Annotated in this window: 53 protein-coding genes, 1 rRNA gene and 1 pseudogene (1 of these 55 cut by a window edge); 4 read left to right on the top strand and 51 right to left on the bottom strand. The window is 55.9% G+C overall.

Translation table 11 applies throughout. The annotated features are described in order from the left end of the window. Together DL346_RS26840 and DL346_RS26835 are read right to left on the bottom strand one after the other, a co-directional pair. Window positions 1-124: ribosomal RNA gene (locus tag DL346_RS26840) — 16S ribosomal RNA — on the bottom strand; the annotation flags it as partial. Window positions 125-478: 354 nt separating this feature from the next. Continuing rightward, the gene (locus DL346_RS26835; RefSeq protein WP_112885446.1) at window positions 479-1,354 is read right to left on the bottom strand and encodes a nucleotidyltransferase-like protein; all 876 of its coding nucleotides are present in this window, start codon (window positions 1,352-1,354) and stop codon (window positions 479-481) included. 143 nt (window positions 1,355-1,497) lie between these two features. Here DL346_RS26835 and DL346_RS26830 point away from each other — a divergent pair, with 143 nt between their 5' ends. Then, window positions 1,498-1,884 carry a YgzB family protein gene (locus tag DL346_RS26830; protein ID WP_112885445.1) on the top strand — a complete coding sequence of 129 codons (387 nt, stop codon included), beginning with the start codon at window positions 1,498-1,500 and terminating at the stop codon, window positions 1,882-1,884. A 58-nt stretch (window positions 1,885-1,942) separates the two neighbouring features. Here the strand turns inward: DL346_RS26830 and DL346_RS26825 are convergent, their stop codons facing one another. The 9 genes from DL346_RS26825 to DL346_RS26785 all read right to left on the bottom strand — a co-directional run bounded on the left by DL346_RS26825 (window position 1,943) and on the right by DL346_RS26785 (window position 12,257). After that, window positions 1,943-3,670, bottom strand: coding sequence for a glycosyl hydrolase family 18 protein (locus tag DL346_RS26825; RefSeq protein WP_112885444.1), 1,728 nt, complete (start codon window positions 3,668-3,670; stop codon window positions 1,943-1,945). 137 nt (window positions 3,671-3,807) lie between these two features. Further along, window positions 3,808-4,242 carry a Fur family transcriptional regulator gene (locus DL346_RS26820; RefSeq protein ID WP_112885443.1) on the bottom strand — a complete coding sequence of 145 codons (435 nt, stop codon included), beginning with the start codon at window positions 4,240-4,242 and terminating at the stop codon, window positions 3,808-3,810. A gap of 84 nt (window positions 4,243-4,326) precedes the next feature. Next, window positions 4,327-6,168 carry a DUF4097 family beta strand repeat-containing protein gene (locus DL346_RS26815; protein WP_112885442.1) on the bottom strand — a complete coding sequence of 614 codons (1,842 nt, stop codon included), beginning with the start codon at window positions 6,166-6,168 and terminating at the stop codon, window positions 4,327-4,329. Between the two features lie 116 nt (window positions 6,169-6,284). After that, the gene (gene gatB, locus DL346_RS26810) at window positions 6,285-7,727 is read right to left on the bottom strand and encodes an Asp-tRNA(Asn)/Glu-tRNA(Gln) amidotransferase subunit GatB (RefSeq protein WP_112885441.1); all 1,443 of its coding nucleotides are present in this window, start codon (window positions 7,725-7,727) and stop codon (window positions 6,285-6,287) included. Between the two features lie 31 nt (window positions 7,728-7,758). Then, window positions 7,759-9,216, bottom strand: coding sequence for an Asp-tRNA(Asn)/Glu-tRNA(Gln) amidotransferase subunit GatA (gene gatA / locus DL346_RS26805; protein WP_112885440.1), 1,458 nt, complete (start codon window positions 9,214-9,216; stop codon window positions 7,759-7,761). 36 nt (window positions 9,217-9,252) lie between these two features. Continuing rightward, window positions 9,253-9,540, bottom strand: coding sequence for an Asp-tRNA(Asn)/Glu-tRNA(Gln) amidotransferase subunit GatC (gatC, locus tag DL346_RS26800; RefSeq protein ID WP_112885439.1), 288 nt, complete (start codon window positions 9,538-9,540; stop codon window positions 9,253-9,255). 88 nt (window positions 9,541-9,628) lie between these two features. Beyond that, window positions 9,629-10,615, bottom strand: coding sequence for an ABC transporter ATP-binding protein (locus tag DL346_RS26795; protein WP_240633440.1), 987 nt, complete (start codon window positions 10,613-10,615; stop codon window positions 9,629-9,631). 28 nt (window positions 10,616-10,643) lie between these two features. Beyond that, window positions 10,644-11,459 (bottom strand): ABC transporter permease, encoded by an 816-nt coding sequence (locus DL346_RS26790; protein ID WP_112885438.1) that lies wholly within the window; start codon window positions 11,457-11,459, stop codon window positions 10,644-10,646. A gap of 6 nt (window positions 11,460-11,465) precedes the next feature. Next, complete coding sequence (locus DL346_RS26785) at window positions 11,466-12,257, bottom strand: ABC transporter permease (RefSeq protein WP_112885437.1); 792 nt, start codon at window positions 12,255-12,257, stop codon at window positions 11,466-11,468. Window positions 12,258-12,473: 216 nt separating this feature from the next. On the opposite strand from DL346_RS26785, the gene DL346_RS26780 reads away from it, so the two are divergent. After that, window positions 12,474-13,325, top strand: coding sequence for a hypothetical protein (locus DL346_RS26780; RefSeq protein WP_112885436.1), 852 nt, complete (start codon window positions 12,474-12,476; stop codon window positions 13,323-13,325). An 82-nt stretch (window positions 13,326-13,407) separates the two neighbouring features. Here DL346_RS26780 and DL346_RS26775 read toward each other — a convergent pair whose 3' ends face one another. The 15 genes from DL346_RS26775 to DL346_RS26700 all read right to left on the bottom strand — a co-directional run bounded on the left by DL346_RS26775 (window position 13,408) and on the right by DL346_RS26700 (window position 25,549). Then, entirely contained in the window at window positions 13,408-13,785 is a 378-nt protein-coding gene (locus DL346_RS26775; protein ID WP_112885435.1) for an ATPase, read from the bottom strand. Window positions 13,786-13,914: 129 nt separating this feature from the next. Beyond that, window positions 13,915-14,697, bottom strand: coding sequence for an ABC transporter permease (locus DL346_RS26770; protein ID WP_112885434.1), 783 nt, complete (start codon window positions 14,695-14,697; stop codon window positions 13,915-13,917). Then, window positions 14,694-15,644 carry an ABC transporter ATP-binding protein gene (locus tag DL346_RS26765; protein ID WP_240633439.1) on the bottom strand — a complete coding sequence of 317 codons (951 nt, stop codon included), beginning with the start codon at window positions 15,642-15,644 and terminating at the stop codon, window positions 14,694-14,696. Before DL346_RS26765 ends, DL346_RS26770 begins: the two co-directional genes overlap by 4 nt. 3 nt (window positions 15,645-15,647) lie before the next feature. After that, entirely contained in the window at window positions 15,648-15,848 is a 201-nt protein-coding gene (locus tag DL346_RS26760) for a PLD nuclease N-terminal domain-containing protein (protein WP_112885433.1), read from the bottom strand. Window positions 15,849-15,853: 5 nt separating this feature from the next. Continuing rightward, entirely contained in the window at window positions 15,854-16,063 is a 210-nt protein-coding gene (locus tag DL346_RS26755) for a hypothetical protein (protein WP_112885432.1), read from the bottom strand. Then, complete coding sequence (locus tag DL346_RS26750) at window positions 16,045-16,449, bottom strand: YxlC family protein (protein WP_112885431.1); 405 nt, start codon at window positions 16,447-16,449, stop codon at window positions 16,045-16,047. The genes DL346_RS26755 and DL346_RS26750 overlap by 19 nt, the downstream gene beginning before the upstream one ends. After that, window positions 16,403-16,987 (bottom strand): RNA polymerase sigma factor SigY, encoded by a 585-nt coding sequence (gene sigY, locus DL346_RS26745; RefSeq protein ID WP_240633438.1) that lies wholly within the window; start codon window positions 16,985-16,987, stop codon window positions 16,403-16,405. The genes DL346_RS26750 and sigY overlap by 47 nt, the downstream gene beginning before the upstream one ends. A 141-nt stretch (window positions 16,988-17,128) precedes the next feature. Next, the gene (locus DL346_RS26735) at window positions 17,129-17,938 is read right to left on the bottom strand and encodes an SDR family oxidoreductase (protein WP_420849607.1); all 810 of its coding nucleotides are present in this window, start codon (window positions 17,936-17,938) and stop codon (window positions 17,129-17,131) included. Further along, window positions 17,901-18,791: an AraC family transcriptional regulator gene (locus DL346_RS26730; protein ID WP_240633437.1), complete on the bottom strand. Its 891-nt coding sequence runs from the start codon at window positions 18,789-18,791 to the stop codon at window positions 17,901-17,903. The genes DL346_RS26735 and DL346_RS26730 overlap by 38 nt, the downstream gene beginning before the upstream one ends. Window positions 18,792-18,894: 103 nt before the next feature. After that, window positions 18,895-19,980, bottom strand: coding sequence for a Gfo/Idh/MocA family protein (locus tag DL346_RS26725; RefSeq protein ID WP_112885429.1), 1,086 nt, complete (start codon window positions 19,978-19,980; stop codon window positions 18,895-18,897). After that, entirely contained in the window at window positions 19,967-20,770 is an 804-nt protein-coding gene (locus DL346_RS26720) for a sugar phosphate isomerase/epimerase family protein (RefSeq protein ID WP_112885428.1), read from the bottom strand. Before DL346_RS26720 ends, DL346_RS26725 begins: the two co-directional genes overlap by 14 nt. A gap of 27 nt (window positions 20,771-20,797) precedes the next feature. Then, a complete protein-coding gene (locus DL346_RS26715; protein ID WP_112885427.1) occupies window positions 20,798-21,964 on the bottom strand; it encodes a Gfo/Idh/MocA family protein in 1,167 nt (388 codons plus the stop codon). Further along, window positions 21,961-22,839 (bottom strand): sugar phosphate isomerase/epimerase family protein, encoded by an 879-nt coding sequence (locus DL346_RS26710; protein ID WP_112885426.1) that lies wholly within the window; start codon window positions 22,837-22,839, stop codon window positions 21,961-21,963. Before DL346_RS26710 ends, DL346_RS26715 begins: the two co-directional genes overlap by 4 nt. A gap of 10 nt (window positions 22,840-22,849) precedes the next feature. Then, entirely contained in the window at window positions 22,850-23,896 is a 1,047-nt protein-coding gene (uxuA, locus tag DL346_RS26705) for a mannonate dehydratase (RefSeq protein ID WP_112885425.1), read from the bottom strand. A gap of 432 nt (window positions 23,897-24,328) precedes the next feature. Continuing rightward, the gene (locus DL346_RS26700) at window positions 24,329-25,549 is read right to left on the bottom strand and encodes a M24 family metallopeptidase (protein ID WP_112885477.1); all 1,221 of its coding nucleotides are present in this window, start codon (window positions 25,547-25,549) and stop codon (window positions 24,329-24,331) included. Window positions 25,550-25,776: 227 nt separating this feature from the next. On the opposite strand from DL346_RS26700, the gene DL346_RS26695 reads away from it, so the two are divergent. Further along, window positions 25,777-26,844, top strand: a complete 1,068-nt coding sequence (locus tag DL346_RS26695; protein ID WP_112885424.1) for a fatty acid desaturase — start codon at window positions 25,777-25,779, stop codon at window positions 26,842-26,844. A gap of 485 nt (window positions 26,845-27,329) precedes the next feature. On the opposite strand, the gene DL346_RS26690 is transcribed toward DL346_RS26695, so the two are convergent. The 10 genes from DL346_RS26690 to DL346_RS26655 all read right to left on the bottom strand — a co-directional run bounded on the left by DL346_RS26690 (window position 27,330) and on the right by DL346_RS26655 (window position 34,591). Then, the gene (locus DL346_RS26690) at window positions 27,330-27,815 is read right to left on the bottom strand and encodes a hypothetical protein (protein ID WP_112885423.1); all 486 of its coding nucleotides are present in this window, start codon (window positions 27,813-27,815) and stop codon (window positions 27,330-27,332) included. 31 nt (window positions 27,816-27,846) lie between these two features. Then, window positions 27,847-28,272, bottom strand: a complete 426-nt coding sequence (locus DL346_RS26685; RefSeq protein ID WP_112885422.1) for a hypothetical protein — start codon at window positions 28,270-28,272, stop codon at window positions 27,847-27,849. Next, entirely contained in the window at window positions 28,269-28,415 is a 147-nt protein-coding gene (locus DL346_RS29215) for a hypothetical protein (protein WP_165822698.1), read from the bottom strand. Before DL346_RS29215 ends, DL346_RS26685 begins: the two co-directional genes overlap by 4 nt. A 16-nt stretch (window positions 28,416-28,431) precedes the next feature. Further along, window positions 28,432-28,584: a hypothetical protein gene (locus DL346_RS29210; protein ID WP_165822697.1), complete on the bottom strand. Its 153-nt coding sequence runs from the start codon at window positions 28,582-28,584 to the stop codon at window positions 28,432-28,434. A gap of 29 nt (window positions 28,585-28,613) precedes the next feature. Beyond that, window positions 28,614-29,504, bottom strand: a complete 891-nt coding sequence (locus DL346_RS26680) for a hypothetical protein (RefSeq protein ID WP_112885421.1) — start codon at window positions 29,502-29,504, stop codon at window positions 28,614-28,616. 19 nt (window positions 29,505-29,523) lie between these two features. After that, a complete protein-coding gene (locus DL346_RS26675) occupies window positions 29,524-30,462 on the bottom strand; it encodes a type II secretion system F family protein (protein WP_165822696.1) in 939 nt (312 codons plus the stop codon). Then, window positions 30,453-31,922 (bottom strand): ATPase, T2SS/T4P/T4SS family, encoded by a 1,470-nt coding sequence (locus DL346_RS26670; RefSeq protein ID WP_112885420.1) that lies wholly within the window; start codon window positions 31,920-31,922, stop codon window positions 30,453-30,455. Before DL346_RS26670 ends, DL346_RS26675 begins: the two co-directional genes overlap by 10 nt. Beyond that, window positions 31,922-32,797 carry a CpaE/TadZ family protein gene (locus tag DL346_RS26665; RefSeq protein WP_112885419.1) on the bottom strand — a complete coding sequence of 292 codons (876 nt, stop codon included), beginning with the start codon at window positions 32,795-32,797 and terminating at the stop codon, window positions 31,922-31,924. The genes DL346_RS26670 and DL346_RS26665 overlap by 1 nt, the downstream gene beginning before the upstream one ends. After that, window positions 32,794-33,516 (bottom strand): SAF domain-containing protein, encoded by a 723-nt coding sequence (locus DL346_RS26660; protein WP_112885418.1) that lies wholly within the window; start codon window positions 33,514-33,516, stop codon window positions 32,794-32,796. Before DL346_RS26660 ends, DL346_RS26665 begins: the two co-directional genes overlap by 4 nt. Window positions 33,517-33,721: 205 nt before the next feature. Next, on the bottom strand, window positions 33,722-34,591 hold the full coding sequence (locus DL346_RS26655) for an AraC family transcriptional regulator (protein ID WP_133257578.1): 870 nt from the start codon (window positions 34,589-34,591) through the stop codon (window positions 33,722-33,724). A gap of 144 nt (window positions 34,592-34,735) precedes the next feature. Between DL346_RS26655 and yicI the strand changes: the two genes are divergently transcribed. Further along, entirely contained in the window at window positions 34,736-37,060 is a 2,325-nt protein-coding gene (gene yicI, locus DL346_RS26650) for an alpha-xylosidase (protein WP_112885416.1), read from the top strand. Between the two features lie 399 nt (window positions 37,061-37,459). On the opposite strand, the gene DL346_RS26640 is transcribed toward yicI, so the two are convergent. The 15 genes and pseudogenes from DL346_RS26640 to DL346_RS26575 all read right to left on the bottom strand — a co-directional run. Next, complete coding sequence (locus DL346_RS26640; RefSeq protein WP_112885415.1) at window positions 37,460-38,131, bottom strand: bactofilin; 672 nt, start codon at window positions 38,129-38,131, stop codon at window positions 37,460-37,462. Window positions 38,132-38,144: 13 nt separating this feature from the next. Next, on the bottom strand, window positions 38,145-38,837 hold the full coding sequence (locus DL346_RS26635) for a hypothetical protein (RefSeq protein WP_112885414.1): 693 nt from the start codon (window positions 38,835-38,837) through the stop codon (window positions 38,145-38,147). Window positions 38,838-39,013: 176 nt separating this feature from the next. Further along, entirely contained in the window at window positions 39,014-39,364 is a 351-nt protein-coding gene (locus tag DL346_RS26630; protein ID WP_090581240.1) for a type II toxin-antitoxin system PemK/MazF family toxin, read from the bottom strand. A 3-nt stretch (window positions 39,365-39,367) separates the two neighbouring features. Further along, entirely contained in the window at window positions 39,368-39,649 is a 282-nt protein-coding gene (locus tag DL346_RS26625) for a CopG family ribbon-helix-helix protein (RefSeq protein ID WP_112885413.1), read from the bottom strand. A gap of 243 nt (window positions 39,650-39,892) precedes the next feature. Next, window positions 39,893-41,071 (bottom strand): alanine racemase, encoded by a 1,179-nt coding sequence (alr, locus tag DL346_RS26620; RefSeq protein ID WP_112885475.1) that lies wholly within the window; start codon window positions 41,069-41,071, stop codon window positions 39,893-39,895. A 172-nt stretch (window positions 41,072-41,243) separates the two neighbouring features. Continuing rightward, window positions 41,244-42,512 (bottom strand): DUF4367 domain-containing protein, encoded by a 1,269-nt coding sequence (locus DL346_RS26615; RefSeq protein WP_112885412.1) that lies wholly within the window; start codon window positions 42,510-42,512, stop codon window positions 41,244-41,246. 200 nt (window positions 42,513-42,712) lie between these two features. Then, on the bottom strand, window positions 42,713-43,210 hold the full coding sequence (locus tag DL346_RS26610) for a DUF6143 family protein (protein WP_112885411.1): 498 nt from the start codon (window positions 43,208-43,210) through the stop codon (window positions 42,713-42,715). Next, entirely contained in the window at window positions 43,207-43,746 is a 540-nt protein-coding gene (locus DL346_RS26605; RefSeq protein WP_112885410.1) for a DUF6143 family protein, read from the bottom strand. The genes DL346_RS26610 and DL346_RS26605 overlap by 4 nt, the downstream gene beginning before the upstream one ends. Before the next feature lie 143 nt (window positions 43,747-43,889). Then, on the bottom strand, window positions 43,890-44,285 hold the full coding sequence (locus tag DL346_RS29660) for an antibiotic biosynthesis monooxygenase (RefSeq protein WP_240633452.1): 396 nt from the start codon (window positions 44,283-44,285) through the stop codon (window positions 43,890-43,892). Between the two features lie 30 nt (window positions 44,286-44,315). Next, window positions 44,316-44,702: pseudogene (locus DL346_RS29655) on the bottom strand (ankyrin repeat domain-containing protein); the annotation flags it as partial. A 30-nt stretch (window positions 44,703-44,732) separates the two neighbouring features. After that, a complete protein-coding gene (locus DL346_RS26595; protein WP_112885409.1) occupies window positions 44,733-45,542 on the bottom strand; it encodes an ABC transporter ATP-binding protein in 810 nt (269 codons plus the stop codon). Beyond that, the gene (locus DL346_RS26590; RefSeq protein WP_112885408.1) at window positions 45,539-46,567 is read right to left on the bottom strand and encodes a FecCD family ABC transporter permease; all 1,029 of its coding nucleotides are present in this window, start codon (window positions 46,565-46,567) and stop codon (window positions 45,539-45,541) included. The genes DL346_RS26595 and DL346_RS26590 overlap by 4 nt, the downstream gene beginning before the upstream one ends. A 4-nt stretch (window positions 46,568-46,571) precedes the next feature. Further along, on the bottom strand, window positions 46,572-47,843 hold the full coding sequence (locus tag DL346_RS26585) for an ABC transporter substrate-binding protein (RefSeq protein ID WP_112885407.1): 1,272 nt from the start codon (window positions 47,841-47,843) through the stop codon (window positions 46,572-46,574). A gap of 164 nt (window positions 47,844-48,007) precedes the next feature. Then, window positions 48,008-51,277, bottom strand: a complete 3,270-nt coding sequence (icmF, locus tag DL346_RS26580) for a fused isobutyryl-CoA mutase/GTPase IcmF (protein ID WP_112885406.1) — start codon at window positions 51,275-51,277, stop codon at window positions 48,008-48,010. A 94-nt stretch (window positions 51,278-51,371) separates the two neighbouring features. Continuing rightward, a protein-coding gene (locus tag DL346_RS26575; RefSeq protein WP_112885405.1) for a DUF5107 domain-containing protein crosses the window boundary here: on the bottom strand, window positions 51,372-52,806 show its 3' portion. 317 nt of this gene lie beyond the right edge of the window; only the last 1,435 of its 1,752 coding nucleotides appear in the window; its start codon lies beyond the right edge, outside the window — the gene reads right to left on this strand; it ends in the stop codon at window positions 51,372-51,374.

The following is a 52,806-nucleotide window of genomic DNA, read 5'->3' as shown; positions in this document are numbered from 1 at the left end:
AGGTTGCCTACGTGTTACTCACCCGTCCGCCGCTAACCTTCCCCGAAGGGAAGATCCGCTCGACTTGCATGTATTAGGCACGCCGCCAGCGTTCGTCCTGAGCCAGGATCAAACTCTCCATAAAAGTAGCCGAGAAAACTCGTCCATTTTCAGGGATGGCTTGTTAGCTCATCGCTGACTTGCTTCATTTTAAAACCTTTTGACAGGTCGCTCATTGTTCAGTTTTCAAGGAACAAATGCTTCATTACTTCAGTTGTTTCGCTCGCCGTTGTCTCAGCGGCGACTTGATTAATATATCACATCCGGTCGTTCGATTGCAAGCATTTTTTTAAAACTTTTTTTCTTACTTGCTTGCCCGCTTTCGCTGTTTCATTCTTTTCCCGGAGGCGGTAATAAAGAATTTATCACATGCCCTAAGGATACGTCAAGCATTAATTTATAAAAAAAATCACGGCCCTGACGAGGCCGTGATTTTCCGCTAAGAAACGTAATGATAACGCAGCTCGATCGCTTCTGCATCGCCTAAAAGCGTCATGTAGGCAACCTCACGAATATAACCGCGCTTAACCAGTTTTTGAAGCAGCAGCGACAAATCCATGTGCAGGTCCATGAGACAAGGATGGTTTTGCAGCTCCATCACGCTCCAAGGCTCCTCGCGGCTTTCCAAGATCGAGAAGAGCAGACCGCAAGAGGATTTCATCTTGTTCATCACGGAGAACTCGCAAGCAAGCAGTACCAGCTGTACACGTTTCTCCAGCGATTCCGGCGAAGAGGTCAGCTCCTCGTACAGCTTATAGATGCCCGGGTTGAACCTTCTCATCTGCCTCCATACGGTTAATTCCGGATGTACGCCTTCTTCTATAAACGCGATATGCGCCCAATGATGGAGAGCTGTCAGCACGTTGGAGTAAGCATCCAGCAGGTTGTTGTCCTGCAAGTCCTGCTTGGCCTGCTGGTAGCTGCGGATAAAATGAGAGAACTCCACCAGCTGCTTCTGCCCGCGCATGGGTGATGGGAAGGCGAGCAAGCTTTCCCTTAAGTTAAGCAAATAATTGTCTCGGTCCAACAGGATTTCCCCCCGAACGAGCCATTGTATGATGCTCCGGTTTTCGCAGCCTGTCGTCCACTGCTCCAGCATGGCCGGCGTTACCGATCTAATCTGAATCCGATCGCCGCCGATCTGGACATGCTCCGTCCCCCGGACCGGTTCGATTTCTTTAGAGATGACCAGCACCAGAAGATCAAGACCGTCGATCATCGGATTATATGGAACCGGATTCTCGATAGCCGCCAGGCTGATCACTGCCTCATTATGTTCAAATATGGTTTTGAAATGTGTTTTTATATGTTCCACGTTGATCCCCCATATAGCTTCGTTCTCTTCTTTAAGCTATAATGATTTCGCAGTTGTTTAATTTCTTAGTTCGACAATGTACGCATGTTTTCCTGCCTAAGGTCTTAGAAAACCGTACGGAACTGTCAGAAAGGACTTGTGATATGTTCGGAAAATCAAGCAAAATCAATGAATTTAGGCTATGGGGCCTTTTGTTCACGCTATTTGGCATGGGTCTTATGATACTGGGCACTGCGGGCATTGTTTTCTGGGGACAAGCCGGGAAAGTGTTCGCGGCCATCTTCATGGTCATCGGCATGATCGCAATGCTGGCCAGCGTAGGTATCTATTTCTGGGCCGGCATGCTGTCGACCAGCGCCATTATCCTGAACTGCCCCGAATGCGGCAGACATACGAAAATGCTCGGCAAAACGGACCGCTGTATGTACTGCAAGACGAAATTGACGCTGGACCCTGCTCAAGCGACCGACCTGGATGACGAGGATAAAGAAGAGATTGAAGAGGTAAAAAGGACGCAGCCTCAATCCTAATCGATAAAAAAAAAACGCCTTTCGGCCGGTTGACTACCGGGCGAAAGGCGTTTTTTTATTATGGAAGCTTAGATAATGATTGATGAATGATACCCCAAATATCGTCGGTTTGGAACTGGCGCTGCCACGTCGCCACGCCTGCTAAACCGTATTTCTTCACAAGCGCAATGCGAGCCTTAATGGAATGGTCGTTTTCGAGCCAAATGCGCTGCAAGGCTCCGTCAGCCTCATATTCAACGTACTGCTGGCCCGACTCCGCCTCTAAAACAGGCTTCAGCTTGCGTTCTTTAATAATAGCCTCCACCGCTTCCATGCCCAGCGCTTTCGAGGTGACTTTTACCTTCCCGTCAGCGTCCTTCTTCTCCGTCCACAGCCGCGCATAAAGCGGCATGCCCAGTACGACCTTATTGGCCGGAACGCCATCCTCCTCCAGAATGCGGGCAACCGACTGCTCCGTCCATGGGAGGGAAGCTACGGAACCAGATTCCGGACTGGAGGCCCAGTGCTCATCGTATGCCATAATCATCATGTAATCGACGGCTTTGCCGAGCGCTGAGCGGTCCAAGAACAGCGACCACAACTCGCTGTTCGATTTAGGCGTTACGTCGATGGACACCACTACGTTCTGCTCATGCATAATCGGCGTCAGCTCCCGTACGAATTGGACGAGATTGGCTTTGTCCGCCGTATTGACGTTTTCGAAATCAAGGTTAATTCCTTGAAGCTTATAGATCTCGGCAAATGCAGCCAACTGGCGGATGATTTGCAGGCGGGTATTGGCACTTGCCAGCGCAGCCGTTGTCCTTTCCGGGTCAAACCCGTTGCTAAACAGCGCCCACACCTGCATTCCTCTGTTATGCGCCCATTGAACGTAGTGCATATCCGCTTTGCTGCTAATGTTGCCTTTGCCATCCATAAGCGTAAACCAGGTTGGCGAAACGACGTTTACGCCCGGCATTTCGCTAATCTGATTTGTATCTATTGCGTTGTCGTATACCGCGTCCCACGTTAGGTTGATCTTACTGCCGATCACTTTCCAAGCCGTGAAGGGTGCCGGCTCCTTGTACGGTTGAATTTGCTCCGTCTCGGTCAGTTGAATGTCGCGCTTCTGCGCATAGCCCATAACTCCATCGGTGCTCTGAACCGTAAACCAGCCTTCCTTCTCACCCCAGATTCGAACGGGATCACTGCCTGCAAGGCGCTTGACGATCGGTTCCTTGATGCTAGGTCCGCGCCGGACAACGGTATCTCCGTCTTCCGCGATCCCCCGCTGCACGGCATCCCCTGCGCGCATGATCGTGACGATGTCATTCTCGGCATTATACTCGGCATGGAGGCCGTACAACTCCTCAAGCGGGGTAATCGGCAAATAGGCTATGTTGTCCTTCACCTTTGCCGCGATGCGCAGAGGATACGGTTTTTTATTAATAGTCGCCGTCAAAGCGTTCGTCTTCATTCGCAGCACCTTGTTCGCATTGGTCAGCACGATGTTGCCTGTTTTCTCCTCCACATACACTTCTTCCTTAAGCCCTAACTGATCATGGATGAAGCTAATGGGCAAGCTAATGACGTCCTGCTCGATTACTGCGCTGTGTTCAGCTACTTTGCCGTGAAATAGAATCGGGTGCTCTGCACCGTAACTTGGTTTTACCTCTGTATGATTAGGGGCCAATCGTTGCCACCCCAGCCACATCCCCGCCGCCGCAGCAAGCAGCCCGCTTGCCAGCACAACCCATTTCAGCCAGCCGCCGCTTTGCCGTCTAGGCCGAAATCTTACCGTTTCCACCTTTTAAAACGCTCCTCTCCAAAGTAAGCTAGTCCATGCTCAAGCTGTCGTCCTTCAAAATAAAAAACGCGCATGCTGGTGAGCTTTTCCTCTACCCCTGCGCGTTCATTTGATTTTCCAATTCATTCGTTTACGTCTTAATTCGTATGCCGCGCGGAGCAATCTGCGCAATACCCATAGATCTCCATACGATGCCCTTCTACCTTAAAGCCGGTTTCTTTGGAAGCGGCTGCTTCCACATCGGTTAAAGGCGGATAGTCGAAATCGACAATCGTACCGCATGAGCGGCAAATGGCATGATAATGCTCCGATAGGTCGGCATCGAATCTGCTTGAATCATCGCCGTAGGTCAATTCGCGGATCAATCCCGCTTCGACGAACAGCCGGAGATTATTATAAATGGTCGCCACGCTCATGCTTGGGAACGAAGGCGAAAGTGATTTATAAATTTCGTCAGCAGTCGGATGGGTCATGGAATGCATGAGAAAGCTTAAGATTGCATGACGCTGCGGGGTCATTCGTACGCCGGTACTTTTTAATTGTTCAAGCGCTTGTTCTACGGTCGTACCCATGCCCAACACGTCCTTTCTGCTTTGGTTTAGAATCATTGTACGTGCATCGTTTTCGTTTTGTCAATGAAAGCGGGAATCATTTTATCATTTGTAACCATTTACCTCGATGCTGCTGTTCGCGTCGATATTGATTCTGTAGCTTCCCGATCCGATGCTTCCGCGAATCGTTTTATCGCTGATCGTGAGCGGCAAGTCGGTCGAAACCTGGCCGAAAGTCACGGAACCGTTAACGGAATAGTTGCCGTAAAGTGGAACCGACAACATAATTTCGCCTATGGAGCTGTCGATGTCCCAGTCGCCGCCGACCTGCGAGCTGGCAATCCGGATATCGCCGTTTAGCGTATCCGCCTTTATAGTACCTGTTGCTTCCTTCAGCACGATTTCGCCGTTCTTCGTATCCGTCTCGATATCGCCCCTGATTTGCTGCAAATCGATGGTGCCGCTAAGCGTCGAGGCTTGAATCGCGCCCGACACGTAGCCTGCTTTAATATCGCCGTTATAGGTTTTAAACTGTGCATCTCCGTTCAGCTTGGTTACCTCGATATTGCCATTCTTCGTCTCCGCCTTGACCGGCCCTGCCAGTTCGCGCAGCGTAATCGGGCCGGTGGTAGCTTTGACGCTTAGCCCGCCGGGCAAGTAGAGCCCCGCCACATCTACGGTGCCGTTCACGATCTGGACGTGGATTTCGGGTTGTACCGGAGGTGCGGCGTTTTGATTCGAGTTGCCCGGTGCCTCCTGGACGCCTGCTTCATTACTCGGCACCGATGTGTCCGGTATGTCGACCGATGGATCGGAGCTGGGCAGATTCTGCCCGAATGCCGAAGCTTCAGGTAAGGTTACTACTATATTCATACGCGGTACACGATCTCCGTTAGCACCGTAGGGATGGCCTTTTACTTCGATTTTCAGCTCATCCTTGCCGCTGACGGCGATTTCCGACTTGGCCGCCGTTTCATCCGCTTCTGCCTGCTCGTCCGAATCGACCCACATGACGGATTCGATCGTCAGCTCGCCGACGTTCCCTTTCTTCACGGTTATTTTACCGTTCGGATTCACGATATCGATCTTTGCCGTTTCCGGCGTCAATGGGGAGTGAATCGCTTCCTTCTCATAACGAAATCCCTTCTCTTCACCATATGCGCTCGTTCCGGTCAAGTTAACCTTGAATTCATCGAGCCAGCGAAACGGCATCGATGCGTACTGAGTGACGGCAAAGGCGGTAACCGCAATAATGGCCGCCAGAAATGTACCGCCGATATCGAACGACCGGCGTTTAGGAGAAGTACGGTAAACCAGATTCAATACAACGACCTCGACGCCAAGCAATACAAATGCAGCCGGCCACCACCGGCTGAGGAGCCCGATATCGTTACGGCCTTGAATTTGATCCCAGAACAGCATGGCGCCGACCGCTGCGATCACTGCCGCAGCCGTAAATCTTCCCGGTTTCAACCTCATCCTCCTTAAGGCAATAGCGAGCCCAAGTGCAATGAAGCCAATACCAGGACCATATGTGCCGATCGTATCTACAATCGATTGAAAGACGACAGGCGCCTGTACAAATATCAGCAGCAGAAAAGCAAGTACGATGACGGCAGCTCCTTGCAAAACGGTCCCGATTCCAAGTCGCGTCGGATCCTCGCTTGCCGGCTCTGCCGCGGTTGCCCGCAGCTTGGCTGCCTGCTGAAGCGTATCGAATACGCTGTAAAACCAAAAGACGGGCAATGCCAATCCGAGGAAGATGATGAGCAGCGCATATTTCCCGCCGCTTTCATCCGCAAAGCGGATCATGGCGGCAATGTCCGTCAACGTGCCGATCAGCAGAAGCATGCCGGTCAGATGCCTTCCCAGCGCAAGATGTCCGCCGCCTGGAATGAGAAAGGCGATGATCGAGGCGAGCCATATAGATCTGGATTGTTCGCGCATGGGATGAATGACACCTCCTGACAGATAAGTTGATGGAACAAATATAAATATTGTATCACACTTTACAAGCACAAAAGAGGCATGTCCGAGCGACGACGGACATGCCTCTTCATCTATTATTGATTCAAGCGCGCAAGCAGAAGCTTGTTGACGAGCGCCGGATTCGCCTTGCCCTTCGTCTCTTTCATGACTTGACCGACCAAGAAGCCGATCGCCTTCTCCTTGCCCGCCTTAAAGTCTTCAACGGACTGCGGGTTATTGCTTACGATGCGGTCGACAACCTCTGCGATCGCGCCTTCATCGCTGATTTGAACCAGACCTTGCTCCTCTACGATTTGCTGCGGACGCTTGCCTGTCTCCAGCATTTCCTTAAAGACGGTCTTGGCGATTTTACTGCTGATCGTGCCCTTCTCCATTAGGCCGATCATCTCGCCCAGCCCTTGGCCGGTCAGCTTGATATCTTCCAGCTCCAAGCCGCCTGCATTCAAATAGCCGAGCAGATCGCCCATGATCCAATTGGACACCGCTTTGGCGTCCTTCGTGTACTGAAGGCTCTCTTCGAAGAAATCCGCCAGCTTCTTGGACGAGGTAATGACGCCCGCATCATAGGAAGGCAGGCCATATTCGGACGCATAACGGGCTTGGCGCGCATCCGGCAGCTCCGGAATCGAAGCGCGAACGCGGGACTTCCACTCATCGTCGATATGGATTTGCACGAGATCCGGATCCGGGAAGTACCGGTAGTCATGCGCCTCTTCCTTGCTGCGCATCGTGAACGTTTTGCCTTGCGTTTCGTCCCAGCGGCGCGTTTCCTGCACGACCTTGCCGCCGCTGTCGAGAATGTCCGCTTGGCGCATCTGCTCATACTCCAAGCCGCGCTGAACGCCGCGGAAGGAGTTCATGTTCTTGAGCTCTGCGCGCGTGCCGAACTGAGCCTGCCCGTATGGACGAAGGCTGATGTTCGCGTCGCAGCGAAGCGAGCCTTCTTCCATCTTGACGTCGGACACTTCGCAGTAAAGCATGATCGCTTTCAGCTTCTCAAGGTACGCTTTGGCTTCCTCCGGCGTGCGAATGTCCGGCTCGGAAACGATCTCCACGAGCGGCGTGCCGACGCGGTTAAAGTCAACGAGCGAGCCGAAGCCGCCTTCGACGTGCGTCAGCTTGCCGGCGTCTTCCTCCAGATGGAGGCGCGTGATGCCAATGCGCTTCGTCTTGCCGTCTACCTCGATATCGATCCAGCCATGCTCGCCGATCGGCTTGTCATACTGGGAAATTTGGTAGGCCTTCGGAGAGTCCGGATAGAAATAGTTTTTGCGGTCGAACTTGCTGATGTCGGCAATTTGGCAGTTTAATGCCATAGCGGCCTTCATTGCGAATTCCAATGCCTGGCGGTTGAGTACCGGCAATACGCCGGGGTGCCCGAGACAGACCGGGCATGTATGGGTATTCGGCGGGGCGCCGAAGGAAGTAGAACAGCCGCAGAAGATTTTGCTCTTCGTGTGGAGCTCTACGTGCACTTCCAACCCGACGACCGTTTCGTAAGTGTTCGGTTCAAACATCGTTTAGCCCTCCTGCTTCGTAGACATCCGCTTACAGCTGCGGACGCTGTTTATGATGCTCAGTATGCTGCTCGAACGCGTGCGCGGCGCGAAGCACCGTGCGTTCGTCGAACGCTTTGCCGATAATCTGCAGGCCGATCGGGAGCCCGTCCGCGAAGCCGCAAGGCACGCTGATTGCCGGGATGCCGGCAAGGCTGACCGGAATGGTGCAAATATCGTTCAAGTACATCGTGAGCGGGTCGCCCACTTGCTCGCCGATACGGAAAGCAGGCGTAGGCGCAGTCGGTCCGATAATCAGATCGAAATCTTTAAAGACGTTGTCAAAATCCTGCTTGATCAGCGTGCGTACTTTCTGTGCCTTCAAATAATAAGCATCGTAATAGCCGGAGCTGAGCGCATAAGTGCCGAGCATGATGCGGCGCTTGACTTCCGAGCCGAAGCCCTGGCTGCGCGATTTGCGGTACAGCTCGAGCAGGTTGTCCGGGTTCTCCGCGCGGACGCCGTAACGGACGCCGTCAAAGCGCGCCAGGTTCGACGACGCTTCGGACGAAGCAAGCAGATAGTAAGTCGCTACCGCGTATTCCGTATGCGGCAAAGACACTTCCTCCCATGTCGCGCCGAGGCTCTCGAACTGCTTCAATGCGGCAATCACCGCTTCCTTCACCTTCGGATCGATGCCTTGGCCGAGGTATTCCTTCGGCACGCCGATGCGAAGCCCTTTGACATCGCCGGTCAGCGCGCTGACGTAGTCCGGAATATCGACGTTAGCCGAGGTCGAATCGTTCGCGTCATAGCCGGCAATCGCTTGCAGCACGTAAGCGGAATCTTCCACGTTCTTCGTCAGCGGACCGATTTGGTCAAGCGACGATGCGAACGCGACGAGGCCGTAACGGGAAACCAGGCCGTAGGTCGGCTTCAAGCCGACAATGCCGCAGTATGCGGCAGGCTGGCGGATCGAGCCGCCAGTGTCGGAACCGAGCGAGAAATACACTTGTCCGGCCGCAACCGAGGCTGCGGAGCCGCCGCTCGAACCGCCTGGCACATAGTCCGTGTTCCATGGATTGCGCGTCGGGTAGAAGCTCGAGTTCTCGTTGGAACCGCCCATGGCGAACTCGTCCATGTTGAGCTTGCCGATCGTCACCGTCTGGGCCGATTTCAGCTTCTTCACGACCGTTGCGCTATAGATCGGATCATAATTGCGCAGAAATTGGCTCGCGCAAGTAGTGAGCAAGCCTTCCGTCACAATGTTATCTTTAATGCCGGCCGGCAGGCCGAAGAGCAGCCCCAGCTCGCCTCCCGCCGTCAATGCGCCGTCAAACTCAGCCGCCGCGGCGCGTGCGCCCTCTTCATTCAGCGTCAAAAACGCTTGTATCGATGCATCGGTAGCGGCAATGCGCGAATAGGACGCGTCCACCAGGTCGCCTACCGACAGCTCTTTCTTCTTTAATTGGTTATGTACTTCCTGCAGGCGTAAATCAAAGAGTGCCAACAGCCTTTCCTCCCTTCGTGATAAACCCTTCTCTACCTATTCAAGAACAGCCGGCACTTTGAACTGGCCGTCTTCTTCATCCGGCGCGTTTCGCAGTGCGGTCTCGTTCGTTACCGACTCGCGGACAACATCTTCCCGCGTGACATTATGAACCGGCAGCACATGGCTGGTCGGCTCCACTCCGTCCGTCTGAAGCTCGTCCAGCTTTTCCGCATATTTAAGAATTGCGTTCAATTGGCTCGTAAACTGCTCCTTCTCTTGCTCGGAAAGCTCCAGCCGGGCCAAATTGGCCACATGCTCAACATCTTTGATCGTGATGCTCATCGTTAATGGTCCCGTCCTTTCCAACCTTTTTGCACACATTCTACCTATTATAACGTAAGGCCGCGATTAAACTCAATGAGAATGCTCGTCAAGCGGTGGAAGAACTGCGGTACATTTCCCGAATCATATCCTCGATGTCGGGCTCCTTGACGCCGAGATCGACGACGGACAGCTTGGCGGACAATCCGCTGATCAGCTCGGAGGCCGAAATGTCGCTCTTGTGGAACCGATACGTAAGCTTCAGGCCTTCCTGCTTGATCAATTCCGCGCCATGGTGATGCAGAGTCTGAGGGTCCGGCATTTCGCTAAGGTCAAGCACTAACAGCCTGTACGGCGCCATGCGCAAAATGAGCTCCGAAAGCGGCCCGTCTTCTACCACCTTGCCGTGGTTGATGACGATCAGCCGCTTGCACAACTGCTCGACGTCATCCAAATCATGCGTCGTCAAAATAATCGTCGTACCGCGCTTCGCGTTCATCTCCCGGATAAAGCTGCGGATATTCTGCTTGGCCTCGACGTCCAGGCCGATCGTCGGCTCATCCAGAAACAAAATCGAAGGCGAATGCAGCATCGCCGCCGCTAAGTCGCCCTTCATCCGCTGTCCGAGTGACAGCTGGCGAACAGGCGTGTTGATCAGCTGATCAATGCCCAGCACCTCGTACATCATCTCGAGATTGGACTGGTAGGTTTCCTCGTCGATGCGGTAAATGCGTTTGAGCAGCTCGAACGATTCGCCCAGGCGCAAATCCCAGTACAGCTGCGTCCGCTGGCCGAAGACGACGCCAAGCTGCTTGACGACGGACTTGCGGTTCTCTTGCGGCGAAATGCCGCCGATGCGCACCGTCCCCGAGGTCGGGTGCAAAATGCCTGTCAGCATTTTGATCGTGGTCGACTTGCCCGCTCCGTTCGGACCCAAATACCCGACCATTTCGCCCTTTTCGATCCGGAAACTGATGCCGTCTACGCCGCGCACGATCGTTTTTTCCGGCTTGAACAAGCTCTTGATGGAGCCGCTCAAACCACTCTTCTTCTTAATAACGGTATATTCCTTGACGACATTCGATAGCTCGATCATGGGCACGTTCCTCTCTATGGCGCGGCTGCTAGGAGCCGGCGCTTTCATATCGTTTCAATCCGCTTTGGAAAATGAAATGGGATACCGCAAACGTGACAATGCCGACGATCGGCGTCCAAATGGCCAAACCGACAGGGAGCGTAAACCCGTCCTCTTGACCGATGAAATCCGTTGCGGGATAGAAGCTGATGAACCCGATCGGCAGGATGAACGTAAGGGCCAGCTGAATCACCTTCGGATAGACGGAGAGCGGATACATCGTCGTCCGTTCCATCGTGGCCAGGGTCAGGGAAATCAATGAACCGCTGCGCTTCGTCCAAAAGGCCGCCGACCCCATGATGGTACAGATGGAAGCACGGATAAACATTCCGCCGATCACGACCGCCGCGAGCTTCAACACATTGACAAGCGTCCACTCAAAGCCGACCTGAGCACAGCCGTAGAAGAAAATGAGGAAGCCCGGTATGAGATCGATAATTCCGATGAAGTTCACGTAGTTGACGACAAATTGAAAAAACACGTTCATCGGGCGGAGCAGCATCCGGTCGAAGTCGCCGCGGATGACCATGTTATCGATATGCCACGTTTGGATAAAGAAAATAACGGACAAGCCATGGCTGAGCAAGCCTAGCCCGTACAGGAAAGCAAGCTGGGGAAACGTCCATCCGGCCAGCGCTTGGAATTGCTCGACCATCAGCTTGAGCACCCATACGCCGCTTATGTACTGCAGCGGAATCATAAGAAACCAGCTGACCAAGAAAAGCGGATATTCCAGCTGGCGCTGCACGGCCAATTTGGCGAAGAAATAGGCAACGGAAACATGATAGCGGATCGCGGTTACCATGAAGGGTTAACCTCCTTGAATGAGCGTTACGCGCTTGGCTCGCTGCCACACTGCGTATGCGATAAAGGCAAGCACGGCGATCCATGCGGCTTGAATGGCCAGCGCGGTCCCGGCTTGCGAATGGGTGATTTTGCCGATGTAGATGGAAAGCGGGGTTTGATACATGTACTGAAACGGAAGATAGGCCGATACCGTGCCCATCCAATCGGGAAAGAACCAGATCGGAATCAGGCTGCCGGACAAAATGCGCACGATGGCGTCTTTGACGATACCCAGATTGCCCAGCTCCAGCACCCAGAATGAAATCATGCCGACAATCGCGCCCATCAGCCAAAGCAGCAAAAAGCTGAGCATCAGACTGGGCACGAAGAGCAGAAAGGCGGTAAGGCTCACCGGAAGCGGAGGCGTAAACAAAATCGAGGCTAACAGGATCAGCGGAACCGCCCGATTGACGAGCGCACTGACCGTCGTGCCGAGATCCTCGGCCAGAAACATGCCCAGCAGCTGGACAGGCTTGATGAAATCCGTAGCAATATGGCCTTCCCGCACCCGGTAGTACATGTCGTCCTGTACATTCACCGACAAGACCGCGCCCATCACGACGGATAGGATCGCATAAACGATCATTTGATGCTGGCTAACTTCCTGAACGGAGCCTATGCCCCGGTAGGCCGCTTTCCATAGAAATACGGTCGCCAGCAGCATAACGGCGTTGGAGGCAACCGCCGTAAATACTTCGAAGCGGTAGGCAAGCGTCGTTAATATTCTCATTTTAAAAAAGTAGTAGTAAGCCGACAATCGGGTCCCCTCCCCCTATCCAAACCTGTGCAAAAAATGGATGATATTTCTATAGAATAACGCTTCCAATACGGCTCCGACAACTACTATTTATGAAGAAAAAATTCATTTTGGACTAAGGAAGCTTTTACGCTTCATTAAGCTATTATTAAGGATTGATGCCCATACTGGTAAATGCAGCCAAGCCCACCAAAACCAAATTTAGGAGGAATCTATATGAACAAAACATTGAAAGCCATCGGTCTGACAGCCGCCATCGCGGTTATGATTCCGCTCAGCGCTTACGCCGCAACGACATCTTCGTCTTCGGCGAACACGGATGGAGACAAAGTCATCGTTGATAAACAAATCGGCAAAGACGAAGTGAAGCGAGTCATGATTGCCGGCGAAAGGGGCCGTTTCGTCGATTTCTTCAGCCAAGAGGTGCTGGATCTGCTGAAGCTTGACGCAGCGGCGATGAAGGAGAAGATCGCTTCGGGCAAAACGCTTGCCCAAATTGCGGAGGAGCAGGGCGTATCGCGCGATGAGCTGAAGAAAGCGATGACGGCCGCGTTCGAGAAGCAGCAGGCGGAGGAGAAACAGGCGTTCACGGACAGCCTCGATAAATCGGTCGATTCGCCGATCGGCACCCTCGAAGGCAAGGGCTTCGGGATGATGGTCGAGAAAGGGATGTTTATTGAGAAAGCGGATTTCAACGCAGCCGCCAAGCTGCTTGGGCTTAGCCTTGAAGATCTGAAGAAAGCGCTCGGCGAAGGCAAATCGCTGGCAGATCTGGCGAAAGAGAAAGGCGTTGACGTGCAGAAGCTGATCGATGCGCAGAAGCAGGCGATCGTGGACAACTTGAACGAGGCTGTGAAAGCGGGCAAGCTCACGCAGGCCGAAGCCGATAAGGCCATCGCGGATGCGGGCCAGCAGGCGGAGCGGATCGTGAACGGCAAAATGTTCGACAAAGCCGTCGGCAAGAAGAAGTTCCACGTCGTCAAGATCGACCGCAACGGCGTGAAGCAAGAAACGGAGACCAAAACAGACTCTGATTCGGGGACTTCTACAACTGAAACGAATGCATAATGTGAATTGAGGCAAGACGACAAAGCCTCCCTCTACCCGCGGCAGACACGGAGAGGGAGGCTTATTTTTCGTTCGAACGGCATTAGATCCAAGCCTTCAGTCGCACCTGGCGAAGAAACTCTTCCCGCGTCTGCGGCTCGCCTTCATTCTCTTCTTCCTGAGGCTCAGCGCCTCCGTTCATGATGCGGCGGAACAGCTCCTCGTTATGGGTCGCAAGCGCGAAATCGATCAGCGCTTCCCGCTCCAGCCGGTCGGCCTCCTGCTTCATGAGCGCTTCCTCCAGCTCGATATCGCTGGCGGGCACGTAGAAATTGCGGTTGGCCTTCGGCACCCGAATCACGTAATCGAAGGCGTTATCCGCATTGCGGTCGTACGCGATTATATAACCATACTCCCCGACAGGGAGGTTCTGTTCAAACAAGTCCGCAACAATGATGATCCGCTCACTCAGTTTATACACTAGATCACACTCCTGTCACCCATTACCATACTCTATGACTCTATCCTACTAAAAATAAGTAGGGAAGTCCAATAGGACGGCAGGTAAGGAGACCAGCGTTCGCCGATGGTATGACGTGCGGCTCGGCCGCTACGCCTCAAGCGTCGGCCGCCGGCGCACAGCCCAAGCGGCGATCGCCAGCACCGCTGCCATGACAAGCAGCGCCGCCGCGGCCGCGAGCCAAGGATGGCTCGCGCTCGCAGCATCCATGAACTGCGCCGAGGCTGCTTTCGGCAGCATGCCGGGGCTTGCCGCGAGCGCCTTCGGGAAGACCGAAGCGGTGACGGCGAGCACCGCGGCAATGCCGAGCGCGCATGCGGCGGCAGCCGCTCCGCTGCGCAGCAGGGCACTGAACAGCAGCGTCAGCGAGCCGACGAAGCCGAGCCACAGGGCAAACAGGAGATAGGCGATCAGGCTGCTTTGCCAAGCGACGCCCTGGAACAAAGCGGCCGTGTAGTACCAGGCCGCGCAGAAGCCGCCTGCGAAAGCGATCAGGATCAACGCGAGCATGGCCGCCCATTTGGCCGATACGTAAGCGAGATGCGAGATCGGCTTCACGAGAACGATCGCGGTTACGCCGCTTGTCCGTTCGGCGGAAATAGCGCCCATAACGGACAACGCAATGACCAGTAAGCCGATCGTGCCGAACTGCTCCAGCGTCTTCGCCATGACCTCTTCCGCCGTCGGCAGCGGAATCGAGATGACCGCTCCTTCCGGCAGATTGCCGGCATTGGCGAGAATATCAGGCAGAAAATACGTCGTTACCGGCTGCATGGCGCCGAACAGGATAAAGACAAGCGGAACCCACAGCAGCTTGTAGCTGCGGGTCATCTCCATCCACTCTTTTCCAAACAACACAAGCCACCTGCTCATGCTTGCCCCACCGCCTTCATGAATAAATCCTCCAGCGTCGTATAGCCGATTTCCAGCTTCGTTACAGGCAGCCTCCGCTCGTTCAGCTGCCTCAGCACATAGCGTCTGGCTTCGTCCAGGTTGCGGACATAAAGCCTGGCCGAGCTGCTTCCCGGGGAATGCTCCACCGCTACCACGCACGCATCCGAAAGCCCCGTCAGCCACTCCCCGAGCTTTTCGCGCGCTTCGCGAGTATCCTCGACGCCAAGCAAAAGCACGGGCTCGCGGTTGCCTTCGCGAATATCGTTCAGCGCCCCGCTAACCGCGACGCGGCCGCTGCGCATAATAACGACATCGTCGCACAGCTCCTCTGCATCATGCAGAACATGCGTGGAGAACAGAATCGTCGTCTCGCGCTTCAACTCGCCGAGCAGCTCCATCACCTCGCGGCGGCCGATCGGGTCAAGCGCGGATACCGGCTCATCGAGAATAAGAAGCTGCGGCTTATGAATAAGCGCTTGGGCCAGCCCAAGACGCTGCTTCATGCCGCCGGAGTACCCGCCGATCCGCCGCTTGCCAGCTCCGCCGATGCCGACCCGCTCCAGCAGCTCGGCGCTGCGCGAAGCCGCCTCCCGCTTCGGAATCCCGCAAAGCCCGGCGGCATAACGGAGAAACTCGGCGCCCGTCATCCAGCCATGAAACGCCGGAATTTGCGGTAGATAGCCAATATAAGCGCGCTGGTCCGCACCCGGCTTCAAGCCGCGGAACCGGATGTGTCCCGCTGTTGGGACGAGCAAGCCCGTCAGCATGCGAATCGTCGTCGTTTTGCCCGCTCCGTTCGGTCCGAGCAGCGCGGTGCACCGGCCTTCGCCGAGCGTGAACGAAATATCCTTTACCGCTTGAGTCCCGCCGAATGAGCGGCTAATGCCTTCAACCGTTGCTAGTACTGCTTCATTTTGCATCGCCATCGCTTACGCCTGCTTCCTTCCGAAGATAAAGAACAGCACCGCGCCAAAAATATTAACAAGCAAGATAATAAGCACCCACATCCACTTCGGCCCTCTCGTTTCCTCCGCGCGAGCGCATACGATAAGCGCCGTGATCGTCAATGCAAGCTGAATGAGCGCGATCGGCAGTAAAATGGTCATCATTTGAGAAGTTGTAAGTTCCATATTTGTCAGATCCCCTTCCGGATTTTCATGTCGGACCAACCCACCCGTACAATTAACAAATAGAAGATCAGCGGCAGCGGAAACTGAATCATCCCCCATAGGCCCCAAAACCACGGATAACGGCTATGCTTCTTCGCATCCGTAAACAGCCACGACGATTGACAGAACAAAACGATCACAGCGCCGATAACGACTGCTATTTTCCACCCGACCATCTGTGCCGCCGCCCCTCTCCTTGATGCTTCTTCGCTATAGCGAGCCCCCCTGCCACAATGACGCCGACCGCGACGGCAATCGCTTGAACGACAGCGAACAGGACGACGCTGTTCATCCAGAGCAGAAACATGCCGCTGAGCACAAAGATGCTCACGAGCCAGAACAGCAGCAGCTCGCGCCGGAATCGTTCCCGCGTCTCCTGCTTGTGCCCGCGTACCAGGGCCATCATGGCTTCGTCTGTCGGAATGCCGGGCTCAATGCCGCTGTCCCACTTCTCTAAATGAACGCCAAGCAACTGACGGAATTGCTCTTCATCTTGAAGTTCGGTCTCATGTTGTTTATTGCGTTCTCCGCTTTTCTCCTGTTCCCGCTCGCGTCTGCTCATTAGCATCAAGCTCCTTCCTTAGCTGTTTCAATCCATTGTGAAGCCTCGATTTCACCGTGCCGACCGGGATGTCGAGCCATGCGGCGATCTCTTCATAGGCGTAGCCGTAATAATATTTGAGCAGGATCGGCACCCGAATCTCATAGGACAAGGTACCGAGCGCTTCGAGCGCATGCGGCCAATCCTGCCGCTGCATCGCGGCGTCAAACCGGATCGCCTGCAACGCCTGCTCCTGCGTCTGCCATTTCTGCTCCCGCTGCTTCTTGCGCATTTCGTCGATGTAGCGCCTCGTCGCGATCGAGATCAGCCACGTCGAGAACTGGCTTTGCCGCCGAAACGCGCCAATTCGTTCAATCGCCTTCAGCATCGTCTCCTGCACCATATCCTCCGCCATCGCCTTGTTCATCGTCACTTTAAGCATGTACCGATATAACATGGCGTAATGATGGCGCAGCAGATCGGCCAGCGCGCGGTCATCGCCGCGAACCGCGCGTATCACTAGCTGTTCTTCATCCTCCAGCCGTTCCATTCCGCTCATCCGGCAGCTCCTCATCCCATTCCATTTCAGCTATTTCCTTCAGTCTCGCCAATACGACGACGAAGGTTGCCCGTTTGTTCACTTGCCTATAAAAAAAAATTACGGCCGCTCCGCATCGCGCGGAACAAGCCGTAATGATGATTAAATCGTCATCGCTCCAAAGCCGCCGTCCACCCGGATCAGCGAGCCGGTGACATAGCCGGAGGCCGCCTCGGACGCCAACCAAACGACTGCGCCCTGCAGCTCCTTCGGATCGCCGAAGCGCTTCATCGGCGTATGGCCCATAATGCTCGCCACCCGCTCCGGCGATAGAATCGCGCGGTTCTGCTCCGCCGGGAAGAAGCCCGGCACGATGGCGTTGACCCGCACGCCGTGAGGCGCGAACTCGCGCGCCAAAAACTGCGTCATGCTATTGACGGCGTGCTTGGACGCCGAGTAAGTGAATACGCGCGACAGAGGCGGTCCGGATGAGACCGAGCTGATCGTAATGATGCTGCCGCCTTGGCCGGCATCGATCATCGCTTTGCCGAACACCTGGCAGGCCAGCATGACGCTCTTCGCATTGACGTCCATAATGCGGTCAAATTCATCCTCGGTAATCTCGAAGAACGGCGTCGCGCTGTTCGTGCCTGCCGCATGAAGCAAAATATCGGTCCGGCCGGACGCCGACCAAGCCGCGATTTCCTCTTGCACCCGCACGAGGTCTGCTTTAACCGCTGCATCCGCTTGGAACAAGGCTGCACGGCCCGTATCCAGCAATGTCGCAAGCTTCAGCTCAGCCTGCTCCTTACTGCGGACGACGAGCGCCACCTGGGCGCCATGGTCGAGAAGCGCCTCCGCCATGACGCTGCCGAGCGTGCTCGTGCCGCCGAGCACGGCGGCCGTACGTCCCGTTAAATCAAACAAAGGACTGCTAATCGTAAACGCCTCCGTTATAACCGGTCGGACCAAGCTGCAGCATCTGCTTCCGGTACGTCTCCGGGCTTGCGCCGACCGTCGTTTTGAACAGCCGGCTGAAATGCGCCAGATGGTGGAAGCCAACCGCACGGCATACCTCGGAGACCGACTGCCGGGGCTCGAGCCGGAACATCATTTTAGCCTGATTGATCCGCCGGTTGTATAAATATTTGAACACCGTTGTGCCGGTTACGTCTTTGAATAAGTTCGACAGGTAAGGCTTCGTCAAATGAAGCGCGCTGGCGATATGGTCGAGCGTAATCTCTTCGAGGTAATGATCCTCCAAATACGAGATGACGCGCTGCACATGCTGCTCCTTCTGCGAACGGTGCCCTTGCTCGTAGACAGGCTCGCTGCACCAGTCCCGAATGAGATGCAGCAGCTCGATGACGCGCATGACGAAACGGTTATAAGCCGTCCGTACGCCAGCCTCATTGGTCTTGCTGTACAGCCGGTTCATCTCCGCCAGCAGCGTTTCAAGCTCGGCCTGATCCTGCGGGCTTAAGGAAATTCGGATATTGCGGAGCTCGTCGAAAGGCTTGAGCAGCATCGCCGCCGTATCCGCTTGAAGCACTTTATGAATGTAGGCGGGATCCATGTGAATAATCGTGCGAATGTAAGGCCGGTGCGGCGCTGGGTTCGGACAATGCAGCGTCATGCCGTGCATGAGAATCAAATCTCCGGGCTGAAGCGTAATCAGCTTATCACCGATCAAATAATTGCATTCGCCTTCTTGAAAATAATACATTTCATAAAAAGCATGCGAATGAAATTGAGCCCCCGGATACGGTTCATCGTTCCGGTACATCAGCTCAATCGGCTGCTGCCATTGCATCGTGAGCGGCACTCAGTTCCCCTCCATTTGAAGCACCCGGACCGATGGTTGGGGCCCGGGCGCATCCTAATGAACTGATTTTAACATGCCCTGCACGACTTCTGTAGACCTTTCTTTACAAACGCACGGCTTTATCTTGCGCGATGAGGCAAAGCTCGGCCGCCTTGAACGCATGGGCCTGCGTCATCGCGTTCTCCGTCCGGTTCAAGCAATCCAGAATCAAATTCCCGAAGAACGGGAACCCGATCTGGCCGCCTACCGAGAGGTGATGCTCCCCTTCGTGGTTGACCAGGTAGACATGGTCGCCGCTCTTATCGCGGGCCACGTCGATGTATTTGCGCAGCTCGATGTAACCGTCGGTGCCGAGAATAATCGTCCGTCCGTCGCCCCACGTGCCGAGTCCGTTCGGAGTCAGCCAGTCCACGCGAAAATAATTCGTCGCCCCGTTATCTCCCACGAGCGTCGCATCGCCGAAATCCTCCAGCTCCGGATACTCCGGGTTGTTGTAGTTGGCGACCTTGCTGCTTGTCACGGTAGCGTCCTTGCAGCCCGCGAAGTGCAGGAATTGCTCGATCTGATGGCTGCCGATATCGCATAGAATGCCGCCGTACTGCGCTTTGCGGAAAAACCAATCCGGACGCGATGCCTTATTCAGCCGGTGCGGACCCGTTCCGATCACCTGCACGACGCGGCCGATTGCGCCTTCTTCCAGCAGCTTGCCGGCATAGATCGCGCTCTCGTTATGCAGCCGTTCACTGTAGTAAACCATGTATTTTTGCCCTGTCGCCGCCGCGGCTTCCCGCGCCTCCGCGAGCTGCTCCAACGTGGTGAACGGGGTTTTGTCGGTAAAATAGTCCTTCCCGTGCTTCATCACCTGTACGCCTAGCGGTCCCCGCTCCGACGGAACTGCCGCAGCCGCCACCAGCTTCACCTGCGGATCCTCGAGGATGACCTCCGGCGAGGCAGCCGCTTTCGCCTGCGGATAAGCCTTCAGAAATTGCTCCACCTTCGCAGGGTCGCGGTCATACACCCATTTAACCTCAGCGCCCGCTTCGATGAGACCGTTCACCTGGCCGTAAATATGGCCGTGGTCGAGGCCCATCGCGGCGAAGACAAACTCGCCGCTGCCGCATACAGGCTCCGGCTTCTTGAACGCGACAGGCGCATAGTTCATGCCGTCATTACGGTTAAACCCTGACATCGCCTTTCAGCTCCTCTTCCTCTTTGTAGCCCAATTGCCGCAGCGCGCGATAGCTGACCGCTAAGCTTTCGAACGGATCGCCAGGGCACACGTCCTGCTCGACGACATACCATTCGACGCCGGTTTCGCGGCACGCTTCGATGATTGCCGGCCAATTCAGGTTGCCTTCGCCGATTTCGGCGAATACCTGCTGGTCGTTGACGATCGCCATATCCTTGAGATGGACTACTTTCATGTCCGCGACCTTCATGATCCAGCTAACCGGGTCGGCGCCGCCGGCCTGCACCCAATACGTATCCAGCTCGAAGCTGAAGGCGCCGCTTGCGCTATCCTTGGCTTCGAGGAGCCAGTCCATACCGGTTTTGCCTTCGAATTTCTCGAATTCGAACTTGTGATTATGATAGATAAGCTCAAGGCCGGCTTCCGCCAGCTTATCGCCGATTTCGTTCATGATGCCCGCGAAGGTCGTGTACCCGGCCTTGTCATTGCGGTATTCCGGCGGAATGGAGCCGATGCCGATATACTTGCAGCCCCATGCCTGGTGCTCCGCGATAAGCGCGTCGAGATCGTTCAGCAGACGGGCTGTCGGAACGTGAGTCGCGCAAATGGTCAAGCCGTGGCTGTCGCAAATGCGTTTGACTTCATCCGGAGCGATCGGACCGATTCCGGATACTTGCACGGCGTCGTAGCCGATCGCTTTGACCCGCTTCAGTGCGGCGTCCAAATCCTCGGCTGTCTTGCAGTAGTCGCGGAGCGTGTAGAGCTGCGCGGCGATTTGTTTTTTATACACTGGGTTTCACTCCCTTATAGGCTTAATTTAGAACGTGCCGGTCAGATCGGCCGGCTTGGAAACAGCGGGCTCCGGCTTCTTGTAAGCAGAGCTGGCGATCCGTTTGTTCAGTTCCGCTTCATGCAGCGCCTCGTCCAGCGGCAGGTCTACCCATCCGTCGATCCAAGTGGACAGATGCATCGCATTGGACAGCGTCAAGCCGAGAATGCCCTCTTCGCCCGGCGCGACAAGCGGCGTTCCGTGCAGGACGGCGTCCGTGAAGTTTTGCAAAATGCCGGCATGCTCCGGGCTCGGACCCGAGCTTGGAATATCGATCTTCCAGCATTCCGGCGAAGCGAACGGCACCGTGTTGCGGGCGTTGAAGGCCGATTCTTCTTCGCGGAGGCGCCAGAACGTCATTTTATCGTTTTCGATGACGATTTTGCCGCGGCTTCCCGTCACTTCAAGGCGGTTCGTACCCGGCGCGTCCGACGTCGATGTAATGAATACGGCAGTCGCTCCGTTCTCGTATTCCGCGTAGGCGGTCACGTCGTTCTCGACTTCGATGTCGCGGTGCTTGCCGAACTGGCAGAACGCGCGCATCCGCACCGGCATCATGCCTGTCGTCCATTGCCATAGATCCAGGTTGTGCGGGCATTGGTTGATCAGCACGCCGCCGCCCTCGCCTGCCCAAGTCGCGCGCCATGTGCCGGAATCGTAGTACGCCTGCGACCGGTACCAGTTTGTAATAATCCAGTTGATGCGGCGGATTTCGCCGAGCTCGCCGGATTGGATCATTTCGCGCAGCTTCTGGTAGAGCGGATTCATCCGCTGGTTGTAGACGATGCCGAACGTTTTGCCGCTTGCCGCAGCCGCCTCGTTCATTGCGCGCACCTGCTTGGCGTAGACGCCAGCCGGCTTCTCGATCAGGACGTGCATCCCTTTCGCGAAGGCGCGAATCGCTTCCGTCGGGTGATCGTAGTGCGGCGTAGCCACGACAACGGCATCGACGAGGCCGGAATCGATCATCGCTTCCGCGCTTTCGAATACGGCGACCTTATTGCCGTACCGTTCTCTTGCATAATCGCGCTTGCTCTCGAACTCATCGCATACGGCGGTGAGCACCGCCCCTTTAATCGAGCCTGCCGTCAAAATATTCGCGTGGCCGCTTCCCATGTTTCCGATTCCGATAATACCGAAGCGAAGCTGTTTCATTGGATCTCCTCCATCCAGGTTTTCATTTGATTGGCATAGATTTGCAGCATTGTGCGCGTATCGTAGGTACCGCTGAAATCCTCCAGGCCGAGCCAGCCGTCATAGCCGACCGCCTTCAGGTCTCGGAGCACCTGCTTCCATGGGACTTGACCTTGAGCGATGGTGCGCCAGCCGCAGGTCCAATCCACGGGGTGAAGTGGATTGTCGTCGGCTTGCGCTTGCGCTGCCGGACTCCAGCCTCCGTTCTTCACATGGACATGCGCCAAGTACGGACCGAGCAGCTCGAGGCCCATGCGATAGTTCTCGAAGCCTTCGTAAACCATGTTGCCGGGATCGAAGAGCACGCCGACGTAATCGGGATTAAAAGGCGATACGAGGCGGTGCGCAAGCGACGCGCTCGGCGCGATGGTGTAGTGATGAGTCTCGACCACTGCCTTGACGCCGTAGTGGCGAGCCAGCTGCTCAGCCTCTCTTAGGAACCCGACAGCTTGGTCGTAGAGCTCGTTGTAATTTCGGCTTCGGTCGTAGCCGGGGATGCCGATGCGGATCATCGATGCGCCGAACTGCTGGGCGAGCCGCATCACCTGCTCCGTTCCCTCTAGGTCGCCGCAGGGCACATAAGGGGTAATCGAGATGGATTGCAGGCCGGCGCCGGCAGCCGCCTGCTTGAAGCGTTCGATCTCGCTGCCGCTTGCGTGCAGAGGAAGCGTGCAAAGGTTATTGCCCCAGAAGGAAGGCTTCTCCGCGAGCAGCTCGGCCGGCGTATCCTTGCATCGCCATTCGACGCCTTCAATGCCTGCCGCGGATGCCGCCTCGCACAACTCCTCCGGCGTGACATCCGGGGTAGCGACGGTAAATACGGATAATTTGAGCATAGGCTTACCGTCAGCTCCTCGTTTTCGAAATCGCTTCCCAAATGCCGTTCAGATAGGTTGCACCTAGTGCGCGGTCATACAGCCCGTATCCCGGACGGCCTTGCTCGCCCCAAATCATGCGGCCATGATCCGGACGGAGCGGACCTACGAAGCCCGTTTCGTGTAGCGCTTCGAGAATGCGAACCATATCGATCGAACCGTCGGACGAGCGGTGCGACGATTCCTGGAAGGAACGCGGGCCGGTCCGCAGAATGTTGCGCGTATGGGCAAAATGCAGCTTGCCTTGCGAGCCGAAATGGCGAATTATCGCCGTCAAATCATTGTCCTCGTTCGCGCCGAGCGAGCCGGAGCAAAACGTAATGCCGTTTGCCGGGCTGTCCACATGCTCCGTCAGGCGCTTCAGCTGGCTGAAGTTGCTGACGATGCGCGGCAGGCCGAAGATCGGCCACGGCGGGTCGTCTGGATGGATTGACATGACGACTCCGGCTTCCTCCGCGACGGGAATAACCCGTTCCAGGAAGTAAGCGAGATTGCTCCAGAGGACGTCCTCCGTGACTTCGGCGTAAGCGTCGATGAGCTGGCCCATCTCTTCCTTCGTATAGCTTTGATCCCATCCGGGCAGCGATAAGTCGCCGTTCACAGGATCCATGCGGGAGATCGTCTCGTCCTCGAACGTCAGCGTCGTGGAGCCGTCCGGAAGCGTATAGGCCAACTGCGAGCGCGTCCAATCGAACACGGGCATAAAGTTGTAGCAGATCACAGGTACGCCCGCTTCGCCGAGGCGGCGGATCGTTTGACTGTAATTTTCAATCAGACGGTCGCGGGAAGGTCGTCCCAGCTTAATGTCCTCGTGCACGGGAACGCTCTCGATGACCGCGATCCGCAGCCCGGCTGCTTCGATCGTTTCCTTCAGCCGGATGATCGATTCCATCGGCCACGCTTCGCCGACCGGCACGTCGTACAGAGCGGTTACAATCCCGTAAATGCCAGGGATTTGGCGGATATTTTGCAAGGTCACCGGGTCGTCCTTGCCAAACCACCGGAATGTCATTTTCATGAGGGAAGCACCTCTGGATTATGGAATATTGGGTCGAAAATTGCAGGTTGGCATATGAAGTCAGCCTTATTGTAGCACAGCGAACTCCCTCCATAATGCGCTTTCATCATTACCTTAACCACAGTTAAATTCCTGAGAGAAGTCCCATATATGAGTCAAGCGTGCACGATAAAAAAAGCTGAGGGCACTCAAACGTGCTCTCAGCTTTTGCGTTTATTTCGCCGGCGCCGGGGCCAGAATCCCGTGTCGCCATCAGCGAAGGGTTACGCCAGGTGTCGTCCGTTTTGGAGTAGAAGGTCAGCTTATGGTCCCGGAGCGTGCCCCCGCTTTCTAAACTATAAGAAACCGCTTGTGAAGATAGAGTGAGTATCCTCAGCATAAAAAAGACTGTCCCGATGTCGGTTAGACATCAAGACAGCCTCTTCTATCGTATTACGGCAATAGGATTAATCCTTCCGGCGAGCGAGTCAGCTGGCGGCAGCCCGCGTCGGTAATCAGGTAGCTGTTCTCGATCCCGACGACGCCGCGGCCAGGGAACGTAAACTTCGGCTCTACGGCGAGCACGATGCCCGGTTCAAGCGGATTGCCGAAGCCGCGAGCCAGGACCGGCCATTCATCGACTTCAAGGCCGATGCCGTGGCCGAGAAACTTCACTTGATTGGTGCCGAAGCCCATGAAGTGATCGGCAAGCCCCGCGTCTGCCGCTTGCTTCAAAGCGTCGGCATAGATGGATTCGGGAGCTGTTCCTGGGCGCATCGAGGCTTCCGCTTGGCGGATGATCGCCTCCGACTGGGCATAGGCCTCTGCCAAGTCATCCGGCAAGCTGCCGATGACGGCCGTACGCGTCTGATCAATAATATAGCCATCAATACAGCAGCCGATATCGATCAGAATCGGCTCTTCTCTGCCGATCGCTTTGCGGCTCGTGCTCTGCGGGAATGCAGGTCCAAGGCCAAGTCCGCCTGCCGGTCCGTCGAAGGCGCTGGGAACGGCGGCCGCGGCGCCGGAGCCGAGCATCCCGGTCGTAATTTCCATGTTGTAGCTGCGCGTGCGCATCATGCCGATATGCCCCCGCAGCCTGATTTCGTATTCGATGCGTGCCATTAATTCCAGCTCCGTCAGACCCTCTCGGATAATGCCTACGGATACCTCTAGTGCCTCGGCCACTACCCGCGCAGCATCCTCGATGCGCGCCACTTCCCATGGCGACTTCACCATCCGCACTCGGCGGATCAGCGAGGAGCCGTCGACCAAGGCGCAATCGTTCGCGCTGCCCGCCAGCACTTCGGCCAGCTTGGCATACGTCGCTGCCGGCAGCACATCCAGTTCGGCTGCAATCCGCACACCGTCTGCGCGGCCGCTAAATACGGCAGGGTGATCGCTCTCCAGCTGCGCCCGGAACTGACGCAGCGACGTGAGCGGCTGCACGCGCACGGCCGACTCTTGAAGCGCCCGCTCCAAGCTCCGCCTTACATAAAATACCGCCGCTCCCGTTGCAGGGATAAACGCATACCCCGCCTGCATGGAGCCGGTCATATAATAAAGATCGACATGCTGCGTGACCAAAAAAGCATGCACGCCTTCCTTCGACATCAGCGCCTGCAGCCGATTGACGCGCGCCTCGATTTCTTCATGCCTAACCGCTTCAGCCATTCCGCTGTTTATCTGCACCTGCACCGCTCCTTGCTTTCCTAACATGGTTACCTCCATTACAACAAAAGAACGGCGGCTCCGTCAACCTAGCGTCAGCTCGGCCGCTACATCCTTTCGAATTCTCTGATGTTTCAAAAACTATCTTGTATGATTAGGAAAGCCACCGCAGTCTCGATCCGGTACACTATGAAGTAAGCAATACACTACACCTAATAAGGAGAAATCAGATGAATGCAGCGGCGAAGCGAGATTACAGCATATTAGGTCCGGAGCGAGAAAAAGCGATTGAGAACGGTCTCGTGTCGGCCGATTGGTACACCTGTCCGATTCCAAGAAAGCGCTTAAAAGAGCTGGTGGCACGAAGAAATGCCCCTGCAGCGCGAGATATCCTGTTTTGGCTCATCGCCCTGGGATTTACAGGCTATATCGCTTACTTATCGTGGGGATCCTGGTGGGCCATTCCCGCCTTTGCTTTATACGGCACCGTTTACTCGGTTTCTTCTGTCTCCAAATGGCATGAATACGGCCATGGAACGCCTTTCAAAACGGCCTGGATGAATGAAGCGATCTATCAGATAACATCGTTCCTCATACTCATTCAAGCAACGAATTTCCGGTGGAGCCATGTTCGTCACCATACGGATACGATCATTGTCGGCAGCGACCCGGAAATCATGGAACCTCGTCCTCCCATGTGGAAGCGGCTGTTCAAGTCACTTCTTCGCGTCGACGACTTGCGGGGCAATACGGCAAAATCATTATTCATGCACGCTTTCGGCCGTCTGAACGCCCAAGAGAAGGAGTTGATCCCAAGCAGCCAGTACCGTGCGCTCTTCTGGGAGGCGCGTATCTTTCTATTGCTTTACGCCGCCATTATTGCGCTTTGCTTCTATGTGCATAGCATCCTGCCGCTTATGTTCATCGGGTTGCCTGCGTACTATGGGTTCTTCCTGATGACATGTCTGAACGCAACTCAACATCTTGGCCTGTTCGAAGACAAGCTGGATCACCGGCTCTGCTGCCGTACGTTCTATACGAACCCGATTCTTCGGTTTCTCTATACGAACATGAATTATCATGCGGAGCATCATATGTTTCCGATGGTTCCGTTCTATAACCTGCCGGCTCTTCATGAAGAGATCAAGCGTGACTGCCCTGCAGCCGCCCCAAGCTTCCCGGCTGCTCTCCGTGAAACGGTTGCCGCGCTATGGACGATCCGGAAAGATCCGACATTTGTCGTGCCGCGGTATCGTGAATTCGCCAACCGAATTGAACAAGATGCAAAAGGGGCTTAAGGGCGATAATAACGACCAGCTCATGGATTGAAGTTAGCGGGTTTGCTTTATAGAAAACGGCACATCAAGCGACAAGCTTGATGTGCCGTTTCCTCACTATGCAGCGTACATTGGGGAGCACTAAAAAAGGATGCCCGTTAAGGACATCCTCATGGTTTTATTCGCAAATATTACCCATTTGCCTATGATTTGTTAATTAGTTGCGAAGCTCTTTTTCGTGATATTTAACTTTTTCTTGTAATTTTAATATCATTTTATCATCCAAGCACCCATCGATTAAGGATAAATTGTATTTTAAACAAAGCCGATGCCAGATGCTCTTCATTTTTGAGATATTCTCCATGAAAGCAACCTCCCATTGGTTTAATGGTGCTGTATACCATATTTATTCGAATGAGTTGTCTTCTTTATAGGGGTGAAGTTTGAAAGTTATTAAAAAACATTGAAGTTAGCCGGATCAAAACAACAAAAAAACGGCGGCTCCGTCAACCTGACGTCAGCTCCGCCGCTCCTTTAATGGTCCATTCGATCGGTTCAATGACCGTAAATACGCGAGGATACACGACTTTGGCGATCAAGATAACTCCGGGGCGACGCAGCGTCACTTCGTAATCGAGGCTGTCGTTGCGATACGTGTAGGGGAACGACCGGTCGCCGTTGATCACCTTGAATTCGACAACCTCGACTTTCTCCCGCAAATAGGTGCCCGGCAGCGGCCGGCCGCTCTCATCCAGCTGCAAATTCCGCTGCAAATAGAGTGCCGCGGCTTCGATCGCCGCCCGCTCGTCGATCTGCAGCCGGCCTTCCGCGAGCGCGGCTGTATCGATCTGCTGCGCAGCCGCATGGGCTGCGCGGTTGACGGCATGCTTGCCTTGAAACAGAGCCGCAACGGCCAGCTCCTCATCGGTTTGCAGGGCATGCAGCAGCATCCAAACGACCATCATCGGCATGACGAGCATTAGCTTATACATGCTTCACGCACGCTCCTTGCACCGGGATGGCTTAAGGAACATACTCGCTCATTTTCATCCCGGTCGCTTTCAATTTCGTGGAGGCAGCCGGAGGGGCCAATCCGATCAACCGGTCAATGGCCAACAGCCCCTCGATCGGATAACTGGCGGTCAGCGAGAGAGAGGTGCCTCGAGGAAGCGGCTTTGCAGCATTGGTCGCGGATACGCCGCTTCCTGAGCTGACCGAAAATAGGACCGAGCTTGGATTGAGGCCGTACCGAGCCAGCCGATTCTTAGACGCTTGCAGCATGGCGGCATCAATGTAACCGTGGTCCCCGCTCGCTCCGACCTCCAGCAAATAATCGACCTCCTGCTGAAGCACCGCCTGCCGGACGATGAGTACATGTTTATAGATCGGCGAGAACATAAACCAAGTCATCATCGCGGACAGGAGCAAAAACATAAGCAGGCTCTTCACGGACTCATCCTCCGTATTCCGTCGCTCATATGGCGGCCGGATTGCTCCAGCTGCGCATTCGTTCCCTGCTCGCCGCCGGTTATGCCGTCGTACAGCATGACCGCCACGATGATAAGAAGCAGCGTCATCAATAGCGAGCGCATGCGATGAGCCTCCTCCTTATGGAATGATAAGCGTGTTGATTTTCGTATTCGCCGCATTGCCCTGCGTTTCGATCTGATCCTTCGTGCCGGTCGTATCCTTCGCGACAATACCGTTATACAACAGCACTACGACGACCAGCATCATGACCGTTATCAAAATATTCCGCATGTCCTCACCCCCTTTATTGACCAAACAAGTTAGTTTAGCGAGCTGAACAGCTTCTGGCCTTCACGCACCCATGGATATATAAAGATTTGGAACGTGTACATAATCGGCAGGCCTGCCAGAACGAAAAGAAAGTAAGAGGTCGACTCCTTCCGGCTGTCTTTGGCCAGCTCGAGCTTCTCCTTATAATCCTGGATCCGCTCGCGCAGCAGCTCGTAATACTGCTCGCTCTCATGCAGCCGGAGCGAATCGATCGTTTCCACGAAGCTTAGCCCTTCTTCTGTGCCGAGCCGCAGCTTCAACCTTCTCAGCGCGCCCTCCGCATCGTGGTACCATTCTCCGAGCAGCATCTGCAGCTCGCTGCGCATTGTGCGCGTGTAAGGCAGACAGCGCATCAGCTTCGTATGGATATGAAGCGTCGAGCCTGCCAGATAAAGCAGCTGATTGCTGATGACGTAGATTTCCTTAGTCATGCGCTCTGCCCTCGCTTTGCGAAGCGTTTCCAGACAAGGGCGGTCCCATAACAGAACCTGCAGCGCGATGAACAAGAGCAGCGGCGCAGTTACGCGGGGCAATACATCCAGCTCGATAAAGGTAAGCCCGTAAGCTGCGGCTGCCCAGATCGGAGTCAGCAAGAAGAATAATCTGCGCAGCAGCACATAAAGCGCCGCATCGCCGGTAAAGCCGCAGCCTGCAAGCAGCCGTTCCCGCTCCTTGAACGAGCTGCCGCTGCGGCTGATCCGTGACAGTGCAAGCCAGCGCTCGCTTACGGTTTTGCTGCGCCAATGCCGCAACATCAAATGGGCAAAGCGGGGCTTCTTAATGGTCAGCATCCGCAGCAGAGTAGAGATTAGCACAAACAGCGCCGCATATTGGCAGCCAAGCGCCGTCCACATGACGGCTCGCGCAATCGTATCGCTCATGTCCGGCCAAGCACCTCTTTCACATTTTTTTGCGGGAAAGCCAGAGTCCCATCACGAATGAACCGAATATCATCATCCCGGCATTGAGCAGCAGATCTCTCCCGCCCGGATCGGTTATATAGTACCGGTAGGCACTCTCGGGGTTGTAATGAAAGTTGATGCCGGCGAACAGAAGAAGGAAGAGAATCGGCGAGAAGTTGGCGATGCGGATCTCCAGCAGCTTGTTGCGCTCCTGTTGATTGGCTCTGCGCGCTTTGCGCATATCGGCGATCAGATCCTTTAAATTCGCGGCAATGGGATGCCCCTCCGACAGCCCCGCACGGACAATATTCACGAAATAATCCGCCCATACATGTCCGAGCGATGCCGCAAAAATCCGCAAGCTCGCCTCGTCGTCGCCCCGAACGGAGACGTTCCGGTACAGCTGCTCGAACACGGCCTGCATCGGTCCGAGCAGCCGCTTCTCTTCGACGGTCCGTTGGAGCGCCGTCCGGATTTGCCGCCCGCCGCTCACGAGGCAGCACTGATAGAACAGCTCAACCGCAGGCAAAAAATCAATCCTGGTCTTCATCTGCCGGTGCACAAGCAGCGTCCGAAGAAGCATATAAGGCGACGAGACGAGAATGCCGCCCAGCATCAGAGCGCCCTTCGCGCTTTGGAAGAAAAGCGCACCGAAGGATGCGCCTATGAGCAGCAGCAGCGCGCTTGCCAGCGCAAACGATCCCGGACGCCAGCTCAGCTGAAGCGATTCCAGCAGCTCGGAGAGATGGCGGTAAGCGGAGTCGAACCGCTGCAGGAACCGGGCGATTCGTTCGTGAACGCCGCGGTCTCGCCGGTAATGAAGCCTGCCGATCATCTGTTGACGTTGCAGCCACAAGCTCATCGTCCCTTGCACCGCGATAAAGACCGTACAAAACAGCGCAATAGCGAAAGCAGTCAGAGCCAGCTTCAGCAGCATTCCCGATTCGCTCCTTCATACCGCGTGACAATCCCTCTACGTGCATCTTCCGCGCCTGGCGGCAACGCTATCCATTCAGGCCAAGCGGCTAAGGACCGGGCCGGTGCTGCTAGAACAAGCCTTGACCGTGCCGCCTCTGAAGGCAGTTGCGGGTATCGCCACCCTCCCTGTTCCTCATCGAATACAGCCCAATCCCGCACAAACACTTCACCGCCGGCCCAGCCCATCTCCGATAGCCTTGCCACTCGGCGGCGCCCTGCCACGAAGCGCATCTCGATGCCGATCTGCGTTACGTAATCAGCGATTCGTTTCGTAAGCCGTTCAGGGTTCATCCCGCGCCCATCCAGCATGCACATGTCCGCGATCGCTTCCGGCACGTCCTCCAGCATATTGGCATGAAGCGTCGTCATACTCCCAGTATGTCCCCTCGTGCAAGCCCGTACATAAATATTGGCGTCCTCATCCCGGATCTCAGCATGCACGATTCGCTGCGGGGATTGCCGCAGCGCCAATTTGAACGCCTGCGTGGAGCGGTGGAGCGCATCCTCTTCGTCCGCTTCGTACTCGATCACGTTTTTCGACGGAAAATCCCGCTTCAGCATCAGCTCGTGCCTGCTCTCGATCGTGACAATCCGTTCCTCGTCGGGCAGCTCTCCGATCATCGCTTTGATGAGATTGGTCTTGCCGGAATTCGTCGGTCCGATGACGACGATATTGAATCTAGCGTCTAGCACGGACATCAGCATCAGCCGCAGGCGATCGCTGAGCGTGCCATATTCCTCGGCGCTTAGCTGCTCCAATTGGAACCGCCTTACGGTATAGAACCGCAGCGTAAGCGTCGGCTGCGCAGTGAATCCGAAGCCGGTCATCGTGACTCGCGTGCCGTCTCGCAGCATCACTTCCGCCCATCTCTTGCGCGGATTTATGCGATCATTGTTATAGAGAACCAGGTTCTGCTGGATTCGCTCCACCTCGCGCAGCGACTCGAAGGCGTATATGGAAGGCGTGCTTTTGCCATCGTGCACCTCGAATATTTGCGTACCGACAACTTGGATCTCCTCCAGCCCCTCCCGCTTCTGCAGCACAAGCTCCAGCACGTTCATGCCGATGACTTCGGCAAACAGAGCTTCCGCAAGCGTGGCATACGGATGCTGGTAGCCGGGCAGGTCGTGGATGCGCTGCCGCAGCAGCCGATCCGCAATGACGGCAAGGATCCGCTCCCTGTCGTCGGTGTAGCCCAGCACCGCCCGATTCAAGCTCTCGTTGTATGCGCGCCGCTCCTCTTCCGTCTCGCCGCGAGGCAGCGCAAGATAAGCCCGCACATCCTCGGACAACCGGCCGAAATCCCGCTGCGCTTCGGATTCCGCTCCTGTATCGCCAGTCGCATCGGGCACCGCCGTCTCATCCGCGAGCAGCTTGGCGGAGAAAGCCGCCGGGGAAAAACGCGCCTCTCCTTTCATCAGGAGCTCACTCCCCCGCGGTGCGCAAGAAGCTTTCTATACCAAGGCTGCGCCGTCATCCTCGCCTGCCGCTTAAGGCCGCAATGCTCCACTAGCTTCTTCGCAGGTTCCTTCATTACCGCTCGGCCCCGCTCGTCATTGAGCAGCCACTCATCGAGCGTTCCTCTGTCGAGCTGCGAAAGCAGCTGCTCCGAAAGCGCGATCTCCCCGAGGAACGAAACCCCGAGCTCTTTGCAGATATCCTTCACATGAAAACCTCCCTTGCCCCATGGCTGTTGTATAATAACCGCTTCATAATCGCGAGCGTCAATACCAAATAACGAGGACAGCTGCTTGACCCAGCGCTGGCCATCCTCTTGAAAATGCGACAGCGCGCTAGTCGTTGCGATAATCCGCTTATTCGCTTTGCGAAGCGCGCACAACGTCGCCGCATTGTCCCAATAGGCACCTACATCGGCGATGACAACGCTGAACGTCTGTTCCGCCACAGCAAGCAGGTGCTCCATTTCTTCCATCGTGAAAAACTCTGCCTGATCACGCATCATATTGCCGAACAGCACGTGCAGGTCAGTCGCGCTGCGGCATCGGTGCATCGATCGCAGCAGCTTGTCCGGCAGCAGCGATCCGGTAAGCAGCTCCGGGCGAAGCGCATCCAGCGTAGCCGCCGGCTTATCGACACCGAGAAAGCGATGCGCCTTGGCGCTCTTGAGATTAAGGCAGAGAAACCCGACCGAACGGCCGCTCTCCTCGGCAATCCGGCATGCCGCGGCAAAGGCTGCGGAAGTCGTGCCTATATTCGGCGTCGTGCCAAGAAACGTAATGAGCGGCGCGACTGAGCCCGGTATGGCAGACGAAGCTGAAGCATGCCCGCTCATGGTGCCTCCTCCCCCGCTGCCGCGATATCCAGCGACTCGGATGAATAGGCGATGACGACTTTGCTCTTGCCGGCCTTGCATAGTGAATCCAGCTTTAGCCACTGCGCTTCCGTCAAATTCAAGTTGATGGAGTCAATCATGCCGTTGGCATCGCGCCTCGCGGCGTACATCCCTTCCTTGTTCGAATTGGCCAGTGACTTGAGATTCGAATTGTCCATATCATCGATCTCCATATTGCCTGAGGTCTTAACGGAGGCGACCGTTACCGAATCCGCGAACAATCGCGCGGATTCCGCACCTTCGCCGGACAGGTAGAGCATGACCTTGTCTCCTGCCCGGATCCCGTTCGACACGGAGAGCACATAGTCCCGCGGGATTTGAAAGGTGGACTGATCGTTGCCCGGCAGCAGCCGGAACTTATCTACTTTCCAGCTAAGGACGGGCTCATTGGCGCCAAGCGGCACGATGACCTCCATGCCGCTAAGCGCCTTCGCATCCAACGACATTTCGTGGACGAAGGAAGCTTTCGCAATCCGCTTTACTCCCAGCATATCCGCTGTCAGCCGCTCACCGGCAGCGACGAACCGGACCGGTACGACGACATCGACCGTCTCTTGAAACTTCACTTGACGCAGCTGCAGCGCATACACGCCGTATACCAGCAAACCCGACACTAGGGCAGCCGATACAATGATCCAGACATGGCGCTTTCTGTTCATGGCACCCCTTTCCTGCAGCTAGAAAGCGATAGATGCAAAAAAAAGAACGCAAGCAGGGCATGAAACCCAAGCTTGCGTTCTTCGCATAGCGATCGCTAATTAGCTGCAACATATAATGTTGAACTCATAATAACAGACAAGCAAATCACTGTCTAGCACAATTTGGCATTTTCTCAAAAATTGTCACATCTTCCCTCCGGCTTCGCTAGCCTTGGCCGCCATTGCGCTGCCGGTATTCGGAAGGCGTGCACTGATAGACGGTTCTGAATATTTTGCAGAAGTAGCTGAAATTATCGAATCCCGTTTCAAGTGCAGCTTCACCGACCGAAGTCTTCCGTTCGGCAAGCAGCGCGGCTGCGATGCGGATTCGCAGCAAGTTGATATATTCGACTGGCGTCTTGCGCATGAAAGACTTGAACACCCGGGTAAAATGCCCTTCGCTCATGCCGGCCTCGTGCGCCAACTCCTTGATGGTCAGCTTCCGGGCATAATGCGTATCGATGTACGTCAGCACCGCCTTCAGCCGCTCTTGCGTATGCGCGTCTAGCGGCGACCGCGGCTCACTGCGCGAGAATGCATCCCGCGACACATATTCTGCGAACAGCTCATAGAGGCCTGCCTTCAGCCGCAGCGGCTTTGCTGGATCATCCGAATGCTCCAGCGAGAGCAACCTTTCCAGGTGCGAATAGAGCGCGGATGCCAGCTCGGTATCCTTCACGGCATGCGGTTCCGGCAACAAACGGCCTCTCCGGATCGGCTCTAAAACCTGCAGCGTTGCGCTGTCTCCATGGCTGAGCAGCCACTCCATGTCGAAGACAAGCGCTGCGTAAGTGCAAGCCGCTCCGTTCAGCGCGTATCCGCCGTGGAGCTCGCCGCCTGGTATAAAAAGCACTTCACCGGCCCGAACTTCGTAAGTCGACAGTCCGATTTGGAAGACCGCTTCTCCGCTTTCGACAGCCAGAAACTCAGCTTCCTCGTGCCAGTGATTGTCTAGAATCGGATCGCCTGCCGCCCGTTCCATGCGATAGAGGCCGACAGGAACCCCGGGACTGCCGTGCCGTCTATTTTCACGCAAATGATGGATATCCAAATTCCCACCTCAGATATCATAATCGTATTAGTATTAAGCATTATAATGCAAGATAATATATTTATAAATCAGTATACTGTTATCACAACGTAGTAATCAACGATAACTTGCGAGAGGATGAAAGAACCGATGAAATTCAGCGATGGCTACTGGATGACCCGAGAAGGCTATCAAGCGCTCACTCCATATGAAGTGCATGACGTTCAAGTCAGGGGGAATCGCATCACCGTTTTTGCGACGCACCGCCACTTGGAGAACCGCGGCAATACACTGAACGAGCCTCTAATGACGATGGAATTTTCGTCGCCGATGAAGGATATTATCCGCGCGAAATTTTTTCACCATAAGGGCACGCGCCGGCTGGGACCGAATTCCTTCCCGCTGCTTGCAGCGGGCGATGCTCCCGTAGAAATCACGAATACGGAAGAATCGGTTACGCTGAAGAGCGGCGATGCCGCCGTGACGATTACAAAGGCTCATCCCATCTCCATAACCTATACATTCAAGGGTAAGAAACTCACTCGAAGCGGTTCCCGTCAGACCGGTTACATCAAAGCCGCTGACGGCAATCACCATTTCCGCGAGCAGCTGGATCTTGGGATCGGCGAGACGGTTTACGGACTTGGCGAGCGCTTTACGCCGTTCGTGAAGAACGGTCAAGTCGTCGATATTTGGAACCAAGACGGCGGCACGGCTTCCGAACAAGCTTACAAAAACATCCCGTTCTACGTCACCAACCGCGGCTATGGCGTGTTCGTCAATCATCCCGAGCTCGTATCATACGAGGTAGCTTCGGAGAAGGTCTCCAAGACTCAATTCAGCGTAGCCGGCGAATCGCTCGAATATTACGTAGTAGGCGGCGATACGCTGAAGGACGTGCTTGCGAACTATACGTCGCTGACGGGCAAGCCTGCGCTTCCTCCGGCTTGGTCGTTCGGTTTGTGGCTTACGACTTCGTTTACGACGAATTACGACGAAGCTACGGTGACCAGCTTTGTGGACGGAATGGCTGAGCGCGATCTGCCGCTTGCGGTATTCCACTTCGACTGCTTCTGGATGAAAGAATACGAGTGGTGCAACTTTGAGTGGGACGAGCGCGTATTCCCGGATCCGAAAGGCATGCTGGAGCGTTTAAAGGCAAAAGGCTTGCACATCTGCGTATGGATCAACAGCTATATTGCCCAGCGTTCGCCGCTCTTTGACGAAGCGATGGAGCTCGGATATCTGGTCAAACGTCCGGACGGCAGCGTATGGCAGTGGGATTTGTGGCAGTACGGCATGGGCCTTGTCGATTTCACGAATCCGGCCGCTTGCGACTGGTTCAAGAGCAAGCTTGCCGTGCTGGTCGATATGGGCGTCGACAGCTTCAAAACCGATTTCGGCGAGCGCATCCCGACGGATGTCGTCTATTTTGACGGCTCCGACCCGCAGCAAATGCATAACTACTACACGCAGCTTTATAATAAAGTCGTCTTCGAATTGCTGGAAGAAAAACGCGGCAAAGGCGAAGCTGCGCTGTTTGCCCGCTCCGCGACCGCGGGCGGCCAGCAGTTCCCGGTACACTGGGGCGGCGACTGCGAGGCGACGTACGAGTCGATGGCCGAGAGTCTCCGCGGCGGCCTGTCGCTCGGTTTGTCCGGCTTCAGCTTCTGGAGCCACGATATCGGCGGCTTCGAGCAAAGCTCCCCTCCGGATCTTTACAAGCGTTGGGTCGCTTTCGGCTTGCTTTCCAGCCATAGCCGCCTGCACGGCAGCACCTCGTACCGCGTGCCTTGGCTGTATGACGAAGAAGCCGTTGACGTTCTTCGCCACTTCACGAAGCTCAAGCTGCGCTTAATGCCTTATTTGTTCGGTCAATCCGCACAATCCGCGAAGATCGGCCTGCCGGTCATGCGGGCGATGGTGCTGGAATTCGGCGACGACCCGACCTGCGATTATGTCGACCGCCAATTTATGCTCGGCGACTCCATTCTCGTCGCTCCGATTTTCAACAGCGATGGCGAGTCCAAGTACTACTTGCCTAAAGGCACATGGACGCATTATTTGACCGGCCAGCAGGTCGAAGGCGGCGTATGGCGCAAAGATAGCTACGACTACTTTAGCCTGCCGTTATTCGTCCGCGAAAATTCGTTGATCGCCGTCGGCGCTGAAGACAGCCGTCCGGATTACGATTATGCGTCCGGCGTGACGCTGCAGCTGTTTGCCCTTCAGGACGGTGCGACCGCAACCGCAGCCGTGCCGAACATTGCCGGAGAAACGGTATTCACGGCAACGGCAACCCGAAGCGGCTCCACGATTACGGTGGAAACGCAAGGCGAAGCCAAAGGCTGGAGCGTTCTCATCCGCGGCGTAGACGCTGTGCAGTCGATTCAAGGCGGACAATCGGATGCCGCATCGGAAGGCGTACGGATTATTCCGCTTGATGGAGTATCCCGTCTCGTAATTCAACTGTAATTCATACAATAAACAAAGGGCCTCATCCTTAGAGAGGCCCTTTAATGTCTTCATAGGTCTGTAGCAAATTCTAACGACAAAAGTGACCGTTAGATTGGATTTTGTGCGAAAAAGCCATGGTTTTCGAAGCTAACGGACATCCATGACCGTTAGCTTCGGAATTTATCCATTTTGGAACGTCTAACGGACACAGATGTCCTTTAGACGCGTCCAAGTCAGGCTTTCGCTGCTTGCTCGACAGCCTAAGGGGCCTCATCACCAGGATGAGGCCCCTTTTCGTTCATGCGGTGGTTACCGATGAAAAAACTCTTTCTCAAGTATGGAATAATAATATTGGTCCGTCCATTCATTTTGCCAAAAAGGCATCCTCTCCTTCCAAGCGCCGTCCTTATTATCCGCTTATAACTTCACTTGCTGCGTCACCTTTGCATCCTTACTCACCTTGAGCGTTTTGCGGTATTCCACCAGGCCGATCCGGCAGCCCGGGCCGATCGTTACCGACGTACCTCTTACAACGTCTGCGATCGTATGCTCGAGATAGATATTATCGCCCTCAACCAGCTCGCAGGTCAGCTCCATCGGAGGCGTCCCGGAGAACCACTGCTTAAGTCCGCCCCACTTGCTCTGCCGTACATTGATCCGACCGCCGCCGATCTCCTTCGCTCTGCACGGCCCCCAAGTGCGAACCTCCACTTCGTTCGCGCTCAGCAAGCCGTGAATATGAAACCCGCCTCTGGCGTCAAACTCATCGGCCTCGCACTCGCCATGCACGTCGATCTGTCCTCTTAACTTCATCGTACGGCAGCGGATGCTGCCCTTGATGTCGAGTTGCCCCATCACGTTCAAATGAATGCCTTGCATATCGCCGCGAATGGTCGCTTCACCGATCTGACGGTACTGGCCCACCTTCACGGAGCCGGATACGTTTATGGTGCCCATGCTTTTGACAGATTCGCTTTCGAGCGATCCCAGCACTTGGCCTTCGCCTATAACATGTACGCTTTCGAACGTGCCGCCCGAAGTGGAGCCCGAGCCGGTTATTTTAACTTTTCTGCTTACTCCGGTAGCCATTGCGCTTCTCCTCCTATCCGCGGATTTTCGCGCGATTGCGGACGATGGCGTCCGGGTGCACGATAAGCTCCGACTCGTACTCTACCCGATCGATCACGCTGCCGGCACCGATCGTCACGCGGCGGCCCCGCACAAGCGCAGCCGTCGTTTCCTTCAGCTCGAGATCATCCCCTTCGATCCGATCCGCGCGCAGCTGGGCTTGCCATGAAGTCGGCAGGATCGATTGCAGAAACCGTTTAAGCGAGCCGCCGCCGCCTTGCTTCATCCGAAGCTCCCGGCACCGAATGACCTCCGCCCGAACCGGACCGTCCAAATAAATCTCGAGGCGATCCGCATGAAGCACGCCGCCGACCGTCATACCGCCCCGCACATCGCATTGCTGTGCGCTGCAGTCCCCGTACACCTTCGCAAAGCCGTTCATCCGGTAGACATCGCAGCTGACGCCGCCCCGGACTTTCATTTGTCCCTCTAGCTCCATCACAGCTGCATGTACGGAGCCTTCCACCGTCAATTTCCCCGAGGCTTTGAACCGCTCCTCCGACCGGACGCCGCCCTTCACCGTCGCCATGCCGTTCATCGAGAACGAATAGCAATCCAGATCCCCGCTCACCCGGCTAACGCCTTCCAGCTCGACACGGTGAAACTGTCCTCCCGCCGTGCTGCCCACTCCCGAAATCGCAAAATCCGGCCGATTCATCGTACTCATCCTTCATTCCTCCATAAGGTCATTCGATTAATTTCATTATGGAGCGAAACGCATGAAGCCGACAGCGGCGCGGGATGGAACCTTGCATACGTCCCCAGACTGATCTTGAGTTCCAGTAGAAATAAAAAAAAAAACAGAGCCGCCTGGCCCTGCTGTCGTGTGTGATGCTTTTGTGTTCAAAAATCGATTAAGCCGACGCTGATTTGGAGCGCCTCGTCTACCTTGCGCATCGTTTCGTCGTCGAGATGCGTAATTTTATCGGTCAGGCGCTGCTTATCAATCGTCCGGATTTGTTCCAGAAGCAGAACGGAATCGCGGTCAAATCCATGCAAAGCCGCATCGATCTCCACATGCGTCGGCAGCTTAGCCTTCTGAATCTGGGCCGTAATAGCTGCCACGATGACGGTTGGACTGAAGCGGTTGCCAATATCGTTTTGAATAACCAGAACAGGACGAACGCCCCCCTGTTCAGAACCGACAACAGGTGACAAGTCCGCAAAAAACACATCGCCGCGTTTAACGATCAAGCTTTACACCCCGCTTACGAGTCGGCCGAGCGTATCGCCGGCATCTTCCTCCGCTTGAAAAGCTTCCGACGCCATCACAAGGTTGATTTTTGCCATTTCCAGATAGCCCCGCTGCATCGAATCGCGAATCTGACGTTTCTTCCGCTCAACCAAGTACAATTTCATTGCTTGACGAATGAATTCGCTTCGGTTCGAGTTTTCTTTGGCGACGATTCCGTCGACTTCCTCCAGCAAATGATCCGGTAAACTGATCATAATCCTTTTGGTGTTTTGCATATTGGCCACCGAACTCGCACCCCCAAAACATTTCCAGCAAAAAACAGTAACAGTATGTCATTGTTTGGTCCGTATTATACACCTTCATATGTATGCAGACCGTATATCAAGTATGCTGCATAGAAGATAACATTTCAGACCGAAAAGCGGCACGCTGTATGCTCACTCTACAATATTCGAGATAAGACGATAAAATCCTCTAAAACCATAGAAAATCCTTAACAGGTAATAGATGCCTGCAGGTCAATCCGCTTACAAGAGCGGGTTGGTTACTGCAACGGTCTGCTGCCCCCGCGTATATACGCGCGGTACACGCGCCGCGAGCATGCATGTTACCTCGTAGTTGATCGTGCCCAGCTTCACGGATATCTCATCGGCGGAGATCACCTCATCGCCTTGGCGGCCGATCAGCACGACTTCTTCGCCGGTTCGCACCGGTTCATGCCCTGCCTCTACGCTGTCCATCGCGATCATGCATTGATCCATGCAGATCGTGCCGAGCACCGGCACGCGGCGTCCGCGCAGCAGCACCTCCGCTTTCCCTGTCAGCATGCGGCTGAAGCCGTCCGCATAGCCCACCGGCAGCGTTCCGATCGCTTCCGTGCCTTGCGTCACATAACGCGTGCCGTAGCTGATGCCCCAGCCTTCCGGCGCTTCCTTGACCATCACGACAGCCGTCTTGAGCGTCATGATAGGCTGCAGATCGACCCGCTGACGGTTCACTTCCGCCGAAGGATACAAGCCGTACATGCTGATGCCCAGCCGCAGCATGCCGCCGCCCATCTCGGGCGTGTCGATGCCTGCCGCGCTGTTGGCCGCGTGGATGATCGGAATGTGCAGACCGGCTTCCTTCAGCTGGCTGACCACTCCGGAGAAACGCTTATGCTGCAGCTCGGTGTAGCCTTTATCGGCTTCATCCGCACGCGCGTAATGCGTGAACAACCCTTCGACTTCTATATTCGGCTCCATCATGGCGCGCGAAATGAAGGCCAGCGCCCCATCGCCCGCCAATTTGCCTAACCGGCCCATGCCGGTATCGATTTTCACATGAACGGCGAGCTTCTTGCCTTCTACCGGAGGCAAAGCCGCAGCCGCTTTTAATATTTCGTCACTGAATAGCGCGATGGCGATATTCGCTTCACGCGCAGCTGCCAGTCCTTCCGGCGGCACATAGCCGAGAACGAGAATATTCGTCTTGATGCCGGCTTGACGCAACTGGAGCGCTTCGTCGAGAAACGCGACGCCGAGAAAATCAACGCCGCAGCGTTCGGCTTCACGCGCTATTTCGACGGCTCCGTGGCCGTACGCATTCGCTTTGACCGAAGCCATCAGCTTCATGCCTTCAGGCATGGCCTGGCGAAAGACTTGCAAATTGTGCGCTAGCGCATCCAAAGATATCTCTGCCCGAGTTGGGCGATAATAAGCATTCACATCCAACTTGCTCCACCTTCATTCCCAAAAGTAAACGCCCGCCATAAAAATGGGCAGGCGTTTATCTCATTAACCCGTAGACCTTTATGTTAAACGCTGAGGCTTCAAACTGTCAATAAAACAGGCGGTCTAACAAGCTTAATAAGTACTGGAAATTTGGATTAGCGCGTCCTTATTTGCCCATTTCGCCTTGTACCGATTGCGCGACCTTGACCATTTCATTCTCCGGCAAATTGCCGGACGTGATACGGAACTCCGTGCCGTCATACGTCCACGTCAGCGTCTTCTGATCGTCGCCGGAGATCGAGCCGTACGTAAAGCCCATGTCGATGAGATCGCCTTTCATCGCGGAAACGGCTACATCCTTCGGCTGCGTTTGGATAAGCGTGTAGTCGAAGGCGCCGGCGTAACGGATCAAGATGCCTGCATTGCCGCCGAATACGATGTCCTGCTGATCCTTCTCGGATACGCCGTCCGGCAAGTAGGATGGCTCCATAGCCGTGAACGCCTTGTCAATCGGGCCAAGCGTACCTTGCGAGCCGTCTTCGGACGTTTCCTCTTCATTGGTTGCATTGCCGTTCGTCGCGCTGTTATCCGGGTTAGACCCTGCCTCTGGATCTGCCGATTCATCTGGATTCGTCGTTGCATCCGGATCTGCCGACTCATCTGGATTCGTCGTTGCATTCGGATCCGCCGACTCATCCGAATTCGTCGTTGCATTCGGATCTTCCGTTTGATTCTCGCTGTTGGTAGCCGTGTTATCCGCCTCGTTATCCGGAGTTGCCGTCGTCGGCTTGTCGCCGGCCGGCGTGCCCATGTTCGTCTGCGTATCGAATACGCTCTTCTCCAGCTTGGAGCCGAACTCGAATGAATCGAATTGGACGGACACCATCACGGCTGCATTGGCGTCGCTGACCTCCACTTTGCTTGGCGCATAGTCGGATTTATTGAGCCAAATTTTCTGTCTCGCGAGCGATCCGTTCTGGTAGTTCGCCATGACGTCAAACACGTAGGCTTTGTCGTCTACCGCGAATTGACGCGAGTTGTCGAGCAGGATGCTCTGTACGAGCGTCTGGTACAAGTAGACTTGGCCTTGGTTGGCCGGCCAGTCGCTTTGGAAGCGGAATACTTTATTGAGGCGCGGCGTCAGTACGAACACGCCTTCATCGTTGCGCAGCACGATTTGGGTAATATCCTTCTTCGCGTTAGTCAGAGCGATCCGGTAATACTGCGGTTTCTGATACGAAACATCGACTTGATACTCCAGCGGCTGCTGGCCCGTGTACAGCGTCATCTTGCCTACCCCATGATAGCTGTCCAAGTTGCTGAGCGTTTTGTCCAATTCCTTGACAACCGATTCCGCGTCCTTAGTCCCGCAGCCTGCGAGCACCGCCGTAAGGCAAAGCAAAATAGCTGCGATTAAACTGAATCGACGACGCATGAGATCAACCCCTCATCACAATTTTTAAACGTATCCGGAGTTGTACTGCCGAAAGCCGTTTACGCTTGACTTGTACTATGTCTATGAGGGGACTTGGACGATTATGCAGACTAGCATGACAAGCATTTAATCGCATACTTGGTATGAGATTCTCGTTAAAACAAAAAGAGAGGCCCCTTAAGGCCTCCCATTGAATCGGTTTATTCAGAGTCCTCCCACCAGCCAAAGGCCACACGCGCCCGTATTGTCCCCCGCTCCTGTGAGCGTAAGAATGCAATGATCGAGCATCCTGGGGGAAGGATCAGCATGCCTTGCAAGTCGGTTGTCGTGGTCGACTTCGAATCCGCTAGCTGAACAAATGAAAATCGGCCATCCGCAGGCGATTCACTGAGCCGGTCCGCATCCCGCAGCTCTGCTTTAGGCATCGGAACGGGAGATATCGGCTGATTGACGGAGGCCACATGCCGGGAGAGGCTTCCTCTTCCGAGAGAAAGGTTTCCCAGCCAACATTCCACCGCGCATGGCTCAGGGGAATAATTCGTCACCGTAAATAAATCAAAGGCTACACGGATTCCGGAATCGCTCGGATTGAATACTCCTCCCCATGCATGTTTGCCGTCTCCGAACGTCAACAACCCCGTCTGCCCTAGAAAGTATTGCCCAAGCCTGTTTCCATAAATCGATTCGATCTTGTTCATTGCGGACCTCCAACTTCAATCGCATCCTCCCACCATCTGAATACGATTCTAGACTCGTATTTAAACGGACCTGGCGATCGCAAGAAAATCGCAACGGAGCCCCCGGGCGGTATCGTAATCCCGCTTTTGCCGGAATCGCTCATAAACGTTGAATTCGGGGGGACGATCCGATTCATCACATTCACGCCCCCTATCGGATTCTCGGTAATTTGGCTCGCGTATTGCAGGTTTACTCTAGGCTGCGGAAGCGGATTTAACGAGAGGTCGGCGGGATGGAGAAAAGAAGATGTAGTCCCTTTTCCGGTAAGTTTGGGGTTTACCCACATCTCCACATTGAAGAATTGGCTTGAGAAATTGGAAACCGTAAACGTGTCTATTACGACGGCGATTCCTGATTCTGCGGGATTGTACAGTCCGCCCCAAGCATTCTGCTTCTGACCCTCCATGATCAGCGCGTCGGTCTGTCCGATGAAATAGTGGCCTCGAGACGTGTTTACCGTTCGTGGCTGCCGCTTTTTCTTGATCAATCCAAGCATAGGATCCCTCCTACATACCAGCATTCGTCAATCAGCAAGCTTTATCTACATTTTATTGTCGAATCCCGCAAAGCATTCGCATTTAAAAAGAAGCCGCCAAAGCGCAGCGATGCGCTCTTGACGGCTTCTTACTCTACATTGATTTAATTCGAGCCGGCTTTAGCAGGCGCAGACTCCGGCAGGTGGGAGACCGCCACTTGATAGATGGTCACTTTATTGCCGACGATCGGGCTGGCCGATTCGGCTGCTTGCTGCCCGCCATGGCCGTGGCCGCCGTGACCGCCGGCACCTTGCGCCCCTTCGCGGCGCTTGTGCGCATGCTGGAACGAGTCGCTGTTCGCCCAGGCTTGGAAATCTTCTTCCTTCTCCCACGTCGTGCAAACCCGGATTTCTTCCGTTTCCTCGGACGCCTTCGCGTGCAGCACATCCATCCGGACGAAGCCCGGGAACGTATGCACGCTTTTCGGGGCTTTGAACCGCTCCAACACGGCCTCCGCGTATCCAGCGCGGACTTCAATGCGATTTTCCACTACGATCATGCCATTGCTCCCCTTCTCATCGATATTCAAGAGCGATTTCAAGTAAGTGACAACCTCTTTCGCCCGTTCCCCGCCGATCATCGCATGCTGCAGCAGCGTAATGCCGTGCGGACCGCGTGCATGAATCGATTCCGGATAGCGGGCGAGCGCCGACTTGACGATGTCGAGCTCGCCCAGCATGGCGGCAGCGAATAGATCGATCCGCGCGCCTTTGGACAGCAGCCACTCCGCAATATCACGGCGGCCGACATGCGAGGCTGCGCCGAGCGCCGTTTCCCAATCGTCCCCGCCCCAATTCATGGAAGCGTGCAGCAACGCAGGCTCCTGCGCGAGCAAAGTTTGAACCCTATGCAAGTCGGCATGCGCCGCACCAACGAACTCGCGGACCAATTCGGTGCTCAAGGCCGGTTTTGCCATCCCCATCTCCTCCTCATTATAACTGTTAGTTTAGGCCGACGCTTCATGAGGCTGTTTGCTTACGATGCCATTCGGCAGGTAGACCGGCACGCCGTCATCGTCGTACACTTTCGCTTCGATGCCGAACACTTCGCGGAAGAAGTCCACCTTGAATACGTCGCCGGGGGTGCCTTGCCTGACGATCGCTCCGTTCATCATCGCAACGATCCGGTCGCAGAATCGCGCGGCCTGGTTAAGGTCATGCAGCACCATTACAACCGTAATGCCTTGATTCCGGTTCAAGCCGCGAATCAACTCCATCAGCTCCAGCTGGTGGGCGATATCCAGATAAGTCGTCGGCTCATCCAGCAGCAGGATCCGAGGCGTTTGAGCCATGCACATCGAGAGCCAGGCACGCTGCCGCTCGCCGCCCGACAGCTCAACCAAGGAACGGTGCTGCAGCCCCGCCATGCTGGTCACGGACAACGCCCAATCCACGACATCCTCGTGCTTGCCCCTGCATTCCTCATACCACTTCAGATGAGGATTTCGTCCTCTGCGCACCAGGTCGCGGACCGAAATATCCAAGGCGCCTTCCTGCGTTTGCGTCAGCATGGTCATCGTACGGGCAATCGTTTTGTTGTCCAAGTCCGCCATGTCGAGGCCTTCCATTTCAATCTTGCCGGAATGCGGTGCGGCCAGCCGTGCAAGCATGCGAAGCACGGTCGATTTGCCAGAGCCGTTCGGCCCTACAATGCCCAGCCACTCGCCTGTAGCAACCGTAAGGTTGAAGCCGTTCACGATCGGTGCGGAACGGTCGTACCCGTATTTCAATTGATCTGCGGCTAATGCTGGATTCATCGTTTAACTCCTTTCCTTAGCAAATAGAGAAAGAAGGGCGCGCCGAGCAGCGCCAGCAGAATGCCGACCGGGAATTCGATCGGGTCAAACCAGCTGCGCGCCGCCGTATCTGCGGCGATCACCAGCACACCGCCTCCGATTGCGGAAATCGGCAGAAAAATCCGGTAGTCGTTCCCGACGAGCAAGCGGACGATATGCGGAATGACTAGACCGACAAAGCCGACCATCCCGACAATGCTGATAGCCGCCCCCGCCATAAACGTGGAAAGCAGAATGATGAGCAGCCTTCCGATTTCGACGCGGCTTCCGAGCAGCTTCGCGGCATCGTCGCCCAGCACGAGCAGATTGGCGGTCTTAATCAAGAAGACCGAAGCGATGATGCCAACGACGGTGTAGGGCAGCAGCGCGTCGAAATGCGGCCAGCTCCGTCCGTTCAAGCTGCCGGACATCCAAGGCAGCACGGACTGCACCTTCTCGCTGTTGAGAATCATCAGCGCCGTCATCGCCGCGCCGAGCAGCGAGTTAACCGCTACGCCGGCCAAAATCAGCCGGATCGGCGATGCGCCTCCCTTCCAGGAGAGGGCATAGACAACCGCCGCGGCGCCAAGCGCGCCTAGAAAAGCGGCTATCGGCAAGTAGGCGATTTGCTCGGGAAATAGAATCATAATGACGACCGCCGCAAGACCGCCTCCCGAGGATACCCCGATGATGCCGGGATCTGCTAGCGGATTACGGAAGACGCCTTGCAGGAACGAGCCCGCTATGGCAAGGCAAATGCCTGCAAGCATGCCCGTCAGCACACGCGGCAGCCTCAGGTTCCATACGATTTGCCTCGCTTCCGAGTCGGAGGCGTGAAGCAAGGAGCTCCACACCTCGCGCGCCGGAATCGGAATCGCGCCTGACATTAAGCCATAGAGACCGGCCAGCATCAGAAGTCCCAAGCCGACAACCAGCACGCCGCCTCTCTTGAACCCTTTGGAAATGCGAATTATACGCGCCTTTTGTCCGGATACAACGGTAGCCATCGGATTAGTCCACCGTCAGCAGCCATTTATTGATCGTTTCGATCGCTTGAGGCGCGCGGATGCCCGGGTTAGCCGCGAACAGGTCGGACGGCAGCACCTCAAACTTATCGTTCTTTACAGCCGATAGGCTCTTCCATGCCGGATTCGTCTCGAATTGCTTCTTGAAGCTTGCTTTCACCTCCGCCGCGTCGCCGTGCGTAATGAAGAGAATAAGGTCCGGATCGGCGGCAACGACCCGCTCCAAGCTCAGCTCCGCATACTGCGGCATGCCGTCCATTCCTTTGAACGAGGCTGCAACGTTCGTGCCGCCCGCAAGTTCAAGGAAGTTGCCCGGATAGCTATTAGGAAGCGCAATGACGAAGCTGCCCGGCGCGCCGTAGACGATCAGCGTCTTCGGCTTCGAAGCCGGCTTCTTCAAATCGTCGACCTGGTTGTTCATCTCTTTAATGATTTGCGCCGCTTTCGATTCTTGGCCGAGGATACGGCCATACAGACGGATCGACGCTTGGATTTCCTTAAACGAGTTATGCGAGTTGAACATGACCTGCGCGCCTAGTTTCTCGATCGTTGCCTGCTGCGTCTTGAGCGCAGGGCTGGCGATAACCAGATCCGGCTTCAGCGTCGCCAGTTTCTCGAAATTAATGCCGTGCGAGCTGCCGACCTCAGGCACCGATGCCGCAGAAGGCGGGTAAACTTTGCCGATTGCGGTCGAGCGGCCGACTACCGTACCGCCGAGCGCGTAAACGATTTCCGTGTCGGAGGAAGAAAGCGTCACGATGCGGCTAGGCTTCTTCTTCAGCGTGAAGGCTCCCGTGCTGGTCGTCACAGTCATCGTGCTATTGATTGAAACTGTGGCGAAGCTCTTGCTATAGGTAACCCATTTGCCGAAAGCCTCGGAGAGGAGTCGAAGCGGCACGTACGTTTTGCCTCCGGAAATGAGCGGGGCGGTATCCAGTGATTTGTATGCGCCGTTTATGTATGCGGATGTCGAGCCTATCGTCAGCTTCACGGTGACGCCGTCTTGAACGGCCGAAACCGACTTCGTGCCGGCATTCCAAGTCGCTTTGCCGCCAAGCGCTTTAACGAGACTGCTGTAAGGCACGAGCGTTCTGCCGTTGATCACTTTCGGAGCGGCATCTAGCGGCAACGACTTCCCGTCCAGCTTAACGCTAATCGATGAACCTGATGCTTGCGCGGCTTGACCTGCGCCTGCCGTTAGCGGAGCGAGCAGCACCGCCGCAGCTAAGATGGAACGCGATAAAACTTTCGAAAACACAAAACCAGCCCCTTAAATAATAATGAGAATCAATATCAATTAGCCTTATATTAATCGATAATGATTCTCATTGTCAATGATAAAATGTAAAAATAGGAAATCGCGCCTTGCCTAAAATAAGAAGGTAGAGTCTCCAGCGACAGCTGAAGCTCTACCCCTTTCTTCTAAATATTGCGCCGGTACTGGCCGCCGACCTCGTAAAGCGCATGAGTGATCTGACCGAGACTGGCCGCTTTGACCGTCTCCATGAGCTCCTCGAACAGATTGCCGCCGCCTACCGCGGCCTCCTTCAGCCGGCGAAGCGCTTCGGGCGCCGCATCCATATGGCGCTCCTGAAAGCGAAGCAAGCCCGCAATCTGCTGTTCCTTCTCCTCCACCGTAGCCCGCGCGACCGTCAGCTCGGCCGCGAGCTCCTTCTGCTGCGGATTCAGAAACGTATTGACGCCGATAATCGGCAGCTCCCCGCTGTGCTTCTTCATTTCGTACAGCATCGACTCGTCTTGAATTTTGCCGCGCTGATACTGGGACTCCATCGCCCCTAGCACGCCGCCGCGCACATGCAGCCGCTCGAATTCCAGCAGCACTGCCTCCTCTACCAGATCCGTCAGCTGCTCGATCAGATACGAGCCTTGCAGCACATTTTCGCACCGCATCAGTCCCAGCTCGTTATTAATGATCAGCTGAATCGCCATCGCCCGGCGGACGGCCTCCTCGGACGGCGTCGTAACGGCTTCGTCGTAGGAATTGGTGTGCAGGGAATTGCAATTGTCCAGAATCGCCATGAGCGCTTGAAGCGTGGTGCGGATATCGTTGAAGTCGACCTCCTGGGCATGCAGCGATCTGCCCGAAGTTTGAATATGGTACTTGAGCTTTTGGCTTCGCTCGTCGGCGCCGTATTTATCCCTCATCACCACCGCCCATATGCGCCTCGCCACTCTGCCGATGACCGAGTATTCGGCGTCCAGCCCGTTGCTGAAGAAGAAGGACAGGTTCGGTGCGACCGCGTTAATCGGCATCCCCCGGCTGAGATAGTACTCCACGTACGTGAAGCCATTGGCGAGCGTGAACGCCAGCTGCGTAATCGGATTTGCCCCCGCTTCGGCAATATGGTAGCCGGAGATGGAGACTGAGTAGTAGTTACGCACCTCATGCTCGATAAAATACTGCTGAATGTCTCCCATCATACGCAGCGCGAACGGCATAGAGAACAAGCAGGTGTTCTGGCCTTGGTCTTCCTTCAAAATATCCGCCTGAACCGTACCGCGAACGGTGCGGAGCGTGTGCTCCTTGACCTCAAACGCCTCTTCGGCGGTTAATGGGCGGCCGAGCTTGGCGGCGGCGGCTTCAAGCTCCTGCTCGATTGCCGTATTCAGAAACATGGCGAGGATGATCGGAGCCGGCCCGTTGATCGTCATGGAAACGGAAGTGGCCGGATGGCACAGGTCAAAGCCGGCATACAGCTTGCGCATGTCCTCAATCGTGCAGACGCTGACGCCGCTTTCCCCGATTTTGCCGTAAATGTCAGGCCGGTAGGCGGGATCCTCCCCGTACAGCGTGACGGAATCGAATGCGGTGCTGAGCCGCTTCGCCTTCTCGCCTTTGGAGAGATAGTGGAACCGCCGGTTCGTCCTCTCCGGCGTTCCTTCGCCCGCGAACTGCCGCTTCGGATCCTCCTCCTTGCGCTTGAACGGAAATACGCCGGCTGTATAAGGGAATTCGCCAGGCCTGTTCTCGTGGTAGGACCATCGGATGCGCTCGCCCCAGTCCTCGTACGCAGGGAGCGCCACCCGAGGAATCGAAAGGCCGGATAACGTTGTCGAAAATAGCTCCGTCGTGATCCGCTTCCCTCGAATCGTCGTGGTGAACTCGGCTGCTTGGTAGGCTTCCACCATCGCCGGCCAACCCGCAAGCACCTTCTGCGACGTCTCGTTCAGCTTGCCGGCATGCGCATCGCGCAGCCGCTCCAGCGATGCGATCGCCGGCTCGTCGCCTGCGGCTTTCGCCGCCTCCAGCGCGCCTTCGATCCGGTAGCACATGCGGGCCGCCTCGGCTTGCTCCTTCGCGAGCCGCTTGTACTGCCGGACCGTCTGCGCGATTTCGCTCAAATAGCCGCTCCGCCCGTCCGGTATAATCGCACGCTTCGCTGTTTGCGCGGGATCGGCGTCATGGACCGGAAGCGACGGCCAGCCGCCAGCCGAGTTCCGCTCGTTCAGCTTGCGCATAATGGCCGCGAACAGCCGGTTCATGCCGCTGTCATTGAATTGGCTCGCATTGGTGCCGTACACCGGCATGTCCTGCCAATTCCGGTCGAACTGCTGCCGGCTTCGCTGGACCTGCTTCTTCACTTCCCGCATCGCATCCTCGGAGCCGCGCCGGTCGAATTTGTTGATGACGATCAGGTCGCCGTAATCGATCATCTCGATCTTCTCGAGCTGGCTCGGCGCGCCGTATTCGCTCGTCATGACATAGACGGGAACATCTGCCACCGCTGCGATTTGATTATCGGCCTGGCCAATGCCGCTCGTCTCCACGACGATGAGATCGAAGCCTGCCGCCTTAGCCGTCACGATCGCATCCTTGATGGCGGCGGACAGCTCGTTTCGCGATCCCCGCGTGGCGAAGCTCCGCATATAGACGCGGTCCGCGTATACGGCATTCATGCGAATGCGGTCGCCGAGGAGCGCGCCGCCGGTTTTTTGCTTCGTCGGATCGACCGACAGCACCGCGATTCGTTTGTCCGGGCAATGCTGCAGGAAGCGGTGGACGAACTCGTCGGTGAGCGAGCTTTTTCCCGCTCCTCCCGTCCCTGTAATGCCCAGTACCGGAGCGGCTCCCGCAAGCTTGCCGATCTCCTCGAATACCTTGGCAAGCCGCCCGGCTTCCTCCGCATCAGCCGCCTCTACCCGCTTCTCCGCCATCGTCATGAAGCCGGCCGTCATCCGGTCGTTTCCGGCTGCCAGCAGCTCGGGCTTATCGCCGAAGCCGGCCACCGTCGAATAATCGCACGCTTCCAGCATGCAATTGATCATGCCCTGCAGCCCGAGGCGCCTGCCATCCTCGGGCGAGAAAATGCGCGAAACGCCGTAACGGTGCAGCTCCTCGGCCTCCGAAGGCAGAATGACCCCGCCTCCGCCGCCGAAAATCCGGATATGGCCGGCACCCCGCTCCCGGAGCTGATCCACCATGTATTTAAAGAATGCCACATGCCCGCCTTGATACGACGAGACCGCGATTCCCTGCACATCCTCCTGGATCGCCGCCTTGACAATCTCGCCGACCGACCGGTTATGGCCCAAATGGATAACCTCCGCGCCGCTTGCCTGCAAAATTCTGCGCATAATCGTAATCGATGCGTCATGACCGTCAAACAATGCGGATGCCGTAACGAAACGAACCCGATGAACCGGCACATACCGACTGACCTCTTCGTTCATACCGATCGCCTCCGAATGGTACCGTTGTCTGTTATCTCTATGCCCTTATAACCAAAAAAAGCCCCCCTTCGGCAGTTGAAGGGGAGCTCAATCTCTATTTCTCCGGCGTATCCGAGACGCGGTAAGCGCCGTAAACGGCGAGATCATCCTCGCCTAGTTGCACGGGAACGTCGACGTCCGGTTGGCCGAGCGCTTCGTGGATTCGCATCCACAGCATGGTGCGCTCGTAGCGTTGATGGATATTGCCGAACCGGTGCTCGGACAGGAGCGCTTTGGCCTCCTGCAGCTCGCCGCGATCAAACAGAAGCACGGCTTTGCGTTCGATCAGCCCGTCGTCCTGCAGGGAATCCACCTGCTCGAACCAACCTTCGCGCTCCTCAACCGTTGAACGCCCGATGCCCTCGAGCGTCATATCCCGTTCGATGAACAGCTGCGGGTGCAGCTGCCATGCGGCGGAATCGATGCTGTCGTATGCGGCTCTCGACGCTTCATAATCCTGCTTGACGACGCGCAGCAGCCTTCCAAGCAGCGCGTAAGCGCAGTCCAGCTTCACCGTCTGCAGCAGCTGAATCGCTTCGTCCATCTGCCCCAAGCCGGCCAGCCATACCGCCTGGTAATACGTCCAAAGCGGCGAATTGGCAGCCTCGGCAGCCTCCTGCGCCGCCCACTGCAGCGCATTGCCGAGCTGCTCCATGCCTGACGGCGGCCAGCAGTTGCTTTCGGGTTCCGGAGAAGCGGGAAGCCGCGCAGGATCGGAGGCGCCATAGGCCGCCAGCAGCGACAGCCAAGGGGCCGTCACCGCTCGCTCCGCCCAATCGAACAGCGGCATGCGGCTGACGTCCACGAGCTGCGGAGCGGGAAGCTCAAGCTCCCGGATGTTCAGCGGCACGGTGCTCGGTATCCAGAACTCCGTATGCGTATGCCGTCCTCCTGGCTGCAGCTTCGTGTTATCCGCTTGCTCGAGCAGCGGTCCCGCCTGGATCTCGACATAGCTCTCCTTGCGGTAAGCCGTCTGATGAGCCCAGCCCTCATGGCGGCCTAGGCCGTACAGCCACAGCTTAATGCCAGGCGTCTGCGCCGGGTCCGCGATGTGGTACAGTCCGCAGCCGAGGCTCGGCGTAAACATGCCGAACGCATGGACATCCGGCTTGCGCCAGAAGAAGCCCTGCATCCGGTCAAAATCCGCCAGCCGGTATTCGCGGCTGCCATCCCAAGCGATCTCTTCCAGCACGTCCGCATGCCGGAGCGCCGGGCCCGAAGGGAAATGGAATTCCGAATCCGGGCGCGCCGCAAGCGCGGCATTCGACCAGGACATCCACGCATGCGCTTGCGAGGTCGGATTCACGAAGGTAGCCCGCTGCGTCAAGAACCGGTCCTGCTCGCCCAGCGAGTATTCCACCGTCCAGTGCATGCCATAGCGCACTTCACGCTCGCCGCACCAGATGTACAGCCGATCGCCGATTTGCTCGGCCATGGCATGCACGGCTTCGATTTGCACAGGCGTATGCGCAATAGGGAAGCTGACCTCG

It is taken from the genome of Paenibacillus montanisoli (assembly GCF_003268025.1).
Taxonomy (GTDB): domain Bacteria; phylum Bacillota; class Bacilli; order Paenibacillales; family Paenibacillaceae; genus Paenibacillus_Z; species Paenibacillus_Z montanisoli.
Note: the sequence above shows the minus strand (reverse complement) of the source record. Positions and strands in the feature narration are given on the sequence as shown.

Bases quoted from the DNA above. Each gene is read 5' to 3' on its own strand.
- gatB (WP_112885441.1), bottom strand. From the start codon at position 7,727: ATGTTTGAACCGAACACTTACGAAACGGTCGTCGGGTTGGAAGTGCAC.
- gatC (WP_112885439.1), bottom strand. From the start codon at position 9,540: ATGAGCATCACGATCAAAGATGTTGAGCATGTGGCCAATTTGGCCCGG.
- DL346_RS29210 (WP_165822697.1), bottom strand. From the start codon at position 28,584: ATGCGGAATATTTTGATAACGGTCATGATGCTGGTCGTCGTAGTGCTG.
- DL346_RS26770 (WP_112885434.1), bottom strand. From the start codon at position 14,697: ATGAGCAGGTGGCTTGTGTTGTTTGGAAAAGAGTGGATGGAGATGACC.
- DL346_RS26610 (WP_112885411.1), bottom strand. From the start codon at position 43,210: ATGAACAAGATCGAATCGATTTATGGAAACAGGCTTGGGCAATACTTT.
- DL346_RS26700 (WP_112885477.1), bottom strand. From the start codon at position 25,549: ATGGCTGAAGCGGTTAGGCATGAAGAAATCGAGGCGCGCGTCAATCGG.
- uxuA (WP_112885425.1), bottom strand. From the start codon at position 23,896: ATGAAAATGACATTCCGGTGGTTTGGCAAGGACGACCCGGTGACCTTG.
- DL346_RS26680 (WP_112885421.1), bottom strand. From the start codon at position 29,504: ATGAGCGATACGATTGCGCGAGCCGTCATGTGGACGGCGCTTGGCTGC.
- DL346_RS26615 (WP_112885412.1), bottom strand. From the start codon at position 42,512: ATGCGTCGTCGATTCAGTTTAATCGCAGCTATTTTGCTTTGCCTTACG.
- DL346_RS26780 (WP_112885436.1), top strand. From the start codon at position 12,474: ATGAACAAAACATTGAAAGCCATCGGTCTGACAGCCGCCATCGCGGTT.
- DL346_RS26830 (WP_112885445.1), top strand. From the start codon at position 1,498: ATGTTCGGAAAATCAAGCAAAATCAATGAATTTAGGCTATGGGGCCTT.
- DL346_RS26755 (WP_112885432.1), bottom strand. From the start codon at position 16,063: ATGGTCGGGTGGAAAATAGCAGTCGTTATCGGCGCTGTGATCGTTTTG.
- DL346_RS26725 (WP_112885429.1), bottom strand. From the start codon at position 19,980: ATGTCAGGGTTTAACCGTAATGACGGCATGAACTATGCGCCTGTCGCG.
- DL346_RS26710 (WP_112885426.1), bottom strand. From the start codon at position 22,839: ATGCTCAAATTATCCGTATTTACCGTCGCTACCCCGGATGTCACGCCG.
- DL346_RS29660 (WP_240633452.1), bottom strand. From the start codon at position 44,285: ATGATCGTAGTGGAAAATCGCATTGAAGTCCGCGCTGGATACGCGGAG.
- DL346_RS26670 (WP_112885420.1), bottom strand. From the start codon at position 31,922: ATGAAAGGAGAGGCGCGTTTTTCCCCGGCGGCTTTCTCCGCCAAGCTG.
- DL346_RS26635 (WP_112885414.1), bottom strand. From the start codon at position 38,837: ATGAGTACGATGAATCGGCCGGATTTTGCGATTTCGGGAGTGGGCAGC.
- DL346_RS26665 (WP_112885419.1), bottom strand. From the start codon at position 32,797: ATGAGCGGGCATGCTTCAGCTTCGTCTGCCATACCGGGCTCAGTCGCG.
- DL346_RS26660 (WP_112885418.1), bottom strand. From the start codon at position 33,516: ATGAACAGAAAGCGCCATGTCTGGATCATTGTATCGGCTGCCCTAGTG.
- yicI (WP_112885416.1), top strand. From the start codon at position 34,736: ATGAAATTCAGCGATGGCTACTGGATGACCCGAGAAGGCTATCAAGCG.
- DL346_RS29215 (WP_165822698.1), bottom strand. From the start codon at position 28,415: ATGCGCTCGCTATTGATGACGCTGCTTCTTATCATCGTGGCGGTCATG.
- DL346_RS26695 (WP_112885424.1), top strand. From the start codon at position 25,777: ATGAATGCAGCGGCGAAGCGAGATTACAGCATATTAGGTCCGGAGCGA.
- DL346_RS26790 (WP_112885438.1), bottom strand. From the start codon at position 11,459: ATGGTAACCGCGATCCGCTATCATGTTTCCGTTGCCTATTTCTTCGCC.
- DL346_RS26690 (WP_112885423.1), bottom strand. From the start codon at position 27,815: ATGTATAAGCTAATGCTCGTCATGCCGATGATGGTCGTTTGGATGCTG.
- DL346_RS26760 (WP_112885433.1), bottom strand. From the start codon at position 15,848: ATGGAACTTACAACTTCTCAAATGATGACCATTTTACTGCCGATCGCG.
- DL346_RS26640 (WP_112885415.1), bottom strand. From the start codon at position 38,131: ATGGCTACCGGAGTAAGCAGAAAAGTTAAAATAACCGGCTCGGGCTCC.
- DL346_RS26590 (WP_112885408.1), bottom strand. From the start codon at position 46,567: ATGGCTACCGTTGTATCCGGACAAAAGGCGCGTATAATTCGCATTTCC.
- DL346_RS26765 (WP_240633439.1), bottom strand. From the start codon at position 15,644: ATGGCGATGCAAAATGAAGCAGTACTAGCAACGGTTGAAGGCATTAGC.
- DL346_RS26820 (WP_112885443.1), bottom strand. From the start codon at position 4,242: ATGGGTACGACCGTAGAACAAGCGCTTGAACAATTAAAAAGTACCGGC.
- icmF (WP_112885406.1), bottom strand. From the start codon at position 51,277: ATGAACGAAGAGGTCAGTCGGTATGTGCCGGTTCATCGGGTTCGTTTC.
- DL346_RS26715 (WP_112885427.1), bottom strand. From the start codon at position 21,964: ATGAAACAGCTTCGCTTCGGTATTATCGGAATCGGAAACATGGGAAGC.
- DL346_RS26605 (WP_112885410.1), bottom strand. From the start codon at position 43,746: ATGCTTGGATTGATCAAGAAAAAGCGGCAGCCACGAACGGTAAACACG.
- DL346_RS26675 (WP_165822696.1), bottom strand. From the start codon at position 30,462: ATGCTGCTGAAGCTGGCTCTGACTGCTTTCGCTATTGCGCTGTTTTGT.
- DL346_RS26795 (WP_240633440.1), bottom strand. From the start codon at position 10,615: ATGATCGAGCTATCGAATGTCGTCAAGGAATATACCGTTATTAAGAAG.
- DL346_RS26595 (WP_112885409.1), bottom strand. From the start codon at position 45,542: ATGAATCCAGCATTAGCCGCAGATCAATTGAAATACGGGTACGACCGT.
- DL346_RS26815 (WP_112885442.1), bottom strand. From the start codon at position 6,168: ATGCGCGAACAATCCAGATCTATATGGCTCGCCTCGATCATCGCCTTT.
- sigY (WP_240633438.1), bottom strand. From the start codon at position 16,987: ATGAGCGGAATGGAACGGCTGGAGGATGAAGAACAGCTAGTGATACGC.
- DL346_RS26750 (WP_112885431.1), bottom strand. From the start codon at position 16,449: ATGAGCAGACGCGAGCGGGAACAGGAGAAAAGCGGAGAACGCAATAAA.